This is a genomic window from Streptomyces sp. NPDC015661 (assembly GCF_043077765.1).
Lineage (GTDB): Bacteria > Actinomycetota > Actinomycetes > Streptomycetales > Streptomycetaceae > Streptomyces.
The window spans coordinates 232,504-289,931 of the sequence record NZ_JBIBST010000008.1; the positions used below are offsets into that span (position 1 = coordinate 232,504).

Consider the following 57,428-nt stretch of genomic DNA (forward strand, 5'->3'; position numbering starts at 1 on the left):
CGAGGGCAAGATCGCCGCCGACGGTGCCAGCTGGTCGCCGACCGCGCACCTGGCGGCGGCCACCCAGTACAAGGTCCACGCGATCGCGAAGGACGCCGACGGCCGTGAGTCGGCGAAGGACACCACCTTCACCACCCTGGTCCCGAAGAACACCTTCATCGGCCACTACACGCCGGAGGACGGTTCGACCGTCGGCGTCGGCATGCCGGTGTCCATCAACTTCACCCGGGGCATCACCAACCCCGAGGCCGTCGAGAAGGCCATCAAGGTGACGGCCGTGCCGGCCGTCGAGATCGAGGGCCACTGGTTCGGCAACGACCGGCTCGACTTCCGTCCCAAGGACTACTGGGCCGCCGGCACCAAGGTGACGGTCGCGCTGAACCTGGACGGCGTCGAGGGCCGCCCGGGCGTCTACGGCAAGCAGAAGAAGTCGATCTCCTTCACCATCGGCCGCCGTCAGGTCTCCACCGTCGACGCGAGCGCCAAGACGATGAAGGTCGAGCGGGACGGCAAGATCATCAAGACGCTGCCGATCACCGCGGGCGCGCCGTCCACGACCACCTACAACGGTGAGATGGTCATCAGCGAGAAGTTCAAGGTGACCCGCATGAACGGGGCCACGGTCGGCTTCGGCGGCGAGTACGACATCAAGGACGTGCCGCACGCGATGCGTCTGTCCAACTCGGGCACCTTCGTCCACGGCAACTACTGGGCCCCCGCCTCCACCTTCGGCTCGTCGAACGTCAGCCACGGCTGCGTCGGTCTGCGGGACGCGCGGGGCGCGGGCGACAGCTCGATGCCGGCGGCCTGGTTCTACGACAGCTCGATCATCGGTGACGTCGTGATCGTGAAGAACTCCAAGGACAAGCAGATCACCCCGGAGAACGGCCTCAACGGCTGGAACATGGACTGGGCGGACTGGATCGCCTAGTCGTACGCGAGCGAGTGCGGGCCCGGTGCTGTGAGCAACAGCACCGGGCCCCTTCGCGTTAACGGACACTAACCTTTCCCCATGACTGTGAACCTCGAAGTCGCCGAAGGCGTCGGCACGATCCGCCTCGACCGCCCCCCGATGAACGCCCTGGACATCGCCACCCAGGACCGTCTGCGCGAGCTGGCCCAGGAGGCGACCGACCGCGACGACGTGCGGGCCGTGGTCCTCTACGGCGGCGAGAAGGTGTTCGCGGCCGGCGCGGACATCAAGGAGATGCAGGTCATGGACCACGTGGCCATGGTCAAGCGGTCGCGCGCCCTCCAGGACTCCTTCACCGCCATCGCCCGCATCCCGAAGCCGGTCGTCGCCGCGATCACCGGTTACGCCCTGGGCGGCGGCTGCGAGCTCGCGCTCTGCGCCGACTACCGGATCGCCGCCGACAACGCGAAGCTGGGCCAGCCGGAGATCCTGCTCGGCCTGATCCCCGGCGCGGGCGGGACGCAGCGCCTGTCGCGGCTCGTCGGCCCCTCCAAGGCCAAGGACCTCATCTTCACCGGCCGGATGGTGAAGGCCGACGAGGCCCTGACGCTCGGTCTGGTCGACCGGGTCGTCCCGGCCGCCGAGGTGTACGAGCAGGCGCACGCCTGGGCCGCGAAGCTGGCGCAGGGCCCGGCCGTCGCCCTGCGGGCGGCGAAGGAGGCGATCGACCAGGGCCTGGAGGCCGACATCGACACCGGTCTCGCCATCGAGCGGACCTGGTTCGCGGGCCTGTTCGCCACCGAGGACCGGGAGCGCGGGATGCGCTCCTTCGTCGAGGAGGGCCCCGGGAAGGCGAAGTTCGCCTGACGATCCTTCACGGGTGGGGGCCGATTCCGTCGGAACGGCCCCCGCGGAGTGCTCCGTGCGGCCATGATGGGGGGCATGGCGGGCCTGGAGGGTAGGGAACAACCGTGGCAGCGCGCGAGCGCCGCCACGCCGCGGTGGTCACCGGCCGCGGACGACGAACAGGCCGCCGACGCAGTGGAGTTGTACGGCAATCCGGCCGAGGAGGATGTCCGGCTGCCGTCCCGCCCCGAGTCCGCGTGGGTGGCCCGCAGGCTCACCCAGCACGTCGTGCTGCGCCAGTGGGCGCTCGGTCCGACGATCGCCGAGCACGCGGTGCTGCTCGTCTCGGAGCTCGTCGGGAACGCCGTCCGGCACACCGGGGCCAGGGTCTTCGCGCTGCGGTTACAGCGCCGCCGCGGCTGGATCCGGATCGAGGTGCGTGATCCCTCGCGCGGACTGCCGTGTCTGATGCCGGTGCACGAGCTCGACATCAGCGGCCGCGGCCTGTTCCTCGTCGACAAGCTCGCCGACCGCTGGGGCGTGGACCTGGCGCCGCGCGGCAAGACGACCTGGTTCGAGATGCGGGTCGCGGACCGGCCCTGAGGGTCCGAGCGCACGAAGCCCGGACGCACGGAAGCCCCCGTGCGCCGTGGTGGGGTGCGTGGGGGCTTCCGTGGGGTGCGCCGTGGACGGGGGGGTGTATCCACGGCGCCGCTATGTCGACCTGGCCCGGGTCAATGGGGGTCGTGTCTCCGACTATGGCAGACGGGGGGCCTTGCCGCCAAAAGTCCCTAGTGGGGCAAGGTCGGGCAAAACCGGACAGTTCGATAGTGAATCGTTGGTGACATGCGGCACTCACCTTGTAAACAGTGAATGGCTATGCGGTTCATTGATTGTTTCCCGGGGTCGTCCGCATGGTGGACGCCCGGCGTGGCTCCGCAAACGTCCTGAATTGGCCTAATCGTGACCAATCGGGCGACATCCCTCTTGAATGGTCGCGTGAAGCCGACCGACCGCCGAGGAGCCCTCCGGACGGGCGCGGCCGCCGCCCTCGCGGGAGCCCTCGCCACCGCCTGCGGCACGGAACCCCGCCCCGCCCCCACCGCCGCGCGTCGCCCCGCCCCCGCGCCCGTCGCCGCCCCGGCCCCCCGCAGCTTCCCCGGACAGCCGGACGAGATCACCCACGGCCCCCGCGACCGGCCCCGGGTCGCCCTCACCTTCCACGGCCAGGGCGACCCCGCCCTCGCCCGGCGGCTCCTCACCGAGGCCGAGCGGGCCGGCGCCCGCGTCACCGTCCTCGCCGTCGGCAGCTGGCTCGACGAACACCCCGCCCTGGCCCGCCGCGTCCTCGACGGCGGCCACGACCTCGGCAACCACACCCAGCGCCACATCGACATCAACGCCATGACCGAGGCCCAGGCCCTCGCCGAGATCGAGGCCTGCGCCGGACGGCTGCGCCGGCTCACCGGCTCCGTCGGCACCTGGTTCCGCCCCTCCCGCGCCAGGAACGCCGCCCCCGCCGTCCTGCGCGCCGCCCGGCGCGCCGGATACCCGCACGTCCTCTCGTACGAGGTCGACTCCCTCGACTTCACCTCGCCCGGCGCCGCGGCCGTCGTCCGCAACGTCACCGGGGCCGTCCGCGCCGGATCCGTCGTCAGCCTGCACTTCGGCTACCCGGACACCGCCGCCGCGCTGCCCGTCCTCCTCGCCGACCTCGACCGCCGCGGCCTGAGCGCGGTCACCACCACGGAGCTGCTGAGCTGATGGCACACCCCACGAAGAGACCCCTCTCGACTCGGACCCGGGTCCTCCTCGCCGCCGCCCTCCTCGCCGGCCTCGCCGGCTGCGGCAGCGCGAACCACCCCGAGGGCGCCGCCCCCGTGAAGAAGGCCGCCGCCCCCGCCGTACCCAAGCCGGCCGCCGCACCCAGCGGACTCCCCGGCATGCCGCCCCCGCTCGACGCGCACGACGTCTACGCCGCCGACCGGCCGAACCGGCTCTCCCCGGTGGTACGGAACTTCCCCTCCCGGGTCTACGTCCCCAACACCAACTCCAATACGGTCTCCGTCATCGACCCCACCACCTACCAGGTCGTCGAGACCATCCCGGTCGGCATCCAGCCCCAGCACGTCGTCCCCTCCTGGGACCTGAAGACCCTCTGGGTCAACAACAACCGGGGCCACACCCTCACCCCCATCGACCCCGCCACCGGCGTCGCCGGCAAGCCCGTCGAGGTCCACGACCCGTACAACCTCTACTTCACGCCCAACGGCAAGTACGCCATCGTGATGGCCTCCCTCGACCGCGAACTCGTCTTCCGCGACCCGCACACCATGGAGCGGAAGAAGTCCGTCCCGGTCAGCTGCTACGGCGTCAACCACGCCGACTTCTCCGCCGACGGGCGCTACTTCGTCGTCTCCTGCGAGTTCTCCGGCGAACTCCTCAAGGTCGACACCGAGAAGATGGAGGTGATCGGCCAGCAGAAACTGCCCTTCGACGGCGCCATGCCGCAGGACGTGAAGATCTCGCCCGACGGCAAGACCTTCTACATCGCCGACATGATGGCCCACGGCATGTGGGTCCTGGACGGCGAGAAGTTCACCACCCCCACCCTGCTCCCCACCGGCAAGGGCTGCCACGGCCTCTACATCAGCCGGGACTCGCGCGAGATGTACGTCTCCAACCGCGGCGAGGGCTCCGTCTCCGTCTTCGACTTCGAGCAGAACAAGCTCACCAAGAAGTGGAAGCTCCCCGACGGCGGCTCGCCCGACATGGGCGGCGTCTCCGCCGACGGCAAGGTCCTGTGGCTCTCCGGACGCTACGACTCCGAGGTGTACGCGCTCGACACCACCACCGGCAAGCAGCTCGCCCGCATCCCCGTCGGCAGCGGCCCGCACGGACTCGCGGTCTACCCGCAGCCGGGCCGCTACTCCCTCGGCCACACCGGGATCTTCCGGTAGCGGCTCAGCCGGCGATCAGGAGCGCCTCCGAGGCCACCGGGCGGTAGCCCGCCGCCTGGAAGACACGGACGCTGCGGGCGTTGCCCGGAGACTGCTGGGCCCACACCACCTCGCCCGGGGTGAGGTGGCGGGCCGCCGTCGCCAGGGCCCGTCCCAGGCCCCGGTGGCGCACCTCCTCGTCCACCTCTATCGCCGCCTCCCAGCGGCCCGCCACGCCCCGGCCCAGGACCAGGACGCCGCCGTCGGCCGCCCACACCCGGACGTCGTCGCGGAACTTCAGCGCCCGCGCCACCCGGGGGTGCGTCGGGTCGTCGATCTCGCGGAGCTCCAGGGGCGGCGGGCCCGGCAGCGCGTCGGCCACCGTGAGCAGGTCGATCGTGTTCATGTGGCGGCCGGTGCGGGCCATCAGCGCGAGCAGGAAGGCCGGGTTCATGCTCGCCGCGAGCGGGTCGCTCGCCGTGGCCGCCAGCTCGGCCCGTACCCAGTCCGGGTCGGCGTCCGTGAAGACCACCGAGTGCGCCGTGAAGGCCAGCACCCCCGCGTCCCGGACGCCGGGCTGCGGCACCACCGTCGTCCTGCCGTCCGGGGGCGGGAAATCCCCGTGCGCCGCCGCTGCCAGGATGCGTGCCACCTCGTCGCTCATGCCCCCATCATCCGGCAGGGAACGGCCAGCTAATCTGGCCCCCGTCAGACAAGCACCAAGAAGGGGCGGACGCAGTGGCCGACATCGACGAGGCACGCAGGGCATTCAACAGCTTCGACACCGACGGGGACGGTTTCATCACCGCCACGGAGTACAAGAGCCTCATGGCGAAGCACGGCGACTTCCACGTCACCGAGACGGTCGCGGCCGTGCTCATCAAGCAGCGCGACGACAACGGCGACGGTGTGCTGTCCTGGGACGAGTTCTGGGCGCACTACAACAAGGGCTGAGCCGGCCCCCGAGGCGAGGCCTCATCCGCCGGGCCCCGGTGGGCGCAGCAACCCCGCGTTGCCGCCCGCACGGGGCCCGGTGCTGTTTCCGCCGGCCCCCGGCGCCGCCGGAGCCGCCCGGGCCGGTCCCTGACGCGAACGGCCGGCCCCGGGGATCCCGGGACCGGCCGTTCGCGTGAGTGGACGGTTCAGCACTCGATGATGTTCACCGCGAGACCGCCGCGCGCGGTCTCCTTGTACTTGACGCTCATGTCGGCGCCCGTCTCCTTCATGGTCTTGATGACCTTGTCGAGGGAGACCAGGTGGCTGCCGTCGCCGCGCATCGACATCTTCGCCGCCGTGACGGCCTTGACCGCCGCCATGCCGTTCCGCTCGATGCACGGGATCTGCACCAGACCGCCGACCGGGTCGCAGGTCAGGCCCAGGTTGTGCTCCATGCCGATCTCGGCCGCGTTCTCCACCTGCTCGGGGGAGCCGCCGAGGACCTCGGCCAGCGCGCCGGCCGCCATCGAGCAGGCCGAGCCGACCTCGCCCTGGCAGCCGACCTCGGCGCCGGAGATCGAGGCGTTCTCCTTGAAGAGCATGCCGACCGCGCCGGCCGCCAGCATGAAGCGGACGATGCCGTCGTCGTCGGCGCCCGGGACGAAGTTCATGTAGTAGTGCAGGACCGCGGGGATGATGCCGGCCGCGCCGTTCGTCGGGGCGGTGACCACGCGGCCGCCCGCCGCGTTCTCCTCGTTCACGGCCATCGCGTAGAGGGTGATCCACTCCATGGCGTGCGCGGCCGGGTCGCCCTCGGAGCGCAGCTTGCGGGCCGAGGTCGCGGCGCGGCGGCGGACCTTCAGGCCGCCGGGCAGGATGCCCTCGCGGGACATGCCGCGCGAGACGCAGGCCTGCATGACCCGCCAGATCTCCAGGAGACCCGTGCGGATCTCCTCCTCGGTGCGCCAGGCCTTCTCGTTCTCCAGCATCAGGGAGGAGATCGAGAGGCCGGTCTCCTTGGTGAGGCGGAGCAGCTCGTCGCCGGTGCGGAAGGGGTACTTCAGGACGGTGTCGTCCGGGATGATCGGGTTCTCGCCGGCGACCGCGTCCTCGTCGACGACGAAGCCGCCGCCGACGGAGTAGTACGTCTTCTCCAGGACGAGCCCGCCCTCGGCGTCGTACGCGAAGACCGTCATGCCGTTGGCGTGGTACGGGAGGGCCTTGCGCCGGTGCAGGATCAGGTCGGCGTCGAAGTCGAAGGGGATCTCGTGCGCGCCGAGCAGGTTGATCTTCCCGCTCGCCTTGATCCGCTCGAACTCGTCGTCGGCGGTCTCCACGTTCACCGTGCGCGGCGAGTTGCCCTCCAGGCCGAGGAGTACGGCCTTCGGGGTGCCGTGGCCGTGGCCGGTGGCGCCGAGCGAGCCGTACAGCTCGGCCCGTATCGCCGCCGTGTGGGCGAGCAGGCCCTCGTTCTTCAGGCGACGGGCGAACATCCGGGCAGCCCTCATGGGGCCCACCGTGTGGGAGCTCGACGGACCGATGCCGATCGAGAACAGGTCGAAGACCGAGATGGCCACGGGGAGGACTCCTTGTGGGGGCTAGACGCCGTTGTCTGCCGGGGTGGAGCAGAAAAGCGCGAAGAAGGGCTGAGCAGGGCTGAGCAAGGGCAGGGGCACCGCGCTCACTGTCCAGTGTGCGCGGTGCCCCGGAGATTCCGTACGAACAAAAGGGTACGAAATTACTTCAGGCCGGGGTACAGCGGGTGCTTGTCGGCGAGCGCCGTCACCCGGGCCTTGAGGGCTGCGGCCTTGTCGGCGTCGAAGCCCGGCTTCAGGGTCTCCGCGATGACGTCGGCGACCTCGGCGAAGTCCTCGGCCTGGAAGCCGCGGGTCGCGAGGGCCGGCGTGCCGATGCGCAGACCGGAGGTGACCATCGGCGGTCGCGGGTCGTTCGGAACGGCGTTCCGGTTGACCGTGATGCCGACCTCGTGGAGACGGTCCTCGGCCTGCTGGCCGTCGAGCTCGGAGTTGCGCAGGTCCACCAGGACCAGGTGCACGTCCGTGCCGCCGGACAGGACGGAGACACCGTGGGCGGTGACGTCGTCCTGGACCAGGCGCTCGGCCAGCGCGCGGGCGCCGTCCAGGGTGCGCTGCTGGCGCTCCTTGAACTCCTCCGAGGCCGCGACCTTGAAGGAGACGGCCTTGGCCGCGATCACGTGCTCCAGCGGGCCGCCCTGGAAACCGGGGAAGACCGAGGAGTTCAGCTTCTTCGCGAACTCCTTCTTCGCCAGGATGATGCCGCCGCGCGGGCCGCCGAGCGTCTTGTGCGTGGTGGAGGTCACCACGTCCGCGTACTCGACCGGGTTCGGGTGCAGACCGGCGGCGACGAGACCCGCGAAGTGGGCCATGTCGACCCACAGGTAGGCCTCGACCTCGTCGGCGATCCGGCGGAACTCGGCGAAGTCCAGCTGGCGCGGGTAGGCGGACCAGCCCGCGATGATCACCTTCGGGCGGTGCTCCTTGGCGAGGCGCTCGACCTCGGCCATGTCGACCAGACCGGCCTCGTCCACGTGGTACGCGACCACGTTGAACTGCTTGCCGGAGAAGTTCAGGCGCATGCCGTGGGTGAGGTGGCCGCCGTGGGCCAGGTCCAGACCCAGGATCGTGTCGCCGGGCTGGGCGATCGCGAAGAGGGCGGCCTGGTTCGCGGAGGCGCCGGAGTGCGGCTGGACGTTGGCGTACTCGGCGCCGAACAGGTCCTTGATCCGGTCGATGGCGATCTGCTCGGCCACGTCGACGTGCTCGCAGCCGCCGTAGTAGCGGCGGCCCGGGTAGCCCTCGGCGTACTTGTTGGTGAGGACGGAGCCCTGGGCCTCCATGACCGCGACCGGAGCGAAGTTCTCCGAGGCGATCATCTCGAGGGTGGACTGCTGACGGCGGAGCTCGGCGTCGACGGCGGCGGCGACGTCGGGGTCCAGCTCGTGGAGGGGAGTGTTCAGAAGCGACATGAATCGATCCCTAGGGGGTCTCGGGCCCGGTCTCAGTTCCCGGCGGAGAACTTCGTGTACTCGTCGGCGGAGAGCAGGTTCTGCGGCTCGTCCGTGACGCGCACCTTGAACAGCCAGCCACCCTCGAACGGAGCCGTGTTCACCAGGGACGGGTCGTCCACCACGTCCTGGTTGGCCTCGACGACCTCGCCCGTGACGGGGGAGTAGAGGTCGCTGACGGACTTCGTCGACTCCAGCTCGCCACAGGTCTCGCCCGCGGTGACGGTGTCGCCGACGGCGGGGAGCTGGGCGTAGACGACGTCACCGAGCGCGTTGGCCGCGAACTCCGTGATGCCGACCGTCGCGACGCCGTCCTCGGCGGCCGACAGCCACTCGTGCTCCTCGGTGTAGCGCAGCTCGTTGGGGTTGCTCATGACCTGATTCTCCTGGATCGGGGGAGTACTGATGAACGTGGGTCTTACGGGGTGAGACGCGGAGTGAGACGAGTTCGTCACTTCTGGCGCTTGTAGAAGGGCAGCGCCACGACCTCGTAGGGCTCGTGGGTGCCGCGGATGTCCACGCCCACACCCGGGGTGCCGGGCGTGGCGTGCGCCGCGTCCACGTAGGCCATCGCGATCGGCTTTCCGAGGGTCGGGGACGGGGCACCGGAGGTGACCTCGCCGATGACCTCGCCGTCCTTGACGACCTGGAAGCCGGCGCGCGGGACCCGGCGGCCCTCGGCGACCAGGCCGACGAGCTTGCGCGGCGGGGCGGACTCGGCGCGCTCGGCGGCCTTCTCCAGGGCCTCGCGGCCGACGAAGCGGCCCTCGTTGGTCGTCTTCTCGAACTTCACGACCCGGCCGAGGCCGGCGTCGAAGGGGGTGAGGGCGGTCGTCAGCTCGTGGCCGTACAGCGGCATGCCCGCCTCCAGGCGGAGCGTGTCGCGGCAGGACAGGCCGCAGGGGATGAGGCCGACCGGGGCACCGGCCTCGGTCAGGGCCTTCCAGACGCCCTCGGCGTGCTCGGGCTTCAGGAACAGCTCGAAGCCGTCCTCGCCGGTGTAGCCGGTGCGGGCGATCAGCGCGGGGACGCCGGCGACCGTGCCGGGCAGGCCGGCGTAGTACTTGAGGCCGTCCAGGTCGGCGTCGGTGAGCGACTTCAGGATGCCGGGGGACTCCGGGCCCTGGACCGCGATCAGGGCGTACGCGTCGCGGTCGTCGCGGACCTCGGCGTCGAAGCCGTCGGCGCGGGCCACCAGGGCGTCCAGGACGATCTGGGCGTTGGAGGCGTTGGCGACGACCATGTACTCCGTCTCGCCGAGGCGGTAGACGATCAGGTCGTCGAGGATGCCGCCGTCCTCCTGGCAGATCATCGTGTAGCGGGCGCGGCCGTTGCCCACGGTCGAGATGTTGCCGACGAGGGCGTGGTCGAGGAGCTCCACGGCCTGCGGGCCCGTGACGGTGATCTCGCCCATGTGGGAGAGGTCGAAGAGGCCGGCCTTGGTGCGGACGGCGTTGTGCTCGTCGCGCTCGCTGCCGTACCGCAGCGGCATGTCCCAGCCGGCGAAGTCGGTCATGGTCGCGCCCAGCGAACGATGCAGGGCATCGAGGGCGGTCAGGCGGGGGGCAGTGCTCATGGGGTGGCTCCCGGGTCCCAAGGGCGTGATCGGTGACGAAAACACATGACGGGCGAGGACGTCCTCCCCATCTGTCATGGAACCTGAGAGGTTCACCGAGAGCATCTCGTCACCGAGGGATCGGCGCCGGGATATCGGCTTGCACCTTGGGTGGGGACACGACAGGTGTCCCGCTTTTCAGATCTGCCTCATCCACGCGGTACGGGGCCTGAGAGATTCAAGGGAGGGTCTTGCTCCTTCGGCGCCCGGACGCGCTCGGCGGTCCGGAACTCTCCCGCGCGGATTCGAGCGGCCGGTATGCGATTGTGCGGCGACTGTGCGCGCCTGGCGCGGACATCATTGCATGCGGTGTCGGCGGGGCAAATCGCTTGTGTCGCATTACCGATTCTTTACACTTCGTGGGCAAGGGTCTCCTCAGGTCTCCTGAGACCCGACAGGGGGAGAGCGATGAGGATCCAGCACACCGGCGCATACGCCACGAGTACCGGCATACCGTCCCAGCGGGCCCGCGCCCGGAGCCGCCGCCGCGGCCGCCTGCTGCGGGACCTGCGCGAGCGCGGCGGCCGAGGCCCCCGCGCCCTCACCTACGCCGCCGGCGACCTCGTCGTCGTCTCCGGACTGCCCGGCAGCGGCAAGTCCACCCTGATGAAGCGCGCCGCCGAGGGCAGCGGCATCGACTCCCAGGACGCCCGCGAGCGCTGGGAGGCCCGCATGCCCCGCCTCCTCCCGTACGCCGTCTACCGCCCCCTGGTCCGGATCGCGCACTACGCCGGACTGCGCCGCGCCCTGCGCTCCGGCGCGAGCCTGATCGTCCACGACTGCGGCACCCAGTCCTGGGTGCGCGGCTGGCTCGCCCGCGAGGCGAGACGGCGCGGCCGCGCCCTGCACCTGGTCCTCCTCGACGTCACCCCGGACACCGCGCGGGCCGGCCAGGAGGCCCGGGGCCGGGGCGTCTCCACGTACGCCTTCGCGCGGCACCGGCGGGCCGTCGGCCGGCTCCTCCGGGCCGCCGAGTCCGGCAGCCTCCCGCACGGCTGCGCCTCGGCGACCCTCCTCGACCGGGACGCCGCCGACCTCCTCCGCAGGATCGGCTTCCGGGAGGCCGCCTGAAGCGGGTCCGTGCACGGGGGAGGCGTCCCGCCCCGTCCCGGGACGGGGCGGGACGCCCGTACCCTTCCCTTTTGGCCACGGCGGTGCCGGGGCGGCGTTAGGGTGCTGCCGGGCGGCCGGTGCGGCAGGCCGTGCGAGAAGGGGAAACGCGACCGTGGACGTGACGTGGCCGGGCAACGAGCTCGAAGAGGTCCTTGCCGCCTCACTCGGCAACCCCGAGGCGGGAGCCCGACTGGTCGAGGTGCTGGGCCGCAGCCCGGTCTGGGTGCCCCTGCCCAACGGCGGCGGCCCCGAGAGCCAGAACCTCGACCTCGCCACCATGGAGATCGAGGGCGCGGCCTTCGTCCCGGTCTTCAGCTCCGAGCAGCAGCTCCTCGCCTGTGTCGGCGACCACATGTCCTTCACCGTCGCCCCCGCCCGTGACTTCGCCCGCGGACTGCCCCCGCAGCTCGGCATCGCCGTGAACCCGGGCGGCACCGTCGGCGTGCCGCTGCCCCCGCCCGCCGTCGCCGAGCTCTGCCGCGCCGGCCGCACCCCGCTCGACGGCCCCGCCGCCGGCGGCCGCGTCCGCCTCTTCGAGCCCGACTGGCAGGACGACCCGGTCGACTTCCTCGCCGCCGCCTCCGCCGAGTTCGAGGCCACCGGAGTCGTCGTCACCGCCCGCCGCGCCCTCGCCAGCGTCGAGGGCACCGAACCGGCCCTCTTCATCGGCGTCGAGCTGGGCGGCTGGGACGGCGTCGACCGCAACGCCCCCCTGGACGCCCTCGGCCGCGCCCTCGGCCGGGTCGAGGTCGCCTGGCCGGTCAACCTCATCCTGCTCGACATGGCGCAGGACCCGGTCGGCGACTGGATGCTGGAGCGGGTTCGCCCCTTCTACCAGCGCGCCGCCGTGTGAGCGGCCCCCTGTTTAAGCTGAACTGACTCGATCGCTGGACAGACGTACGTGGTGGACGGAAGAGGGGCGGGACCCAGGGTGAGCGCGTCAGGCACCGCTTCGGCCGGGACGGTCGAGCACATGCTGCGCCAGGTGGCACCCGGACGCTACGACGCGTACGAGCAGTTGCTGCACGCCCTCGCCGACGGCGAGCTCTGGATGCTGCTCTGGCAGGGCGCGCCCGGCTCGCCCGACGCCCAGTACGGGAACATGGAGGTCGACGGCTTCGGCTACGCGCCCTGCGTCACCTCCCCCCAGGAGCTCGCCGCCTCCGGCTGGAACCGCGCCCACGAGCTCGTCACCGGCCGCGAGATCGCCCGCGCCCTCTACCCCGACCGCTGGGGTGTCTGGCTCAATCCGCACGCCCCCGGCGGCGGCGTCGGCATCCCCTGGGCCGACCTGCGCCGGATCGCCACCGGTCTCGACCGGATGCCCGCCGGGCCGCTGCGCGTCACCGAGCCCGCCCTGGAGATCCCGCAGTTCTACGCCCTGCTCACGCAGAACGCGCACCGCACCCCGGCCGTCCGGTCGCTGCGCCGCGGCTGGGTGCAGCCGGCGCTCGGCTCCCCGTACCTCGCCATCGGTCTCGACCTGTACGACACGTCCCCGGCGACCGTGGACACGGTCCGCTCGATGATGCGCCAGTCGATCGGCTCCGTCCCCGACGGGCTGCCCGTCTCCACGGTCGCCCTCTCCGACGCGTACGACCCGGTGGCCCTCTGGCTGCGGGCGAACGCCCGCCCCTTCTACGACCGCGAGGCCCACGCCGGACGCGGCTCCGCCGCCGTACCGGGGTACGGATACCCGCCACCGGCGCCGTCCGGATACTGAGACGTCCCTCGTGTCCCACTTGTCGGCAAAGGCCTCCGGAGTCCGCTCCGGAGGCCTTCGTTCACCCCAATTCGACAGCTCGCGACACCAGTTGAGCGACATGTCCGATTGAGGGCGAGAGGGACCCGGTTGGTCCGCTCAGGTGATCACGACGTCCGGATAACGGAAGTCGCAGCACCGCATCACGTTTGAGCAAACATTCACCTTCAGGTCTGGCGGGTGATCGCGAGCGCATTGAAGACTCCCCGGAACACAGGACGTTCGGCTCCTTTCGAGCCGGTGTCCAGCAGGTTGTTCCACCGAGCCGCTACCCGCGGCGGGCAAGGGCCGGCTACCGGCGGCCGAGAGGGGTCCTCACCACGATGACGGCACCACTGCACGAGACGAGTGCGGGCGAGGCGACCGCCACCGTCGACGGCGCGCCCGACGCTCCCGGCACTCCGGACAACTCCGGCACACCCGGCAAGGCGATCGAGGGGCGCTCGCCCTGGAAGATCGCCTGGACCCGCCTCAAGCGCGACAAGCTGGCCCTCGCGGGCGCCTTCGTCGTCGTCTTCCTGATCCTCGTCGCGATCTTCGCGCCGGTCATCGTGGGCCTCCTGGGCCACCCGCCGGACGAGTTCCACGAGGACCAGATCGACCCGCTGTTCGGCACGCCGATCGGGTCCTGGGGCGGCGTGAGCAAGGACTTCCTGTTCGGCGTCGAGCCCGTCAACGGCCGCGACGTCTTCAGCCGGATCGTCTACGGCGCCCGGATCTCGCTGCTCGTCGCCTTCCTGGCGGCGGTCTTCGCGGTCTTCCTCGGCACCGTGCTCGGCATCATCGCGGGCTACTTCGGCGGCTGGATCGACGCGGCCCTCAGCCGGGTCATGGACGTCATGCTCGCCTTCCCGCAGCTGCTCTTCACGATCGCCCTGGTCTCGGTGCTGCCCAACCAGTTCCTCGGCCTGGACGGATCCGGCGTGCGCATCGCCGCGCTCGTCCTGGTGATCGGCTTCTTCGGCTGGCCGTACGTCGGCCGCATCGTCCGCGGCCAGACCCTCTCACTGCGCAACCGCGAGTACGTCGAGGCCGCCCAGAGCCTGGGCGCCGGCCGGCTCTACATCCTGCGGCGCGAGCTGCTGCCCAACCTGATCGCCCCGATCATGGTCTACGCGACCCTGATGATCCCCACCAACATCCTCACCGAAGCGGCGCTCAGCTTCCTCGGCGCGGGTGTGAAGCCTCCCACCGCTTCCTGGGGCCAGATGCTGTCGACGGCGATCACCACCTACGAGTCGGACCCCCTGTTCATGGTGATCCCCGGCCTCGCGATCTTCATCACCGTCCTGGCGTTCAACCTCTTCGGCGACGGCGTGCGTGACGCGCTCGACCCGAAGGGCTCCCGCTGACCGTTCGCCGACGACACGCAAGACCCGCCCCTGCCGCTGGCGACAGGAGGCCCACCCCAATCGGCGGACCGCCGTAACGGCCGCCACTATCCCGGAGGTTGCTGGACCCATGCTGAAGAGCTCTCAGCGCAGAATCGCCGCGGGCGCGCTGCTTGCCGCGGCCACGATGGTCGTCACGACCGCCTGTGGCGGCGGCAGCGGCGACAACGGTGGCGGCAAGGGCGGCAAGGCCGGCGCCGCCGGCTTCAACGCCGCCGTGAACAAGGTCGCCAACGCCTCCGACAAGAAGGGCGGCGAGCTGAAGTTCATCGGCTCGCAGGAGGCGGACTCGTGGGACCCGCAGCGCGGTTACTACGGCTTCGTGTGGGACTTCCAGCGCTACTACACGCGTCAGCTCGTCTCCTTCAAGTCCGAGCCGGGCGCCGCCTCCACCGAGCTGGTCCCGGACCTCGCCACCGACTCCGGCAAGGTCTCGGCCGACGGCCTCACCTACACGTTCACGCTGAAGGACGGCGTGAAGTGGGAGGACGGCAAGCCGATCACCTCCAAGGACATCAAGTACGGCATCGAGCGCATCTGGGCCCAGGACGTCATCTCCGGCGGCCCGATCTACCTCCAGCAGGTCCTCGACCCCAAGGGCGCGTACAAGGGCCCGTACAAGGACACGACCGCGGACAAGCTCGGCCTGAGCGCGATCGAGACCCCGGACGACAAGACCATCATCTTCAAGCTGCCGGTCGCCAACGGTGACTTCCTGCAGATGCTGGCCATGCCCGCCGCCTCCCCGGTCCGCCAGGACAAGGACACCAAGGCCAAGTACGGCCTGAACGTCTTCTCCTCCGGCCCGTACAAGTGGCAGTCGTACACGCCGAACAAGTCCATGAAGCTGGTGCGCAACACCAACTGGGACGCCAAGACGGACACCATCCGCAAGGCGCTCCCGGACACCATCAGCGTCACGTTCACCACGAACGCCGACGACATGGACAACCGTCTCATCGAGGGCGAGTACGACCTCGACATCAACGCGACGGGCATCGGTGCCGCCGCCCGCCAGAAGGCGCTCCAGCAGCACAAGGAGAACGTCGACAACCCGCAGACGGGCTTCATCCGCTACGCGGTCTTCCCGCAGACGGTCATCGACAACGTCGAGTGCCGCAAGGCGATCATCTACGCGGCCGACTCCAAGTCCCTCCAGACCGCCCGTGGTGGCCCGCAGGCCGGTGGCGACATCGCCTCCAACATGCTGCCGCCGGCGATCAAGGGTGCCGACCCGAAGGCCGACCCGTACGGCAAGCTCGGTGGCACCCCGGACCTGGCCAAGGCCAAGGAGGCGCTGAAGAAGTGCGGTAAGCCGAACGGCTTCAAGACCACGATCGCGGTCCGCAACAACAAGAAGATCGAGATCGCGACCGCCGAGTCCCTCCAGCAGTCGCTGAAGGCCGTCGGCATCGACGCCCAGATCGACCAGTTCGACGGCGCCCAGACCTCCGGCATCATCGGTTCGCCGAAGGTGGTCAAGGAGAAGGGCTACGGCATCATCATCATGGGCTGGGGCGCCGACTTCCCGACCGGTCAGGGCTTCCTCCAGCCGCTGGTCGACGGCCGCTTCATCCTGCAGAGCGGTAACAACAACTTCTCCGAGCTGAACGACAAGGCCATCAACGGCCTGTTCGACCAGGCGCTGAAGGAGACCGACCCGGCCAAGGCCGGCGAGCTCTACAAGCAGATCAACACGAAGGTGTCGGAGGCCGCGGTCTACCTGCCCTTCACCCACGAGAAGAACATCATCTGGCGCAGCTCCCGGCTGACCAACGTCTACACGGCGGACGCCTACAACGGCCGCTACGACTACGCGTCGCTCGGCGTCGTCAAGTAATCCGACCCGCTTCACCGGCGCACCACCCGCCGCCAGGTCCGAAGGGCAGGTGATGGCCGTGGGCGGCGGCCGGGGAACCCGATCGGGTTCCCCGGCCGCCGACCGGCCGACCGCATGCTTGCATACATAATCCGACGGCTCTTCGCAGTCGTCGTGATGCTGCTCGTCGTCACGCTCGTGACGCTCAGCATCTTCTTCCTCATCCCCAAGATGACCGGCAGCGATCCTGCCGCGATGTTCGTCGGCAAGCAGGCGGATCCGGCTTCCATCGAGGCCATCCGGCAGAAGCTGGGCCTGGACGAGCCGATCCTGGTGCAGTTCTGGCACTTCGTCTCCGGCATCTTCGTCGGCCGGGACTACACCGGCGGCGGCGACACCATCCACTGCGCCGCGCCCTGCTTCGGCTACTCGTTCCGTACCGAGCAGGACGTGTCGACGATGCTGGTCGACGCCTTCCCCATCACCCTGTCGATGGTCCTCGGCGCCGCCGTGCTGTGGCTGATCCTGGGCGTCTCGACCGGTGTCATCTCCGCGCTCAAGCGGGGCACGATCGTCGACCGCACCGCGATGATCACCGCGCTCGCCGGTGTCTCGCTCCCCATCTTCTTCACGGGCATGCTGTCGCTGCTCGTCTTCCGCACGCAGCTGCACTGGCTCAACGCCTCGTACACGCCGATCACCGACTCCTTCGGCGGCTGGTTCGGCGGTCTCCTGCTTCCCTGGGTGACGCTCGCCTTCCTGTACGCGGCGATGTACGCGCGGCTCACCCGCGCCACCATGCTGGAGGTCCTGGGCGAGGACTACATCCGTACCGCCCGGGCCAAGGGCCTGCCCGAGCCGGTCGTGCTCGGCAAGCACGCCATGCGCTCCACCATGACCCCCATCCTGACCATCTTCGGCATGGACCTCGGCGCCCTCGTCGGCGGCGCGATCCTGACCGAGACCACGTTCAACCTGCAGGGCCTCGGCTGGATGGCCATCAAGGGAGTCAGCGAGCGCGACCTGCCGCTGATCCTGGCCGTCACGCTCATCACGGCGACCTGCGTGGTCATCGCCAACCTCGTGGTGGACCTTCTGTACGCGGTGATCGACCCCCGAGTGAGGCTCGCATGACGGACAAGCTGACGAAGACGGGCGCGGCGGTCGGAGAGCCCGTCGACACCGGGAAGTCCGCCCCCTCCGACGCCTTCCTCGACGTACGCGACCTGAAGATCCACTTCCCGACCGACGACGGTCTGGTCAAGTCGGTCGACGGTCTCAGCTTCCAGCTGGAGAAGGGCAAGACCCTCGGCATCGTGGGTGAGTCCGGCTCCGGCAAGTCGGTCACCTCGCTCGGCATCATGGGCCTGCACACCGTCGGCCAGTACGGCCGGCAGAAGGCCCGCATCTCCGGCGAGATCTGGCTGAACGGGCGCGAGCTGCTCTCCGCGGACCCCGAAGAGGTCCGCAAGATGCGCGGCCGCGAGATGGCGATGATCTTCCAGGACCCGCTGTCCGCGATGCACCCGTACTACTCCGTCGGCAACCAGATCGTGGAGGCGTACCGCATCCACAACGACGTCGACAAGAAGACGGCGAAGAAGCGGGCCGTCGAACTCCTCGACCGGGTCGGCATCCCCGAGCCCGCCAAGCGGTTCGACAACTACCCGCACGAGTTCTCCGGCGGTATGCGCCAGCGCGCGATGATCGCCATGGCGCTCGTCAACAACCCCGAGCTCCTCATCGCCGACGAGCCGACGACGGCGCTCGACGTCACGGTCCAGGCCCAGATCCTCGACCTGATGCGGGACCTCCAGAAGGAGTTCGGCTCCGCGGTCGTCATCATCACGCACGACCTCGGCGTCGTCGCCGAGCTCGCCGACGACATCCTCGTGATGTACGGCGGCCGGTGCGTCGAGCGCGGCCCCGCCGAGTCCGTCTTCTACGAGCCGCAGCACCCCTACACCTGGGGCCTGCTCGGCTCGATGCCGCGGATCGACCGCGAGCAGACCGAGCGGCTCATCCCGGTCAAGGGCAACCCGCCCAGCCTCATCAACGTGCCCAGCGGCTGTGCCTTCAACCCCCGCTGCCCGTACGCGGACGTCCCCAAGGGCGGCATCACGCGCACCCAGCGCCCCGAGCTGGCCCTGGCCGGCGAGCGCCACTACTCGGCCTGCCACATGCCGCAGGAGGAGCGCACCCGCATCTGGACCGAAGAGATTGCGCCGAAGCTGTGAGCGACAACAAGAGCACCGAGCCCCTGCTCAAGGTCACCGGCCTGCAGAAGCACTTCCCCATCCGGAAGGGCCTGCTCCAGCGCCAGACCGGCGCGGTCAAGGCGGTCGACGGACTCGACTTCGAGGTCTACCCCGGTGAGACCCTCGGCGTCGTCGGCGAGTCCGGCTGCGGCAAGTCCACGATGGGCCGGCTCATCACCCGGCTCCTCGAACCGACCGGCGGCACCGTCGAGTTCCAGGGCACGGACATCTCCCACCTCGGCGTGGCGAAGATGCGTCCGCTGCGCCGGGACGTCCAGATGATCTTCCAGGACCCGTACGGCTCGCTGAACCCGCGCCACACGGTCGGCTCGATCGTCTCGGCCCCCTTCCGGCTCCAGGGCGTCGAGCCCGAGGGCGGCGTGAAGAAGGAGGTCCAGCGCCTGCTGGGCCTGGTCGGCCTCAACCCGGAGCACTACAACCGCTACCCGCACGAGTTCTCCGGCGGTCAGCGCCAGCGCATCGGCATCGCCCGCGCCCTGGCCCTGAAGCCGAAGCTGGTCGTCGCGGACGAGCCGGTCTCGGCCCTGGACGTCTCCATCCAGGCGCAGGTGGTGAACCTCCTGGACGACCTCCAGGACGAGCTGGGCCTCACCTACGTGTTCATCGCGCACGACCTCTCGGTCGTCCGGCACGTCTCGGACCGCATCGCGGTGATGTACCTGGGCAAGATCGTGGAGCTCGCGGACCGCAAGTCCCTCTACGAAGCCCCGATGCACCCGTACACCCGGGCCCTGATGTCCGCGGTCCCGATCCCGGACCCGCGCCGCCGGGGCGTGAAGAGCGAGCGCATCCTGCTGAAGGGTGACGTCCCGTCGCCGATCGCCCCGCCGGCGGGCTGCCGCTTCCACACCCGCTGCTGGAAGGCCACGGACCTGTGCAAGACCCAGGAGCCCCCGCTCCTGGAGCTGCGCCCGGGCCAGCGGGTGGCCTGCCACCACCCGGAGAACGCGGAGGGAATGACGATCCCGGCGGCCCGCGAGTCGGTGGAGGTCACGATCACGAAGAAGCCGGAGCCGGCGCCGGAGCCGGCGGAGCCGGCCGAGGAGAAGGCCCCGACGGAGCCGACGGAGCCGACGGAGGACGCCAGCTCCGAGGAGTGACCCCCGTTGTGGTCATGCGTTCCGCAAGGGGCGATGGGGGTCCCCCCTGCTCGAGCGAAGCCGAGAGCTTGGGGGAGGGTGGGCACAACGGACGGCGCCCCTGCCGGCGCCAGAGGCTTCCGAGCCTGAACCCGCACCCCGTGCACAGCGCACCGGTGGTGCGGGTTCAGGCACATGAGGCGCAGCCGCCCGCATGGGCACACGGGCGCGGGGCGCGGCCCCCACGGGCGCGGGCGCAGGTCTCGTCGGAACAACCGGGACAATGGGCCCGTGCTCCACGAATTGTTCACCCCCTCCGTTCAACATGCCCTCGACCTCGTCGGCATCTTCGTCTTCGCCATCTCCGGCGCCCTCCTCGCCGTCCGCAAGAACTTCGACGTCTTCGGCATCGCCGTCCTCGCCGAGGTCACGGCCCTCGGCGGCGGTCTCTTCCGCGACCTGATCATCGGCGCCGTGCCCCCCGCCGCCTTCACCGATCTCGGCTACTTCCTGATGCCGCTGATCGCGACGGCCTTCGTCTTCTTCCTCCACCCGGAGGTCGAGCGCACCCAGACCGCGGTGAACGTCTTCGACGCGGCCGGTCTGGGCCTGTTCTGCGTGACCGGTACGACCAAGGCGTACGACTACGGGCTCGGCCTCACCTCCTCCGCCGCGCTCGGCCTCGCCACGGCCGTGGGCGGCGGTGTGCTGCGCGACGTCCTGGCCAACGAGGTGCCGTCGCTGCTGCGCTGGGACCGGGACCTGTACGCCGTCCCGGCGATCGTCGGCGCGACGATGGTCGTGCTCTGCATCCGGTTCGACGCGCTCAACGCGTTCACGAGCGGCGCCGCCGTCCTCACCGCCTTCGCGCTCCGGCTGCTGGCCATGCGCTACCACTGGCGCGCGCCCCGCGCCTGGAACCGCCGCTCGTCCGCGACCGAGGAGCCCGAAAAAGCTACCGCTCAGTAGCTACCCTGCGGTACGGTCGAAACCATGAGCACGAGCACCGAGACGGCCACCGCGGCGTACGAGTTCGACCGCGACACCGCCGTCACCCTCCGGGAACCCGGCGTCTACGACGCCGACCTCTCCGCCGGCTGGACGATCATCGCCGCGGTCAACGGCGGCTACCTCCTCGCGCTGCTCGGCCGCGCCCTCGGCGACCACCTTCCGCACCCGGACCCGTTCACGATCTCGGCGCACTACCTCACGCCGTCCGTGCCGGGCCCCGCGGTGATCCGGACGGAGACCGTCCGCACCGGCCGGACCCTCTCCACCGGTCAGGCCTCGCTCTTCCAGTACGCGGAGGACGGCACCGAGGTCGAGCGCATCCGGGTCCTCGCCTCGTACGGAGACCTCGACGCCCTCCCGGACGACGTCCGCACCGCGGCGACGCCCCCGGCGATGGCGGCGATCGAGAACTGCTTCAGCGCGGCCGACAACCCGGCCCCGAGGATCCCCGGCTCCTCCGCGATCGCGGACCGCCTCGACCTCCGCCTCGACCCGGCCTGCGTGGGCTGGGCGGTCGGCGCGCCCTCCGGCAAGGGCGAGATGCGCGCGTGGTTCGGCCTGGCCGACGGCCGCGAGCCCGACCCGCTGTCCCTCCTGCTCGCGGTCGACGCCCTGCCGCCGACCTCCTTCGAGCTGGGCCTGAAGGGCTGGACCCCGACCGTGGAGCTCACCACGCACGTCCGCTGCCGCCCGGCGCCCGGCCCGCTGCGGGTCTCGATCACCACACGGAACCTGGCCGGCGGCTTCCTTGAGGAGGACGCCGAGGTCTGGGACAGCGCGAACCGCCTGGTGGCCCAGTCCCGCCAACTGGCCCGCGCGCCGCGCGACTGAACCTCCCGCGGCCGAGAACAGCCGTCGGCGCCCGGCCGGAACAGGCCGGGCGCCGAGCGCGCGTACCCGGGCTCGTAGAATCGACCCACCATGGCTTACCTCGACCACGCCGCGACCACGCCGATGCTCCCCGAGGCGATCGAGGCGATGACCGCCCAGCTCGCCGTCACGGGCAACGCCTCCTCCCTGCACGCCGCCGGACGGCGCGCCCGGCGGACCGTCGAGGAGGGACGCGAGACGCTCGCCGCCGCGCTCGGCGCGCGGCCGAGCGAGGTCGTCTTCACCTCCGGCGGCACGGAGGCCGACAATCTCGCCGTGAAGGGCCTGTACTGGGCCCGCCGCGACGCCGACCCCCGCCGCACCCGCGTCCTGGCCAGCCCGGTCGAGCACCACGCCGTCCTCGACGCCGTCGACTGGCTCGCCACGCACGAGGGCGCCACGGTCGAGTACCTCCCCGTCGACGCCCAGGGCCGCGTCCACCCCGACGCCCTGCGCGAGGCGATCGCCCGTGACCCCGACTCCGTCGCCCTGGCCACCGTCATGTGGGCGAACAACGAGATCGGCACCATCATGCCGGTCCGTGAACTCGCCTACGTCGCGGCCGAGTTCGGCGTCCCGCTGCACGCCGACGCCGTCCAGGCCGTGGGTCAGGTCCCGGTCGACTTCGCCGCCTCCGGCCTCGCCGCGATGACCGTCTCCGGCCACAAGATCGGCGGCCCCTACGGCATCGGCGCCCTCCTCCTGGGCCGCGAGCACACCCCCGTACCCGTCCTGCACGGCGGCGGCCAGGAGCGGCACGTCCGCTCCGGCACCCTCGACGTGCCGGCCGTCGCCGCCTTCGCCGTCGCCGCCCGGCTCGCCGCAGAGCGGCAGGAGGAGTTCGCCCGCGAGGTAGGCGCCCTGCGCGACGACCTCGTCACCGCCGTCCGGACGCTCGTGCCCGACGCGATCCTCGGCGGGGACCCCGTCGACCGGCTCCCCGCCAACGCGCACTTCACCTTCCCCGGCTGCGAGGGCGACTCCCTGCTCCTGCTGCTCGACGCGGCCGGCATCGCCTGCTCCACCGGCTCCGCCTGCACGGCCGGCATCGCCCAGCCCAGCCACGTCCTGCTCGCCACCGGCACCGACCCGGACCTGGCCCGCGGCACCCTGCGCTTCTCGCTCGGCCACACCTCCACCAAGGAGGACGTGGCGGCGGTCGCCGGGGCGATCGGCCCGGCCGTCGAGCGGGCCAGGACCGCCGGCCTCAGCTGATCCTCGCGCGCGCCTTCCGCACCAGCGCCATGTACCGGTCCCAGTCCCAGTGCGGACCGGGATCGGTGTGGTCGGTGCCCTCGACCTCGACGTGCCCGATGATGTGCTCCCGGTCCACGGGTATCCCGTACCGGGCGCATATGTCGGCCGTGAGCCGCGCCGAACCCTCGTACATCGCCGTCGTGAAGTCCTGCGGCCGGTCGACGAAGCCCTCGTGCTCGATGCCGATGCTCCGCTCGTTCATGTCGCGGTTCCCGGCGTGGAAGGCCACGTCGAGCTCCCGGATCATCTGCGCCACATGGCCGTCCTTGCGGACCACGTAGTGCGCGGCGGCCCCGTGCGCCGGGTCCTTGAAGACCTTCAGGGCGGAGGCGTAGCTGCCCTGGACGACATGGATCACGACCCGGTCGATCGTGTAGTCGTCCGGCCGGTCGGCCCGCCGCCAGTTCGCCCGCGCCGCCGAGGTCCACTCGGCGCCCTTGTGGTCCAGCTCCCCCTCGACCCGCTTCTTCTCCATTCCCGGCAGCCGCCACCACAGGCGCCCCAGCTCGTCCCTGGCCAGCGCGACCGTGCCCACCGCGGCGGCCGCGCCGCCGATCAGCACGGCCCGCCGCCCCACGCGCCGGTCCGCCCCGCTCCCCGTGCCCTTCGACTTGCTCCCCATGCCGGGGAGAACGCTCACCACCGCGACCGCGGTTCCCGGAGCCCCGTACCCTGGTAGCGCTATGACCAATACTCTCCGCGTCCTCGCCGCCATGTCGGGCGGAGTGGACTCCGCCGTCGCCGCCGCCCGCGCCGCCGAAGCCGGCCACGACGTCACCGGCGTGCACCTGGCCCTCTCCGCGAACCCGCAGTCCTTCCGTACCGGAGCGCGCGGCTGCTGCACGATCGAGGACTCGCGCGACGCACGCCGGGCGGCCGACGTCATCGGCATCCCCTTCTACGTGTGGGACCTGGCCGAACGCTTCCGCGAGGACGTCGTCGACGACTTCGTCGCGGAGTACGAGGCGGGCCGCACCCCCAACCCCTGCCTGCGCTGCAACGAGAAGATCAAGTTCGCGGCACTCCTCGACAAGGCGCTCGCCCTCGGCTTCGACGCGGTCTGCACCGGCCACTACGCCACCGTCGTCCTGACCGAGGACGGCAGCCGCGAGCTGCACCGGGCCTCCGACATGGCCAAGGACCAGTCGTACGTGCTCGGCGTGCTCGACGAGAAGCAGCTCGCGCACGCGATGTTCCCGCTCGGCGACACCCTCACGACCAAGGACGAGATCCGGGCGGAGGCCGAGCGGCGCGGGCTCGCGGTCGCGAAGAAGCCCGACAGCCACGACATCTGCTTCATCGCCGACGGCGACACCCAGGGCTTCCTCGCCGCCCGCCTGGGCAAGGCGGAGGGCGACATCGTCGACGAGGCCGGTACGAAGATCGGCAGCCACGAGGGCGCGTACGGCTTCACGATCGGCCAGCGCAAGGGCCTGCGCATCGGCCACCCGGCAGCGGACGGCAAGCCCCGCTACGTCCTCGACATCTCGCCCGTGAACAACACCGTCACCGTCGGCCCCGCCGAGGCCCTCGACGTCACCGCCCTCACCGCGATCAAGCCCCGCTGGTGCGGCACCGCCCCCGAAGGGCCCGGCCGCTACACCGCCCAGCTCCGCGCCCACGGCGGCGAGACACCGGTGAGCGCGGCGATGGAGGACGGCGAGCTGAAGGTCACCTTCGACGAGCCCGTCCGCGGCGTGGCCCCCGGCCAGGCGATCGTCCTCTACGACGGCACGCGCGTGGTGGGCTCGGCGACGATCGCCTCGACGACCCGCCGCACGGCCGAAACGGCCACCGCCTAGACCGGCTCGTCCAGGAACTCCTCCAGGACCGGGGCCAGGACGTGCGGGGCCACCTCGTGCGTCTGGCCCGTGAGGGTGCGGTGCCGGGCCCGGGGGAGGGCCGCCGTCAGGGCACGGGCCGCGTGCCGGGTCGCCGCCGGGCTCGCGCCCCCGTCGACCACCAGCACGCGCGCGTGGACCTCCGCCACGAGCCCGTCCGCGAGCGGCTCCGGCTCGTACACCGACAGGGCGCCCACCGGGAGCCCGGCCGCCGCCCCCGCGAGCGCCAGGACACCGCCCGTCTCCGTGCCGTGCACGGCCGCCCCCGGCCCCGCCTCCTCCAGGACGGCCGCCAGGTCCTCGATCTCCCGCTCCACCGGGGCGGGCCCCCGCCGCTCGTACATTACGACGGAGAAGCGCCGGGCGAGCAGCCCGACGAGCGCCCGCCGGCCCCCGTCCGCGCCCGGTGCCCCGCCCACCACCACGACGGGGCGCCCGTCGCCGTACCGCTCGTACGCGATCTCCGTACCGTCCCGCGACACGACCCGGCCCCTGCTCATCTCGTCCATGGCAGGGCAGACCGGGGCCGCCGCCGGAACTCATCGCCGCCCGCCGGACTTTCCCCGCCGCCCGCCGGACTCTCTCCGCGACCCCCTACCGTGGGGCCATGAACATCTGCGTCTTCCTCTCCGCCGCCGACCTCGACGAGCGCTACACGGCCGCCGCACGCGACTTCGCCACCCGTCTCGGCAAGGCCGGCCACACCCTCGTCTGGGGCGGCTCCGACACCGGCCTCATGAAGGTCGTCGCGGACGGGGTCCAGGACGCGGGCGGCCGGCTCGTCGGCGTCTCCGTCGACTTCCTCGCCCACAAGGCCCGCCCGAACGCCGACGAGATGGTCGTCGCCGGCGACCTGGCCGAGCGCAAGGCGCTGCTCCTCGCCAAGTCCGACGCGATCGTGGTCATGGTCGGCGGCACGGGCACCCTCGACGAGGCCACCGAGATCCTGGAGCTGAAGAAGCACGGCAAGCACTCCAAGCCGGTCGTCCTCCTCAACACCGCCGGCTTCTACGACGGCCTCAAGGCCCAGTTCCGCCGCATGGAGGACGAGGGCTTCCTCCCGCTCCCGCTCACCGACCTCGTCTTCTTCGCGGACGACGGTCCGTCCGCCCTCGCCCACCTGGAGGCGGAGATCGGCTCCCGCTGATGCGAGCATGGTGACCATGGCTACTCATGTGATCACCGGAGCCGGTTCCGGCATCGGCGCGGCCGTCGCGCGCCGCCTCCACGCGCGCGGGGACGAGCTCGTCCTCCACGCGCGCGACGCGGGGCGCGCCAAGGAGCTCGCCGCGCAGTTCCCCGGCGCGCGGACCCTCGTCGGGGACCTCGCCGACCCGGACCGGCTGTCCTGGGCCTTCTCGCACCAGAGCCTCCCGGACCGGGTGGACAGCCTGCTGCACATCGCGGGCGTCGTCGACCTCGGCCCGATCGGGGAGCTCACCCCGAAGACCTGGCACCACCAGCTGAACGTCAACCTGGTCGCCCCGGCCGAGCTGACCCGCCACTTCCTGCCCCAGCTGCGGGTCTCCCAGGGCCACGTGGTCTTCGTGAACTCGGGCGCCGGGCTCAACGCGCACGCCGAGTGGGGTGCGTACGCCGCCTCCAAGCACGGCCTCAAGGCCCTCGCGGACTCCCTGCGCCACGAGGAGCACGCCAACGGGGTGCGGGTGACCTCGGTCTACCCGGGCCGCACCGCCAGCCCCATGCAGGCGAAGGTCCACCAGCAGGAGGGCAAGGAGTACGACCCGTCGAAGTGGATCGACCCCGAGTCCGTCGCGACGGCGATCCTCACCGCGATCGACCTGCCGCGCGACGCGGAGATCAACGACCTCACCGTGCGCCCGGGGCGATAGGGCATGGACGAGATCAAGCTCTGGGGCCCCGCCACCGGCGTCGGCTCCCTGCCCGGCGGCGACGCGCGCGAGGCGGCGAAGGCGGCCACCGGGTCCTTCGAGGACTTCCCGTTCCTCGCCGAGCTGCCCGCGCGCGGCCCCGGCGCCGACATGATCGGCCGGACGATCGGGATGCTCGTCGACCTGTACGCGCACGTGGAGCCGAGCGGCTGGCGGATCAGCGACCGGCCGGGCCGCGACACCAGGCGGGCCCGCTCCTGGCTCGGCGAGGACCTCGACGCCCTGGAGGAGTTCACCCAGGGGTACGAGGGCCCGCTCAAGGTCCAGGCCGTCGGCCCGTGGACGCTCGCCGCGGCCCTGGAGCTGCGCGGCGGCGAGGCCGCCCTCGGGGACGCCGGCGCCTGCCGCGACCTGGCCGGCTCGCTCGCCGAGGGCCTCCACACGCACCTCGCAGAGCTGAAGAAGCGCGTCCCGGGGGCCCGGCTGGTCCTCCAGCTCGACGAGCCCTCACTCATCGCCGTACTGCGCGGGCAGATCCGTACCGCCAGCGGTTACCGCACCCACCGGGCCGTCGACCGGCAGGTCGTGGAGAGCGCCCTGCGGGACGTCATGGCCGTCCACGACGGGCCCGTGATCGTCCATTCCTGCGCGCCCGACGTGCCGTTCGCGCTGCTGCGCCGGGCCGGGGCGGCGGGCATCTCGTTCGATTTCTCGCTCCTCACCGAACGTGACGAGGAGCCGATCGGCGAGGCCGTGGAGGCCGGGACGAAGCTCTTCGCCGGTGTGGTGCCGTCCACCGACACGGCATTGTCCGACCCGGGCGGTAGCGTCATGGGTGTCAGGACGCTGTGGCGCAGGCTGGGGCTGAATCCGGGGACTCTCGCCGAGTCCGTCGTGGTCACGCCCTCGTGCGGACTCGCGGGTGCTTCGCCCGCCTATGCCCGGGCGGCGCTCGCCCACTGCGTCAGAGCGGCACGGTCGCTCGCGGACAACCCTGAGTAACGGGAGGACGAAACGGTGGCAGTCGAACAGGGGGCCCTGCCCGCCGAGGCACGGGAGAAGCACGCCGAGCTGGCCGAGCAGGTCGAGGAGCACCGCTTCCGGTACTACGTGAAGGACCAGCCGGTCATCAGCGACGGCGAGTTCGACAAGCTCCTGCGCGCCCTTGAGGCGCTGGAGGAGGAGTACCCGGAGCTGCGGACGCCGGACTCGCCGACCCAGAAGGTCGCCGGGCAGTACGAGACCGAGTTCACCTCCGTCGAGCACCGGGAGCGGATGCTCTCCCTGGACAACGCCTTCGACGAGGAGGAGCTGGCCACCTGGGCCGAGCGCGTCGCGCGGGACGTCGGCACCCCCGACTACCACTATCTGTGCGAGCTCAAGGTCGACGGCCTCGCGGTCAACCTCACGTACGAGCACGGCCGGCTGACCCGTGCCGCCACCCGCGGCGACGGCCGCACCGGCGAGGACATCACGCCCAACGTCCGGACGATCGCCGACATCCCGGACCGGCTGCGCGGCGAGCGCATCCCGGAGCTCGTGGAGATCCGCGGCGAGGTCTACTTCCCGATGGAGGGCTTCGAGGCGCTCAACGCCCGCCTGGTGGAGGCCGGCGACAAGCCCTTCGCCAACCCGCGCAACGCCGCCGCCGGTTCGCTGCGGCAGAAGGACCCGAAGGTCACCGCCTCACGCCCGCTGCACATGGTGGTGCACGGCATCGGCGCCCGCGAGGGTTTCGAGATCTCGCGGCTCTCGGAGACGTACGCGCTGCTGCACGAGTGGGGCCTGCCCACCGCCCGGCACAACAAGGTGGTGGACTCGCTCGCCGGTGTACGGGAGTTCATCGCGTACTTCGGGGAGAACCGTCACTCCGTGGAGCACGAGATCGACGGCGTCGTCGTCAAGCTCGACGAGATCCCGCTCCAGGGCCGGCTCGGCTCCACCGCGCGCGCCCCGCGCTGGGCGATCGCCTGGAAGTACGCGCCGGAGGAGGTCAACACCAAGCTGGTCGACATCAAGGTCGGCGTCGGCCGCACCGGGCGCGTCACGCCGTACGCCCAGGTCGAGCCGGTGACCGTGGCCGGCTCCGAGGTCGAGTTCGCGACCCTCCACAACCAGGAGGTCGTGAAGGCCAAGGGCGTGCTGATCGGCGACACCGTCGTGCTGCGCAAGGCGGGAGACGTGATCCCGGAGATCCTCGGGCCCGTCGCCGACCTGCGGGACGGCACCGAGCGGGAGTTCGTGATGCCGGCGACCTGCCCGGAGTGCGACACGCCGCTGAAGCCGATGAAGGAAGGGGACATCGACCTCCGCTGCCCCAACGCCCGGACGTGCCCGGCGCAGCTGCGCGAGCGGCTCTTCTTCCTCGCCGGGCGCCAGTGCCTGGACATCGAGAACTTCGGCGCGGTGGCGGCGGCGGCGCTGACCCGCCCCCTGGAGCCGGCCGAGCCGCCGCTCGCCGACGAGGGCGACCTCTTCGACCTCACCATCGAGCAGCTCCTCCCGATCAAGGCGTACGTCCTCGACTCGGACAGCGGGCTGCCCAAGCGGGACCCGAAGACCGGCGAGGAGAAGATCGTCACGGTCTTCGCCAACCAGAAGGGCGAGCCGAAGAAGAACGCGCTCGCCATGCTGGAGAACATCGCGGCGGCCAAGACCCGCCCGCTCGCCCGCTTCATCAACGGGCTCTCCATCCGGCACGTGGGGCCGGTCGCGGCCGAGGCGCTGGCCCGTGAGTTCCGCTCCCTGGAGCGGATCGAGCAGGCGAGCGAGGAGGAGCTCGCGGCCGTCGACGGCGTCGGCGGGATCATCGCGGCCGCCGTGAAGCAGTGGTTCTCCGAGGAATGGCACCGCGAGATCGTGCGCAAGTGGCGCGCCGCCGGGGTCTCCCTGGAGGACGAGGGCGCCGGAGAGGACGAGGGACCGCGTCCGCTGGAAGGTCTGACGGTGGTGGTGACCGGCACCCTGGAGAAGTTCACCAGGGATGGCGCAAAAGAGTCGCTCCAGACGCTCGGAGCGAAGGTGACCGGTTCCGTTTCGAAGAAGACCAGCTTTGTGGTGGTCGGTGAAAACCCTGGTTCGAAGTACGACAAGGCGATGCAGCTGAAGGTTCCGGTTCTGGACGAGGAAGGCTTCTCCGTCCTGCTCGAACAGGGGCCCGACGCAGCTCGGGAGGCCGCGGTGCCCGTCGCCGAATAGCCTCCCGACACCCCCCGAAGGCTCACCCGTTCGGCGCATATCAGATCGTTACGGGTGGCCGGGTCGCATTCGGGCAAGAGAGGGAGAGCGCTGCCCGTCGGAGCCCTCGGCGGCCTAGTGTGGTGACCGTGCGTCCAGTCCTGCACGCCCGCGCGAGGGCTCTGCCGGTCATGGCGTCAGGACAACGGCACCGTGACACCGGGACGGCCGCCCGACAGCGGCCGCACGCCGGACGACGGACGGGGCCGGAGGACGTACGGCCGCGGCCACCGCGGCCCATCGCACACCGACGGCACCGCCGCCTGTGAGAGGGACGGGAATGGAACCGACCGAGAGCGCCGCCCCGGTCCCACGGCCGCACGGCCGTGTGGTCCCCCTGGGCTTCCCCTCCCGGCTGCCCGCAGCCGTGGTGGGCATCGCCGCCGTCGTGCTCGCCGCCGGGCTCCAGCGAGCCCTCAGCGGCGGCCACGGACTCCTCCCCGGCGGTGTCGCCGGCTGGGCCCTCGCCGTCCTCACCGGCCTCATCGTCGGCCACCTGGTCGCCCTCGGCCGGGACCGCTGGTGGGGCGGCACCGGCTCCGGCGCCGCCCTCACCCTCGCCGTTCTCCTGCTGTACGGCTGGGTGCCCGCCGGACTCGTCTCGCTGACCGTCGTCGCCCTCGTCGGCGCCGCCCGACGGCACCGCTGGCGCCAGAGCCTGCTGCACGGCGCCGCCGACATCCTCGGAGTCGGCGTCGCCGCGCTCCTCCTCGCGCTCTTCGGCGACGTACCGACCGTCGACCAGCCCTGGCAGCCCCTCGACTGGACGATCGGGGACCTCCCGGAAATCGTCCTCGCCGCCGCCGGCTACCTCGTGGTCACCCGCCTCCTCCTGTGGTACACGCTCGCCCCCCAGGGCCGCGGACTGCCCACCATCGCCCGCACCGCCCTCCTGAGGCAGGGCCTCGTCGCCGTCGCCCTGCTCGGCATCGCCCCGCTCATCTGCGTCGTCGCCACCACCCGGCCGGTCCTCCTGCCGCTCTTCGCCGTCCCCCTCATCGCCCTCGACTCCACCCTCTGGATCGCCCGAGCCCGCGCCGAGGAACAGCTCCGCGACCCGCTCACCGGGCTCCCCAACCGCCAGTGGCTCCTGGAGCGGGCCTGGACCGCCCTGGAGGAGGCCGAGGGCGAAGGAGCCCGCGCCGCCCTCGTCCTGATCGACCTCGACCGCTTCCGCTCGGTCAACGACACCCTCGGGCACCTCGCCGGCGACCGGCTGCTCCTCCAGATCGCCGAACGGCTCCGCCTCGCCCTGCCCCGCGGCGCCGAGGCCGCCCGGCTCGGCGGCGACGAGTTCGCCGTCCTGCTGCCCACCGCCGACTCCACCACCAGCGCCCAGCGCGTCGCCCGCCACCTCGTCGCCGAGCTCTCCTCCCCGCTCGACCTCGACGGGCTCACCCTCGTCCTGGAGGCCAGCGCCGGCGTCGCCGTCTTCCCCGACCACGCCCTCGACGCCGAGGGCCTGCTGCGCCGCGCCGACGTCGCCATGTACCAGGCCAAGCGCGACCGCACCGGCGTCGAGGTCTACGAGTCCAAGCGCGACTCCAACACCCCCGACCGGCTCGGCCTCCTCGGCGACCTCCGCCGCGCCCTCGACGCCGGCGAGGTCGAACTCCACTACCAGCCCAAGGTCCGCTTCGACGGCCAGGTCGCCGGCCTGGAGGCGCTCGTCCGCTGGGTCCACCCCGAGCGCGGCAAGGTCCCGCCGGACGAGTTCATCGCGATAGCCGAGTCCTCCGGCCTGATGCCCCACCTCACCGAGTACGTCCTGGAGACCGCCCTCGCCCAGGTCGCCCGCTGGCGCGCCCAGGGCCTCAACGTCCCGGTCGCCGTGAACGTCTCGCCGCGCGACGTCCACACCCCCGGCTTCGCCGGCGCCGTCGCCGCCCGGCTCGCCCGGCACGGCGTCCCGGCCGGCGCCCTCCAGCTGGAGATAACCGAGCACGTGCTCCTGGAGGACCCCCAGCGGGCCGCCGACACGCTGAACGGCCTCACCGGCCACGGCGTCAAGATGTCCCTCGACGACTTCGGCACCGGCTACTCCTCCCTGGTCCATCTGCGCCGGCTGCCCGTCAGCGAACTGAAGATCGACCGCTCGTTCGTGGCCCGGCTCGCCGTCGACACCGAGGACGCCGAGATCGTGCGCTGCACCGTCGACCTCGCCCACTCGCTCGGCCTCCTCGTCGTCGCCGAGGGCGTCGAGGACGACGAGACCTGGGAACGCCTGCGTGACCTGGGCTGTGACGCCGTCCAGGGCTGGCTGGTCGCCGCCGCGATGCCGCCCGGCGAGGCCACCGCCTGGCTCCTGGCCCGCGGCGAGCACGGCTGGCGCCGCCCCGCCGACATCGCCGCCCAGGTCGACCTGGACCACCCTTCGGGCCAGGTCGTACAGTGACGTTCCTCCCCTTGTCAGGGGATGTCCCGGGCGAGGAACTCGACCAGTTCGCCGGGCAACTCTGCTCCCCGCTCCGGCGGGGATGAATGGGCGTGTTCGTGGCGGTGGCCCGCGCCCCATAGGATTGCGGTACATCCCACAAGACTCACCCCTGAGGATCGCTGCATGCCTGGCATCACGCGCGAGGAGGTCGCCCACCTCGCCCGGCTGACGCGTCTGGAGCTGTCCGGTGAAGAGCAAGACCACTTCGCCGAACAGCTCGACGTGATCATCGGCGCGGTCGCCCGCGTCTCCGAGGTCGCCGACCAAGACGTTCCGCCGACCTCCCACCCGCTGCCGCTGACCAATGTCATGCGCGCGGACGAGGTCCGTCCGTCGCTCACCCCCGAGCAGGCGCTCTCCGGCGCCCCGGCCCAGGAGCAGCAGCGTTTCAAGGTGCCGCAGATCCTGGGGGAGGACTAAGAAGTCATGACGGACAACACCATCATCAAGCTCACCGCGGCCGAGATCGCCGGGAAGATCGCCGCCGGCGAGCTGACCGCCGTCGAGGTCACCGAGGCCCACCTCGCCCGCATCGAGGCCGTCGACGAGAAGGTCCACGCCTTCCTGCACGTCGACCGCGAGGGCGCCCTCGCCCAGGCCCGTGCCGTCGACGAGAAGCGCGCCCGGGGCGAGAAGCTGGGCCCGCTCGCCGGTGTGCCGCTCGCGCTCAAGGACATCTTCACCACCGTCGGCATGCCGACCACCGTGGGCTCGAAGATCCTCGAGGGCTGGATCCCGCCGTACGACGCGACCCTGGTCAAGAACCTGAAGGCCGCCGACGTCGTCATCCTCGGCAAGACCAACATGGACGAGTTCGCGATGGGCTCCTCCACGGAGAACAGCGCCTACGGCCCGACCGGCAATCCCTGGGACCTGACCCGGATCCCCGGCGGCTCCGGCGGCGGCTCCTCGGCCGCGCTCGCCGCGTACGAGGCCCCGCTCGCCATCGGCACGGACACCGGCGGCTCCATCCGCCAGCCCGCGGCCGTCACCGGCACCGTCGGCGTCAAGCCGACCTACGGCGGCGTCTCCCGCTTCGGCATGGTGGCCTTCTCCTCCTCCCTCGACCAGGGCGGCCCCTGCGCCCGTACGGTCCTGGACGCGGCCCTCCTCCACGAGGCGATCGCCGGGCACGACCCGCTCGACTCGACCTCCATCGACGCCCCGGTCCCGCCGGTCGTCGAGGCCGCCCGCAACGGCTCGGTCGACGGCATGCGGATCGGTGTCGTCAAGCAGTTCCGCGGCGAGGGCTACCAGGCCGGCGTCGTGCAGCGCTTCGACGAGTCCGTCGAGCTGCTGAAGTCGCTGGGCGCCGAGATCGTCGAGCTGGACTGCCCGACCTTCGACCTCGCGCTCTCCGCGTACTACCTGATCGCGCCGTCGGAGTGCTCCTCCAACCTGGCCCGCTTCGACGCCATGCGCTACGGCCTGCGGGTCGGCGACGACGGCACCCGCTCGGCCGAGGACGTCACCGCCCTCACCCGTGAGGCCGGCTTCGGCGACGAGGTCAAGCGCCGCATCATCCTCGGTACGTACGCGCTCAGCTCCGGCTACTACGACGCGTACTACGGCTCGGCCCAGAAGGTCCGCACCCTCATCACCCGCGAGTTCGAGAAGGCCTTCGAGGAGGTGGACGTCATCGTCTCCCCGACGACCCCCACCACCGCCTTCCCGATCGGCGAGCGCGCCGACGACCCGATGGCGATGTACCTCGCGGACCTGTGCACCATCCCGACCAACCTGGCCGGCAACGCCGCCATGTCGCTGCCCTGCGGCCTGGCGCCGGAGGACGGTCTCCCGGTCGGTCTGCAGATCATCGCCCCCGCCATGAAGGACGACCGGCTGTACAAGGTCGGCGCCGCCGTCGAGGCCGCCTTCGTGGAAAAGTGGGGTCACCCGCTGCTTGAGGAGGCTCCGTCGCTTTGAGTACCAGTGCACTGCAGAAGGCCAAGGGCTTCAAGAAGTCGAAGACCGGCACGTACCTGTCCATGGGTACCACCGCCTTCGGCGCCATCGCTGTGACGAAGCAGATCAAGAAGGCCCGCGCCGAGCACGACACGCTCAAGCTCGTCGACGCGGTCGTGTCCGCCGCCGCCATCGTCACCGGCCTCGCCATCCTGTACCGCGAGCTGAAGCGGCTCGGCGACGACGACGTCCTGCTGGGCTGAGAGGGAAGTTCCACCGTGACTGTCACTGAACTGCTGTCGTACGAAGCGGCGCTCGCCGAGTACGACCCCGTCATGGGCCTCGAGGTCCATGTCGAGCTCGGCACGAAGACGAAGATGTTCTGCGGCTGCTCGACCGAGCTGGGCGCGGAGCCCAACTCGCAGACCTGCCCGACCTGCCTCGGCCTGCCCGGCTCCCTGCCGGTGGTCAACGCGATCGGCGTCGAGTCCGCGATCAAGATCGGTCTCGCGCTGAACTGCGAGATCGCCGAGTGGTGCCGCTTCGCCCGGAAGAACTACTTCTATCCGGACATGCCGAAGAACTTCCAGACCTCCCAGTACGACGAGCCGATCGCCTTCAACGGCTACCTGGACGTCCAGCTGGAGGACGGCGAGGTCTTCCGCGTGGAGATCGAGCGCGCCCACATGGAGGAGGACACCGGCAAGTCCACCCACATCGGTGGCGCGACCGGCCGCATCCACGGCGCCTCGCACTCGCTGCTCGACTACAACCGGGCCGGCATCCCGCTCATCGAGATCGTCACCAAGCCGATCGAGGGCGCGGGCGAGCGGGCCCCCGAGGTCGCCAAGGCGTACGTCGCCGAGCTGCGCGAGCTGATCCGAGCCCTGGGCGTCTCCGAGGCGCGCATGGACAAGGGCCAGATGCGCTGCGACGTGAACCTGTCGCTGCGTCCGAACGGCACCAAGACCTTCGGCACCCGCTCGGAGACGAAGAACGTCAACTCGCTCCGTTCGGTGGAGCGGGCGGCGCGCTTCGAGATCCAGCGGCACGCGGCCGTCCTCGCCTCCGGCGGGACGATCGTGCAGGAGACCCGTCACTTCCACGAGGACGACGGCTCCACCACCTCCGGCCGCATCAAGGACAACGCCGAGGACTACCGGTACTTCCCGGAGCCCGACCTCGTCCCCGTCGCCCCGGCCCGCGAGTGGGTCGAGGAGCTGCGTGCCGGCCTGCCCGAGCTGCCGCGCGTGCGCCGCAACCGGCTCCGTGAGGAGTGGGGCGTCTCCGAGCACGAGATGCAGTCCATCCTCAACGCCGGCGCGGTCGACGCGATCGTCGCCACCACCGAGGCGGGCGCCGACGCGGCGTCGGCCCGCAAGTGGTGGATGGGCGAGCTGGCCCGCAACGCCAACGAGAAGGGCGTCTCCCTGGAGGAGCTGCCCATCACGCCGGCGGACGTGGCCCGGGTCTCGGCCCTGGTCGCCGGCGGCGACCTCAACGACAAGCTGGCCCGTCAGGTCATCGAGGGCGTCCTCGCCGGCGAGGGCACCCCGGACGACGTCGTCGAGAAGCGCGGTCTGAAGGTCGTCTCCGACGACAGCGCGCTCGGCGCGGCGGTCGACGAGGCCATCGCGGGCAACGCGGCCATCGCCGACAAGATCCGCGGCGGCAAGGTCGCGGCGGTCGGCGCCCTGGTCGGCGCGGTCATGAAGGCCACCCGTGGCCAGGCGGACGCGGCGAAGGTCAAGGACCTGATCCTGGAGAAGCTGGGCGTCACCGAGGGCTGATCCCCTCCGGGGCACCTCGTACGAGGGGCGGCCCGGCTGTCATGACGACAGCCGGACCGCCCCTCGCGCATGAGCGGCCCCGGGCGAGCACCTCACCAGTGCAACCCGGCGCAGTATCGGCGCGTTTTCCGCGCATTGATGCGCCCCCGGGTTACCGAATTGCCGGTGCGCAAAACTGGAATGCTTGTGCGGGGAAACCCTGTGGTGTGGCGTCCTGCTGCCTGCCCTAGCCGGCGAGCAGGGCGAGCACCCGGCGGACCGCCTCCGCCACCGGGACGCCGACCTCACCGACGAGCGCGGCGACTCCGGAGACGGTGCCGAGGGCACGGCGGAAGGCGCCGGGCGGCGCGTCGTCGCCCTGGCGGATGGTCTCCAGGGACGCGTCGAGGACCTCGCGGTCCTCGGCGGACACCTGGGTGCGGAGGGTCTCGATCGCACGGATCACGGCCTCGTACACGGCCTGAGGGTCCTGTGCGCCCTGCTGGTTGTTCTCGATCCGGCCGACGGCCCCTTCGCCCGAGGCGTTGTAGAAGTCGCGCATGTTGCTGATGTGGAATTCACCGTTACCGGTCACTGCCCATCCTCCCCACGCTGCCCGGACCGGACGCGTTGTAGAAGTCCCGCATGCTGCCGATGTTGTAGGTGACCATCTGCTTGGTGAAGCCGGTGAAGGCCGGGTCCTCGATGGCTCGCATGATCTCGCGCACGAGCTGGTGCACCTCTTCGCGGTCCACGCTGCTCAGCAGCGTGAGCGGGTTTCCGGAGGTCTCGATGACCAGCGCGTAGTACGTCTTGGCGACCAGGGCGAGGATCAGCCGGACGAGGAACGCCGCCACGAGGACGGTCGCGGTGACGGTCACCCCCTGTGTGATCAGCTCCTGGTCGCTGCCGGACACCTCGCCGGACTGGGCGACGGCGAGTGCGGCGACCGCCAACAGGCCCGTGACCAGAAGGGACTTCAGGAACCGCCCCACGGCCCGGGCCCGCTGGGGCTTGAACTTCATCGTCGTCGCACGGGCGATGTTCTGCAGGGGGTACGCCTCGGCCCCGATCCAGAGCACCCGCTTGCTGACCTCGACCCTGATGACCTTGCGTCTGGCCATACGACTTCCCCTCATGCCGCGCCGTGGCCGTGCGTCGCGATCAGGATGCTCGCGTACGGCACCGGTCAGCAAGGGGAATCCACGAGGAGGTGCCGCGGCGCGACCGGACGCCACGGCGCCGCGCGATCCCGCCGCCCGCCGGGGCACCCGCACCTGACCCACCGTCGTGCGAGGGGGGTGGGTCTTCGTGGCCGGAAACCGCTTGGATTTCTGTCGAGTTCTGTTGGACGTTCACCACCGCGCCCCCATCGGGTCTTCTCGCCGTCACCCCCTCTCACTACCGTCCCCGGAGTACCACCCAATGGCTCGAAGGCGAACCATTGGCCGTCGACTGGAGGTCGGTCTTGTCATCCGAGAAGTCCCCCGAGCTGTCCCGCAGAAGGCTCCTCGCGCTGGGCGGAGGCGCGCTCGGCGTCGCCGCGGCAGGCTCGCTGCTGCCGCCGTCGTTGCAGGCGGCGATGGCCGCGGAGCCCCCGGCCGGGGGGATGGCGGCGATCCGGCACGTGGTGATCCTGATGCAGGAGAACCGATCCTTCGACCACTACTTCGGCACCCTCCGCGGCGTCCGCGGATTCGGCGACCGCAATGCCATTGAACTGCCCTCGGGCAAGCCGGTGTTCGAGCAGCCGGCCGCCCTCGGCCGGACCGTGCTGCCCTTCCCGATCCGCGGCGCCGCCGAGACCCAGCAGAAGGACCTCCAGTACATCGGCGCCCTCGACCACTCCTGGAGCGGCGGCGCCAAGGCCTGGCACAGCGGCTGGATGGACGGCTGGGTCTCGGCCAAGACCGCCGCCACCATGGCGTACTACGACCGGCAGGACATCCCGCTCCACTACGAGCTCGCCGACACCTTCACCATCTGCGACGCGTACCACTCGTCCATCCACACCTCGACGAGCCCCAACCGGAACCACCTCTGGTCCGGCTGGACGGGCTTCGAGGCCGACGGCAGCCGCGCCGTCACCAACGCCGCCTACGCCGAGGACACCCACCCCGGCTACGGCTGGCCCACCTACGCCGAGCGGCTCGAAGCCGCCGGGCGGAGCTGGAAGACGTACACCGAGTGGGAGAACTTCACCGACAACAACATCGAGTTCTTCACCTCCTTCAAGAAGATCGCCCGCAAGGCCCTCGCCCCCACCGGCGGACACACCTTCATGGAGTCCTTCTACGCCGCCGTCCGCGACACCGAGGACCTCGCCGAGCGGGCCAGGCTGCTCGGGCTCCTGGAGGAGGGCGTTGCCACGCTCACCACCGCCGAGCGCTCCCTCTTCGAGCGCGGGCTCCGCCGCGTCGAGAGCGGCACCCTCGCCGACGCCTTCCGCGCGGACGTCGCCGCCGGCACCCTCCCCGAGGTCTCCTACCTCGTGCCCTCCGCGATCGACTCCGAGCACCCCGGCTCCTCCTCGCCGGTCGCCTCCGCGACCCTCGTCTACAAGGTCCTCGACGCCCTCGGCGCGCACCCGGACGTCTGGCGCCACACCGTCGTGCTGATCAACTACGACGAGAACGACGGCTTCTTCGACCACGTCCCGCCGCCCGTTCCGCCCGCCGACAACACGGACGAGCGGTGGAAGGGCCTGCCCACCGGCCTCGGCGTCCGCGTCCCGCTGCTCGTCGTCTCCCCCTGGTCGGTCGGCGGCTACGTCTGCTCCGAGACCTTCGACCACACCTCCGTGATCCGCTTCCTGGAGCAGCTCACCGGGATCGAGGAACCCAACATCACGCCGTGGCGGCGGGCCGTCACCGGCGACCTGACCTCCGCCTTCGACTTCCATCGGACCCGGCGGCAGCCGCCCGTCGAGCAGCCCGGACCGATCCCGCCCTTCACCGGCCGCTGGCGGCCCCAGCCCCCGGCCGTGCAGCAGATGCCCGTCCAGGAGCCGGGCGTCCGGCCCGCGCGCCCGCTGCCGTACCAGCCGGACGCCTCCGCGACGACCGGTGCCGGTGCCGTCACGGTCGCGCTGAGCAACCGGGGCAGGGCGAGCACGCACTTCGCGCTCTACCCGTACGCCGGCGAGTTCGCCGTCCCGCAGCACCAGGACGTCAGGGGAGAGGGGGAGTGGACCGTCCCCGTTCCGGGTGATCATTACCGCTTCACGATCACCGGCCCCAACGGCTTCCGGCGCGAGTTCGAGGGCCCCGCCGCCGGCGGCGCCGAGCTCGCCACCCGGGTCGACCACCACGACCGTGACGTGCACCTCACCGTCCGCAACACCGGCTCAGCCCCGCTCGCCTTCACCGTCCGCCCGCTCGGGTACGTGGACGAGCACGACCTCGCCGACTGGACCCGCACCGTCACCGTGAAGCCCGGGAAGACCCGTGCCGTCGTCCACTCCGCCGCCGACGCGCACGGCTGGTACGACATCGAGGTGACCGCACCCGACGGCTTCCGCCGCCGGCTCATGGGCCACATCGAGAACGGCCGCCCGAGCGTCTCCGGCTGAGGTCCCCGGGGCCGGGGACCTCGGGGCCCGTTCGACGGGTCCTTGGTCCCCGGCTTACGCCGCATCCTGTGAGGATCGCCACGAAACGGGCAAACGATCACGTTTGGCTGTAACAGTGGGGCGCGAGTACAGATCCAGTCAGGAGCTCGTCCTTTGGCCGCAATCGCACGGTGGTGCATCCGGAACCGACTCGTCGTGGTTCTCCTCTGGCTCCTCGCCCTCGGCGGGACCGCCGCCGGCGCGACCCTCGCCGGCAGCGCGTACTCCAACGACTACGAGGTCCCCGGCACCGAGTCCGGCCGGGCCACCGCCCTCCTCGACCGGGGCTTCAACGGCCTCGGCGGCGACCGCGACACCATCGTCTGGCACAGCGACCGGGGCAGCGTCCACGCCGACGCCGTCGAGGACCGCATGACGGCGATGCTCGACGAGGTCGCCGACCTCCCCGGCATCGCGGCCGTCACCTCCCCGTACGGCGACACCCGGGGTCAGATCAGCGAGGACGGGCACACCGCCTACGCCACCGTCACCTTCGACGCGCAGGCCGACGACATCCCCGAAGCCCAGGCCAAGGCCCTCGTCGACACCGCCCGGGCCGCCGCCACCGACGACGTCCAGGTCGAGCTCGGCGGCAGCGCCGTCGCCCTCACCGAGGCCCCCGGCGGGCACATCGCCGAGATCGTCGGCGTCGCCGTGGCGGCCGTCGTCCTCTTCCTCGCCTTCGGCTCGCTCGCCGCCTCCGTGCTCCCCATAGCGACGGCGCTCGTCAGCGTCGGCATCGCGTACTCCGGGATCGTGCTCCTCGGCCATCTGATGACCGTCGCCGACTTCGCCCCCATGCTGGGCATGCTCGTCGGCCTCGGCGTCGGCATCGACTACGCGCTCTTCATCGTCACCCGGCACCGCAGAGGCCTCAAACGCGGGCTCTCCGTCGCCGAGGCCGCCGAGACCGCCGTCGCCACCACCGGCCGCGCCGTCGTCTTCGCCGGCGCCACCGTCTGCATCGCGCTCCTCGGCATGCTGATCCTGCAGCTCAGCTTCCTCAACGGCGTCGCCATCGCCGCCTCGCTCACCGTGCTCCTCACGGTCGGCGCCTCCGTCACCCTGCTGCCCGCGCTCCTCTCCTTCATCGGCATGCGGGCGCTGTCCCGGCGCGAACGCCGGACACTCGCCGAGCGCGGGCCGCAGCCCGAGCTGCCCACCGGCTTCGCCGCCCGCTGGTCCGCCTTCGTCGAACGGCACCCCAAGATCCTCGGCGGGATCGCCGTCCTCGTCATGGGCGTCCTGGCGCTGCCGACCCTCTCGCTCCACCTCGGCACCTCCGACCAGGGCAACGGGCCGGCCGCCGCGACCACGCGCAAGGCCTACGACCTGCTCGCCGACGGCTTCGGGCCGGGCGTCAACGGGCCCCTCACCCTCGTCGCCGGCCTCGACGGCGCCGACGACCGCGTCGCCCTCGACCAGCTGCCGGCCGCGCTCACCGCCACCAAGGGCGTCGCGTCCGTCTCCCCGGTCACGTACAACAGCTCGGGCGACACCGCCCTCCTCACCGTCGTCCCCGACTCCTCGCCGCAGTCCAAGGCGACCAGCGAGCTCGTCGACCGGCTCCGCCAGGACGTCCTGCCGAAGGCCGAGGCCGGCACCTCCCTCGACGTGCACGTGGGCGGCGTCACCGCCTCGTACGACGACTTCGCCGAGATCATCGTCGGCAAGCTGCCGCTCTTCGTCGGTGTCGTCATCGCGCTCGGCTGTCTGCTGCTCCTGCTCGCCTTCCGCTCCCTCGGCATCCCGCTCAAGGCCGCCGTCATGAACGTCGCCGCCGTCGCCGGCGCCTTCGGCATCGTCGTCGCGATCTTCCAGTGGGGCTGGGGGAGCGAGCTCCTCGGCCTCGGCAGCGCCGGACCGATCGAACCCTTCCTCCCCGTGATCATGGTCTCGGTCCTCTTCGGGCTCTCCATGGACTACCAGGTCTTCCTGGTCAGCCGGATGTACGAGGAGTGGCTGGAGACCGGCGACAACCGGCGGGCGGTCCGGGTCGGCCTCGCCGAGACCAGCCGCGTGATCAACTCCGCGGCGGTCATCATGATCTCCGTCTTCCTGGCCTTCGTCCTCAGCGGGGACCGGGTCATCGCGATGTTCGGCATCGCTCTGGCCGCCGCCGTCGCCCTCGACGCCTTCGTCCTGCGCACCCTCCTCGTCCCCGCGCTCATGCACCTGCTCGGCGGCGCGAACTGGTGGCTGCCGAAGTGGCTCGACCGGCTCCTGCCCCGCATCAGCATCGAACCCCCCGAGTGCCGCGAGGCCGCGGACGCCCGTGCGAAGATCCCCGTACAGCGTGTGACGGTTCCGACTGCGGAGGAGAACGACGATGTTCGCGATATCGCTGGGTGACGACGGCGCCGAGCTCAGGCCCCTGGAGCCCTGGCAGGCCGGGGAATTCCTCACCCACATGGACCGGGGCCGGGAGTTCGTCGGGCAGCACATCGGCCTCCCCGACGTCGTCGCGGACCTCGACTCCGCCCGCGCCTACCTCACCTCGTACGCCGAGAAGGCCGCGAGCGACACCGGCCGCATCTACGGCATCTGGACCGACGGCACCCTCGTCGGCGGCGTCCTCTTCCGGACCTTCGACGCCGCGAACGGGACCGCCGAGGCGGGCTGCTGGCTGGAGCCCTCCGCCGCCGGGAAGGGCCTGATCACCCGGGCCTGCCGGGTCATCATCGACTGGGCGATCGAGCAGCGCGGCATCCACCGCGTCGAGTGGTACGTCTCCACGAAGAACGAGCCGAGCATCGCCGTCGCCCGCCGCCTCGGCATGACGAAGGAGGGCGTCGTGCGCGAGAACTACCTGTACCGCGGCAACCGCTCCGACACCGAGATCTGGTCCGTCCTGGCCCCGGAATGGCGCGCGGCGAAGGCGTCTTAAGCCCCCTCTCATGTGGGCGCCCTAGCGTGCGCCGCATGGACACCAAGACGACCGAGAAGACCGGGCCCGACACCGCGGCCGGGACCGAGAAGGACGACGCGGAGGAGACCGCGACGGCCGCCGACGACTCCGCGAACGACTCCGCGAACGACTCCGCGAAGAACTCCGCGGGCGCCGCCGACCTGCTCGACGGGACCGACGACGAGCAGGACGAGGACGCGCACGAGGACGCGCACGAGGACGCGCACGAGGACGAGCTCGACGACGAGGTGGCCGCCTCCTCGGAGGCCACCGGCATCGGCGCCGGCGCCGCGGCCGTCGTCTCCGCCGCCCTCTCCGCCGTCGCCCTCACCGGCACCTGGACCGGCAAGGTCGTCGCCGAGCGCGAGACGCTCATCGGGCAGATCAAGACCTCCGGGAGCGGCACCCCGGCCCAGCAGATCAGCGAGATCTACGGCGACGCCTGGCACAGCACCGCCCTGGTGAACGGCGTCTTCGCCCTCCTCGCCCTGATCGTCGCCGTCCTCGTGCTCACCCTGCCCCGGCGCCCCGGATGGGTCCGCGCGGTCGCCCTCGCCGGCGCCGTCCTGGGCGGCCTCGGACTGCTCCTGTCGGTCGGTACCTACTTCGATCTGTTCCTGAGCCTCCCGACCGCCGGCTCCTGAGCCCCCCGGGGGCCTCACCTAAGGCCCCCCTAGGACCCTCCTAAGGACCCCCGCCCCGCCAACATGCGGCACTCGCCCGATGTGACGGCACCCCCTCGGAAACGAAAGTAGAGGCATCGCAGAGAGCGATACCGAAACCGGGAAACCAGGGGAGCACACGATGTTCGAGTACGAACTCCACACCATGCACCACGCCGAGCTCATCGCCGAGGCCGCCGCCCACCGCCTCGCCCAGGAGGCCGCGGTGACCCGCAAGGGTCTGCACCTCTTCGGCCGCCGCCACGCGGGCCAGGACACGGAGGGGCAGGTGACAGACGGCGGTCGCGGCCGCTTCGTCCGGGCCGCGTGACCCCCTTATGAGCGACGGCAAGGAAGTCTGTGCGATGCTCGGCGCCGTGGAGACCAGGTCAGTCAGCCCCGTCTTCGTCGGCCGCGCCGGCGAACTCACCGCCCTCACCGAGGCGCTCTCCCGCGCGACCGCGGGAGAGCCCCAGGCCCTGCTCATCGGCGGTGAGGCCGGAGTCGGCAAGACCCGGCTCATCGAGGAGTTCCTCGACACGGCCTGCGACCACGGCGCCGTCGTGGCGCTCGGCGGCTGCGTCGAACTCGGCGCCGACGGCCTGCCCTTCGCACCCTTCGCCGCCGCTCTGCGCGCACTCCGCCGCCGCCTCCCCGACGAACTCACCGCCGCCGCCGACGGCCACGAGGGCGAACTCGCCCGCCTGCTGCCCGAACTGGGCGACCCCGGCAGCCACGAGCCCTCCGACGAGGACTCCACCGCCCGCCTCTTCGAACTGACCGTACGGCTCCTGGAACGGCTCGCCGCCGACCGTACGATCGTGCTCGTCCTGGAAGACCTGCACTGGGCCGACGCCTCCACCCGGCACCTCCTCACCTACCTCCTGCGCACCCTGCGCCGCGGCAGGATCGTGGTCGTCGCCAGCTACCGCGCCGACGACATCCACCGCCGCCACCCGCTGCGCCCCCTCCTCGCCGAACTCGACCGGCTCCGCACCATCCGCCGCATCGAACTCGCCCGCTTCACCCGCGCCGAGGTGCACCGCCAGCTCACCGGCATCCTCGCCGCCGAACCCGACCCGGCTCTCGTCGAAGAGGTCTTCGAACGCTCCGACGGCAACGCCTTCTTCGTCGAGGAGCTCGTCGTCTCCCACGAGTCCGGCTGCGCCGCCGGCCAGCTCAGCGACTCCCTGCGCGACCTCCTGCTGGTCCGGGTAGAGACGCTCCCCGAGGGCGCCCAGCGCGTCGCCAGGATCGTCGCCGAAGGCGGCTCCACCGTCGAGTACGGGCTCCTCGCCGCCGTCGCCCGGCTCTCCGAGGACGAACTCATCGAGGCACTGCGGGCCGCCGTCGGCGCCAACATCCTGCTCGCCGTCCCCGACGGCGACGGCTACCGCTTCCGCCACTCCCTCGTCCGCGAGGCCGTCAGCGACGACCTGCTGCCCGGCGAACGCTCCCGCCTCAACCGCCGCTACGCCGAGGCCCTGGAGGCCGACCCCGGACTCGTCCGCCCCCACGAGCGGACCACCCGGCTCGCCACGTACTGGTACCACGCGCACGACCCCGAGAAGGCCCTCCCCACCGTCCTCCGGGCCTCCGTCGAGACCCGCAAGCGCCACGCCTACGCCGAGCAGCTCAGCCTCCTCGAACGGGCCATGGAACTCTGGGACAAGGTGCCCGCCGAGACACGCGGCTCCCTGCGGCCCATCGACTACGCCGACGCCTACCCCGCCTGCGGCTGCGACCCCGAGACCACCTCCCTGCGCTATCTGGACCTGCTCGCCGAGGCCGCCGTCGCCGCCCGGCTGAGCGGCGAGCGGGAACGCGCCGCGAAGATCTGCCGGATGGCCATCCGGCTCCTCGACAGCGACGAGAACGACCCGCTGCGCGCCGCCTGGTTCTGGACCGAGATGGCCCGCCTCCAGTCCAACCTCGGCAAGGGCGACGGCTGGCCGGAGATCGCCCGAGCCCAGGAACTCGTCAAGGGCCTCCCGCCGTCCGCCGTCCACGCCACCGTCCTCGTCGGCGCGGCCGGCTGGGGCATGCTCCGCAACCCCGGCCCCGAGGCACTCGCCGCCGCCGAACGCGCCGTCGAGTACGCCCGGTTCGTCAAGGCCGAGCCGATCGAACTGAACGCCCGCATCACCCTCGGCACCATCATGGTGTCCGCCGGTGACACCGAGGGCGGGCTCGCCGCGATGCACGAGGCACGCGAACGGACCATCGCCCTCGGTCAGTTCCACGAGGCCGCCCGCGCCCATGTGAACATCTCCTCCGCCATGGAGTCGCTCGGCCGCTCCCGCGAGGCCGTCCAGACCGCCACCACCGGCATCGAACTGGCCCGCTCCCGCGGCCTCGTCGACAGCGCCGGCTGGATCCGCGCCAACCTCGCCGAATCGCTCCTCTCGCTCGGCGAATGGGACCGGAGCAAGGAGGAGGCCGAGCGGCTGCTCCGTTCCGGTGCGAGCAGCACCAAGCCGGGCGGCACCGCCCTGCTGCAGCTCGCCCACCTCGCCACCTTCCGCGGCGAACCGGCCAGGGCCGCCGAGCACCTCGCCGAGGCCCGCACGCGCTACGGCACCCGCGACCCGATCCCGCAGTACACCCTGCCCACGGCCCAGGTCGAGATCGCCATCGCCGCCGCCGAGGGACGCCTCGCGGACGTACGCGAGCAGCTCGCCGCCATCGCGGAGACCGGCTTCCCGCCCGGCACCCACCGCTACGGCTGGCCGCTCGTCCTCACCGCCGTCACCGCCGAGGCGGACAGCCGGGGGCTGCCCGCCGCCGACGAAGGCCGCGCCGAGGCGCTCGCCCTCGTCCGCCGCTGCGTCCGTGGCCTCGCCATCCCGGCCCCGGTCTGGGAGGCCCACTCCCGCCAGGTGTCCGAGGAGCTCGCGCGTGCCGAGGGCCGTGAGACCGCCGCCCGCTGGACCGAGGTCGTCGCCGCCTACGAGCCGCTCGAACGCCCCCACCAGCTGGCCCGCGCCCGTCACCGCCTCGCCGACGCCCTGCTCGTCGAGGGAGGCCGCCGCGAGGAGGCCGCGGCCCTGCTCCGCGAGGCCCACGCCACCGCCGTCGCCCTCGGCGCCCGCCCGCTCCGCGAGGACGTGGAACTCCTCGCCGCCCGCGCCCGCCTCTCCCTCACCCCCGAGAAGCAGGCTCCGGCACCGGCCGAGCCCGGAGAGGACGGCTTCGGCCTGACGCCCCGCGAGCAGGACGTGCTGCGCCTGGTCGCGGCCGGTCGCACCAACCGTCAGATCGCCGAGGAGCTGTTCATCTCACCGAAGACGGCCAGCGTCCACGTCTCCAACATCCTCGCCAAGCTCGGCGTCGCCGGCCGGGGCGAGGCCGCGGCCCTGGCTCACCGCCTGCACCTCCTCGACACGCCCCTCTGACCCCGACGACCCCTCTTCTCACCCCACCTCATCTCACCTCCAGCCGGAGGATCCGGTCGTCGCCGGGCCCGGGCGTCCCCCGGGTGTCGGTCTCGCTGGTCACCAGCCAGAGACGGCCGTCGCCCGCGGCGAGTACCGTGCGCAGGCGTCCGTACTCACCGGTCAGGAACGCCTCGGGCTCTCCGGATCTCCTCGCCCCGGAGAGCGGCACGCGCCAGAGCCGCTCGCCTCTGAGCCCGGCCATCCAGATCGCTCCGCGCGCGTACGCGATCCCGCTCGGGGAGGCCTCCGAGGGCGGCCACTGGGCCACCGGGTCCGTGAACCCGGCCCGCCCGGCCCGTCCCTCGACCTCCGGCCAGCCGTAGTTCCGCCCGGGCTCCACCAGGTTCAGCTCGTCCCAGGTGTTCTGCCCGAACTCGGCCGCCCACAGCCGTTCCGCCGGGTCCCAGGCGAGCCCCTGCACATTGCGGTGACCGTACGAATAGACCACCGAGCCGGCGAAGGGGTTCCCGGGTGCCGGTCTGCCCTCCGGCGTCATCCGCAGGATCTTCCCGCCCAGCGACGCCCGGTCCTGGGCGAGACCGGTCCGGCCGGTCTCGCCCGTCCCCGCGTACAGCATCCCGTCCGGCCCGAAGGCGATCCGTCCGCCGTTGTGGATGATCCCCTTCGGGATGCCGGTGAGCACCGGTTCCGGCGGGCCGAGCCGGTCGCCCTCCCCGCCGCCGTACCGCATGCGCACGATGCGGTTGTCCGAGGCCGCCGTCAGATACGCGTACACCCAGCCGTCCCGGACCGCGAGCCCGAGCAGTCCGCCCTCGCCGCCCGGCACCACCCCCGGCACCTCGCCGAGCGGGGTCTTCGCGCCGGTCCGCCCGTCGATCCGGGTGATCGTCCGCTCGTCCCGCGAGGAGACCAACAGATCCCCGCCGGGCAGCTCCGCGAGCCCCCAGGGCGACTTCAGCCCCTCGGTGAGCGTGCCCACCACCGACACCCGGCCCGCGGTGGGCTGAGACGGGGAGGGGGAGGGGGAGGGGGACACGGAGAGGGTCGTCGGTGGAGCCGTACCCGGCTGTTCCCCGGTACTCCCCGAGGAACAACCGGCCATCAGCACCAGCACGGCGGCGCCCCACAGGGCCCTCACAACAGCAGGACGGCTCATGGTCCGGTCCCCTTCGACGAGTCGAGCGGCATCCCTTCACCCTTGATACACCGCTCGACGCGATCAGGTTCCCGGCCGCCGGGCCCACCTTCTCCGCGCGGCGCTCAGTCCCAGGACCCGCGCGGCGCTCAGTCCCAGGACCCGCGCGGCGCTCAGTCCCAGGACCCGCGCGGCGCCGGAAGTCCCGCGATCTCCGTCAGGTCCTCCGCCGTGAGCCGCAGCGCGGCCGCCCCGGCGTTCTCCCTCACCCAGCGCTCCCGCTTCGCCCCCGGCACCGGCACCACGTGCCGCCCGAGGCCGAGCACCCACGCGAGCGCCACCTGCGCCGGGGTGACGTCCTCCCCGTGCCGCGCCGCCACCCGGCGCAGCCCCGCGACGATCGGCTGGTTGGCCGCCATCATCTCGGCCGTGAACCGGGGGTGCCGGGCCCGCGGGTCGTCCGGCTCGAAACCGCCGCCCGGGGTCAGCGTCCCGGTGAGGAAGCCGTTCCCCAGCGGCATCGCCGCCAGGAAGCCGACGCCCCGCGCCGCGCACCAGGGCAGCAGCCGTGCCAGTGCCTCCCGCGACCACACCGACAGCTCCGCCTCGACGGCCGCGACCGGGAAGACCTGCTGGATCCGCTCCAGTTGGCGGATCGTTCCCTCGTGCAGGTCGCCCCCGCGCCGGACCGCCCGCGCGCCCACGGCACACAGGCCGAGCGCCCGCACCTTGCCCGCCGAGACCAGCTCCGCCATGGCGCCCCAGGTCTCCTCGACCGGCACCTCGGGGTCCGCGCGGTGCAGCTGGTAGAGGTCGATGACGTCGGTCTGGAGCCTTCGCAGCGAGGCGTCGCAGGCCCGTCGCACGTACCCCGGCCTGCCGTTGGCGACGACGTGCTGGTCGCCGACGAGCAGTCCGCACTTCGTCGAGATGAAGGCCTCGGACCGCCGCTCCTTCAACACCCGCCCCACCAACAGCTCGTTGGTGAACGGTCCGTACATGTCGGCGGTGTCGAGCAGGCTCACCCCGGCGTCGAGCGCCGCGTGCACGGTCCGCAGCGAGCGGTCCCCCCGCTGTTCCGAACGGCTGTACGCCCAGCTCATCGGCATGCACCCCAGGCCGATCGCACCCACGTCGAGCGCCGTCGCCCCGATAGTCCTGCGCTCCACCTGCCGGTACCCCTCCCTGTGCCGTCCCCCAAAGTAACCAATGGAGTGCGGGATTCTTCGCATAGCCTCCCGGTCATGAGATTCGAAGACACGACCGCTGACGTGTGGCTTCCGATTCCGGCGGACGAGATCGAGGGACTTCCCGCGCCGGGCGAGTCGGGCCTGAACTACCGCCTGTGGGACGGCGGTCCCGAGTTCCCCGCCGATCCGGCGCGCTGCGCGTTCTACGTCGTCCCGTACATGAAGGGCTCGGAGATCGCCGTACGGCCGCTGGCCGGGATGACCTCCCTCCGCGTCGTGCAGACCCTCTCCGCCGGCATCGACCACGTCACGCCGGGCATCGGCTCGTTGCGGCCCGGGGTCTCCCTCTGCAACGCGAAGGGCGTCCACGAGGCCAGCACCGCCGAGCTCACGCTCGCCCTGATCCTGGCCTCGCTGCGCGGCATCCCCGGGTTCGTGCGCGGCCAGGACGCCGAGGAGTGGCGGGCCGGCTTCTACCCGGCCCTCGCCGACAAGTCCGTCCTGATCGTCGGGTACGGATCGATCGGCTCCGCCATCGAGGACCGGCTCGCGCCCTTCGAGTGCGCGCGGGTGGCGCGCGTCGCACGCTCCGCGCGCACCACAGAGCGCGGCCCGGTGCACGCCCTGACGGACCTGCCGGCGCTGCTGCCGGAGGCCGACGTGGTCGTGCTCTCCACTCCGCTCACGCCCGCGACCACGCATCTCGCCGACGCCGGCTTCCTGGGGCGGATGAAGGACGGGGCGCTCCTCGTGAACGTCGCCCGGGGGCCGGTCGTCGACACGACCGCGCTGCTCAAGGAGGTCGAGAGCGGTCGGATCACCGCGGCGCTCGACGTCACCGACCCCGAACCGCTGCCGGCCGGGCACCCTTTGTGGCACGCTCCCGGTGTCCTGATCAGCCCCCATGTGGGAGGTTCCACTTCGGCCTTCATGCCGAGGGCGAAGCGGCTGATCGCGGGACAGCTGCGGCGGTTCGCGGCGGGCGAGGAACTGGCCAACGTCCTCCTCACCACCGGCTGACCGGAGGCCCGGTTCGGCCGGTCGGGTGATGCGCGCCCCCGACACGCGCCGTGCACAAGCCCCCCGGCCGTCACGGAGAGTACTGCGACCCTGTCCCTGAGTGACGGTCCTGGTGTATCGTCCGGTGGCGGGGGACTGCGTCGAGAACGGGCTGACGCTGGGGAGCGAAGTGACGGGACATCAGATTCCGAGGGGGGCGACGGGTGAAGCACGGCCGGAGGACCGACGATCCGACGCGGCGACACCGCCGCCGACGAGCCTTCCACGCCTCACCGCCGGCCTCGCGCACTCGGTGCCGGACCAGGCGGCGCCGCACCGGGCGCCCCGCGCCGCCGCAGCGTCGGACGCCGGCGGCAGCCACGACCGTGACGCCCACGACCGTGACGGGCACGCCCGTGACGGGCACGCCCGTGACGGGCACGCCCCCGGGTGCGCCGACGAGCCGACGGCGCGGCCGCACGACGCGGCCGGGTGCGGCGGCCCGGCACCGGAGGGTCCGGTGAGCGCGCCCGGGGCGGTCATCACCCGCCGCAACCTCGGCAGCGGCGGCCCCGGCCACCCGGACCCCGGCCGCCCGCGCCTCGGCGGGGCCGCCGCCCAGATCGCGCTCGGCCTCGTCTGCGCGGGCTACACCACCGGTGCGTCCCTCGGCTGGGGCTCCCCCCGACTGGCGCTCTTCATGGGCGACTTCGGGCTCAGCGCCGCCGCGCTCACCGCCGCGGTCTCCTGCTTCCTCTACGGCCGCGGCCACCGCGGCAGCGCCCGCCCGGCCTGGCTGCTCTTCGCCTTCTCCTCCTTCATGGCGGCCGCGGGGAACGCCGTGTGGGGCTGGTACGAGGTCGTGCTCCGCACCGACGTGCCCGACTCCTCCGTCGCCGACCTCTGCTTCCTACTCTTCGCGCCGCCCGCCATCGTGGGCCTCCTCGTCCTCGCCAAGAAGCCCGTGACCCGGGCCGGCTGGGTGTGCCTGGGACTCGACGCCTGGCTCATCGGGGGCTCCCTGCTCACGCTCTCCTGGAGCCTCGCCCTCGCCCGCACCGCGCACTTCGAGGGCGAGTCCGTCGCCCAGGCCGCGCTGTCACTCGCGTACCCGCTGCTCGACATCGTGCTCGTCAGCATGGTCCTCGTCCTGCACTTCCGGCGCTCTCAGGCGAACCGCTCGGCGACGAACACCGCGATCGCCGCGCTCGCCCTCACCGTGCTGTGCGACGCCCTGTTCACCTCGCCGCTGCTCCGCGAGAACTACGCCTCCGGCCAGCTGCTCGACGCCGGCTGGTTCGCCGGCTCGCTGCTGCTGGCCTACGCGCCCTGGGGCGTGCGCCGGCCGCCGGACAGCGCGGCCACCGCGCGCGGCCCATGGCTCCACAGCCGCCCCGTCGCCGGCTCGCTCGCCGCCCTCACCCCGTACCTGGCCGCGGCGGTCTGCACCCTCGGCATTCTGTACAACGTCGTCGAGGGGCGCCGGGTCGACCGCGTCGTCGTCCTCACCGGCTGCACGGTGGTGCTCGCCCTCGTCGTGCGCCAGGGCATCATGCTCCTCGACAACATCGCCCTCACCCACGAACTGGCCCAGAAGGAGAACCACTTCAGGTCGCTCGTGCAGGGCTCCAGCGACGTCATCATGATCGCCGCGCCCACCGGGATACTCCGCTACGTCAGCCCGGCCGCCACCGGTGTGTACGGACGGGAGGCCGAGGACCTCGTCGGCTCCGAGCTCGCCTCCCTCATCCACCCCGAGGACCTCGGCGCCGTCGTCCACGAGGTGCGGCGCTTCCTGGCCGTCTCGCCCGCCGAGGAGCCCACCACCCGGATCGAATGCCGCTTCCGCTCGGGCCGCGGCGACTGGCTCAACGTCGAGTCGACCGTCAACCGGCACCAGGGCGGCCTGATCTTCAACAGCCGCGACGTCACCGAACGCGTCCGGCTCCAGGCCCAGTTGCAGCACAACGCCGAGCACGACCCGCTCACCGACCTGCCCAACCGGGCCCTCTTCACCCGGCGGGTCCGGCAGGCGCTCAGCGGCCGCCGCTCCTCCGACCCCGGCACCGCCGTGCTCTTCATCGACCTCGACGGCTTCAAGGGGGTCAACGACCGGCTCGGCCACCAGGCGGGGGACGACCTCCTCGTCCAGGCCGCCCGCCGCCTCCACGACTCCGTGCGGGCCGGGGACACCGCCGCCCGGCTCGGCGGCGACGAGTTCGCCGCCCTCATCCTCGGCGACGGCGGCCGCGACCGCACCGCTCGCCGCAACCAGGTCCAGGAGATCGCCGACCGGCTCCGGCTCACCCTCTCCCAGCCCTACCGCGTGGACGGCGGCAACGAGGTCCGGGTCGCCGCCTCCATCGGCGTCGCCTTCGCCGAACCAGGCATCGAGGCCGGCGACCTGCTGCGCAACGCCGACCTGGCCATGTACCGGGCCAAGGCCGCGGGCAAGGACCGCGTCGAGCTCTACGCCCCGCAGATGCAGGCCGAGGTCGTGCGCCGCACCGAGCTGGCGGCCCGGCTGCGCACCGCCCTCCACGACGGCGAGTTCGCCCTGCTCCACCAGCCGGTCGTCGACCTCGCCACCGGCCGCATCTCCGCCGTCAGCGCCCAGGCGCGCTGGCGCTCAAGCCAGGGCATCCTCTTCACCCCGGCCGAGTACCTCCGGGTCACCGACGACGGTGAGCGCACCGCCGAGCTCGGCCGCTGGCTCCTCGAGGAAGCCGTGGAGCAGGCCGCCGAGCGGGCGGGAATCGGCCACCGTACGCCCGTGTCCATCCGGCTCTCCGCCCGGCGCCTCCTCGACCGCTCGCTGCCGCTCGGCTCCGTCGAATCACTGCTCACCCGGCACGGGCTGCCGTCCGGCTCGCTGATCGTCGAGCTCGCCGACAGCGACCCCCGGACCTCCCTCGACGAGCTGGAACAGCGCCTGGTCACCCTGCGCCGCCTCGGGGTGCGGATCGCCCTCGACGGGTTCGGCAGCGGACACGTGGCGATCAACGCCCTGCGGAGGCTCCCCGTCGACATACTGAAACTGGACCGGGGACTCGTCGAGGGCGTGGTCGAGTCGGCCCGGCTCCGCAAGATCACCCGCGGGGTGCTGCGCATCGCCGGTGAGCTCGGCATGCAGACCGTCGCCGAGGGAGTCGACGTTCCGGAGCAGGTCGTCGCCCTGCGCGCGATGGGTTGCAGCCACGCCCAGGGCATGGCCTTCTCGGGCCCGCTCGACGAGTACCGCCTGCGCAGGGCCCTGGTGCGGGACGAGTACCCGCTGCCCGGAGCGGTGCCCGTGCGTGTCGGAAACCGTCCCCCGATCCGCTCAAATACTGAGACGCCTGTCCCACCCACTTGACAGTGGTGAGGGCGGAGAGGGAGGGTCAGTGCCATGCGCACCCGAATTCTCGTACTTGGAAAGCGCGTCGGCTGAAGCAGGGCCCCTGAGGCCCGCTGAGAACGCACCCGACGCGCTCCCCTCGCTTGCCTCACGGCACGAGGGGTTTTTTGTTGCACTGGCTCACCCCAAAAGCGTCCCAAACCCTCGCAAGAACCCTCTGCCTCGAGAAGAGAAGCTGATGACCGAGCAGGCCACCGGGCACCATCCGCAGCCGCGGCCCCGTAACGGCGCGCAGCCCGCCGCCACCGTCGAGCACGTCACGGGTGCGCAGTCCCTCATCCGTTCTCTCGAGGAAGTGGGCGCCGACACCGTCTTCGGCATCCCCGGCGGCGCGATCCTCCCCGCCTACGACCCGATGATGGACTCGCAGCGGGTGCGTCACATCCTCGTCCGGCACGAGCAGGGCGCGGGCCACGCCGCCACCGGTTACGCCCAGGCCACCGGCAAGGTCGGCGTCTGCATGGCGACCTCGGGTCCCGGCGCGACCAACCTGGTCACCCCGATCGCCGACGCCCACATGGACTCGGTCCCGCTCGTCGCGATCACCGGCCAGGTCGCCTCGAAGGCGATCGGCACGGACGCCTTCCAGGAGGCGGACATCTGCGGCATCACGATGCCGATCACCAAGCACAACTTCCTCGTCACCAAGGCCGAGGACATCCCGCGGACGATCGCCGAGGCCTTCCACATCGCCTCCACGGGCCGCCCGGGCCCGGTCCTGGTCGACATCGCCAAGGACGCCCTGCAGGCGAAGACCACCTTCAGCTGGCCGCCGCAGACCGACCTGCCCGGCTACCGCCCGGTGACCAAGCCGCACGCCAAGCAGATCCGCGAGGCCGCCAAGCTGATCAGCGCCGCCAAGCGGCCCGTCCTGTACGTCGGCGGCGGCGTCATCAAGGCCGGCGCCACCGCCGAGCTGAAGATCCTCGCCGAGCTGACCGGCGCCCCGGTCACCACCACCCTGATGGCGCTGGGCGCGTTCCCGGACAGCCACCCGCTGCACGTCGGCATGCCCGGCATGCACGGCGCGGTCACCGCCGTCACCGCGCTGCAGAAGGCCGACCTGATCGTCGCCCTGGGCGCCCGCTTCGACGACCGCGTCACCGGCAAGCTCGACAGCTTCGCCCCGTACGCCAAGATCGTCCACGCGGACATCGACCCCGCCGAGATCGGCAAGAACCGCGCCGCGGACGTCCCGATCGTCGGTGACGCCCGCGAGGTCATCGCCGACCTGGTCCAGGCCGTCCAGGCCGAGCACAGCGAGGGCAACAAGGGCGACTACAGCGCCTGGTGGAGCGACCTGAGCCGCTGGCGCGAGACCTACCCGCTCGGCTACGACCTGCCGGAGGACGGCAGCCTCTCGCCGCAGCAGGTCATCCAGCGCGTCGGCCAGCTCGCCCCCGAGGGCACGATCTTCGCCGCGGGCGTCGGCCAGCACCAGATGTGGGCCGCCCACTTCATCGACTACGAGCAGCCGGCCACCTGGCTGAACTCCGGCGGCGCCGGGACGATGGGTTACGCGGTCCCCGCCGCGATGGGCGCCAAGGCCGGCATGCCGGACCGCACCGTCTGGGCGATCGACGGCGACGGCTGCTTCCAGATGACCAACCAGGAGCTCACCACCTGCGCCCTGAACAACATCCCGATCAAGGTCGCCATCATCAACAACGGCGCCCTGGGCATGGTCCGTCAGTGGCAGACGCTCTTCTACAACCAGCGCTACTCGAACACCGTCCTGCACTCCGGCCCGGACGACATCCAGGCGAACAAGGGCACCCGCGTCCCCGACTTCGTCAAGCTCTCCGAGGCCATGGGCTGTGTCGCCCTGCGCTGTGAGGACCCGGCCGACCTGGACAAGGTCATCGCCGAGGCCAACGCCATCAACGACCGCCCGGTCGTGATCGACTTCATCGTCCACGAGGACGCCCAGGTCTGGCCGATGGTCGCCGCCGGCACCTCGAACGACGAGGTCATGGCCGCGCGGGGCGTCCGCCCCGACTTCGGCGACGGCGAAGACGACTGAGCGCGCAGAGCGAAAAGGAAGAGACCCAGACATGTCCACCAAGCACACGCTCTCCGTTCTCGTCGAGAACACGCCCGGCATCCTCGCCCGGATCGCCGCGCTGTTCTCCCGCCGCGGCTTCAACATCGACTCGCTCGCCGTGGGCGTCACCGAGCACCCCGACATCTCCCGCATCACCATCGTGGTCAATGTCGAGGACCTGCCCCTGGAGCAGGTGACCAAGCAGCTCAACAAGCTGGTCAACGTCCTGAAGATCGTCGAACTCGAGCCCAGCGCTGCGATCCAGCGCGAGCTCGTCCTGGTGAAGGTCCGCGCCGACAACGAGACCCGCTCCCAGATCGTCGAGATCGTGCAGCTGTTCCGCGCCAAGACCGTGGACGTCTCGCCCGAGGCGGTCACCATCGAGGCCACCGGTTCGAGTGACAAGCTCGACGCCATGCTCAAGATGCTGGAGCAGTTCGGCGTCAAGGAGCTCGTGCAGTCCGGCACGATCGCCATAGGGCGTGGCGCCCGGTCCATCACGGACCGGTCCCTGCGGGCCCTCGACCGCAGCGCCTGAGAGTCGTCGACGGTCAACCGCCGGTCCGTCCGGCGGTCCGACTGACGAGACCCGAAAACTTTCCTCCCGCTCCCCGCCGTACGGTGGGACGCAACACCAGCACCTCAAGGAGAATCCCAGTGGCCGAGCTGTTCTACGACGACGACGCCGACCTGTCCATCATCCAGGGCCGCAAGGTCGCGGTGATCGGTTACGGCAGCCAGGGCCACGCCCACGCGCTGTCGCTCCGTGACTCCGGTGTCGACGTCCGCGTCGGTCTGCAGGAGGGCTCGAAGTCCAAGGCCAAGGCCGAGGAGCAGGGCCTGCGGGTCGTCTCCGTCGCCCAGGCGGCGGAAGAGGCCGACCTCATCATGATCCTCACCCCGGACCCGATCCAGGCCCAGGTCTACGAGGAGTCCATCAAGGACCACCTGAAGGAGGGCGACGCGCTCTTCTTCGGCCACGGTCTGAACGTCCGCTACGGCTTCATCAAGGTGCCCGAGGGCATCGACGTCGCCCTGGTCGCCCCGAAGGGCCCGGGCCACCTGGTCCGCCGTCAGTACGAGGAGGGCCGCGGCGTTCCGTGCATCGCGGCCGTCGAGCAGGACGCGACGGGCAACGCCTTCGCGCTGGCGCTCTCGTACGCCAAGGGCATCGGCGGCACCCGCGCCGGCGTCATCAAGACGACCTTCACCGAGGAGACCGAGACCGACCTGTTCGGTGAGCAGGCCGTCCTCTGCGGTGGCACCGCGGCTCTGGTCAAGGCGGGCTTCGAGACCCTGACCGAGGCCGGCTACCAGCCGGAGATCGCGTACTTCGAGTGCCTCCACGAGCTGAAGCTCATCGTCGACCTCATGTACGAGGGCGGCCTGGAGAAGATGCGCTGGTCGGTCTCCGAGACCGCCGAGTGGGGCGACTACGTCACCGGCCCGCGGATCATCACCGACGCCACCAAGGCCGAGATGAAGAAGGTCCTCGCGGAGATCCAGGACGGCACCTTCGCCAAGGAGTGGATGGCCGAGTACCACGGCGGCCTGAAGAAGTACAACGAGTACAAGACCCAGGACGCCAACCACCTCCTGGAGACCACCGGCAAGGAGCTGCGCAAGCTCATGAGCTGGGTGAACGACGAGGAGGCGTAAGCCTTCGGGGTGGGGGCCGGACACACTGTCCGGCCCCTTCCCGCATCGTTGGACACCCCGTCCAACCACGGACGGGTGATCCTTCCAACGAGGCGCATGAAGTGCGCCGGTGCACCACTACACTTCTCAACAACATACGCGTCAGGCCCACAGCGTCGTGCGCTTTCACGCGGCAAGCCCCCTCCACCGCCTGCGGCCGTCGGGACGGCCGTCCGCACTGGACCTGTGAGGACTCACGTGAGCTCGAAACCTGTCGTACTCATCGCTGAAGAGCTGTCGCCCGCCACCGTCGACGCGCTGGGCCCGGACTTCGAGATCCGGCACTGCAACGGCGCCGACCGCGCCGAGCTGATCCCCGCCATCGCCGATGTGGACGCGATCCTGGTCCGCTCCGCGACCAAGGTCGACGCCGAGGCCATCGCCGCCGCCGGGAAGCTGCGGGTCGTCGCCCGCGCCGGTGTCGGCCTGGACAACGTCGACGTCTCCGCCGCCACCAAGGCCGGCGTGA

Annotated in this window: 50 protein-coding genes and 1 riboswitch (2 of these 51 only partly in view); of the genes, 39 read left to right on the forward strand and 11 right to left on the reverse strand. The window is 71.5% G+C overall.

Features of this window, described 5'->3' with window-relative positions; genetic code table 11:
- The 5 genes from ACF07V_RS23015 to ACF07V_RS23035 all read left to right on the forward strand — a co-directional run.
- Positions 1–931, forward strand: partial view of an Ig-like domain-containing protein gene (locus ACF07V_RS23015; RefSeq protein WP_392156722.1) — the 3' portion only. The gene continues 329 nt to the left of window position 1, outside the view; only the last 931 of its 1,260 coding nucleotides appear in the window; the start codon falls outside the window, past its left edge; it ends in the stop codon at positions 929–931.
- Between the two features lie 81 nt (positions 932–1,012).
- Complete coding sequence (locus ACF07V_RS23020) at positions 1,013–1,780, forward strand: enoyl-CoA hydratase/isomerase family protein (protein ID WP_392156724.1); 768 nt, start codon at positions 1,013–1,015, stop codon at positions 1,778–1,780.
- Positions 1,781–1,855: 75 nt separating this feature from the next.
- Positions 1,856–2,362 carry an ATP-binding protein gene (locus ACF07V_RS23025; protein WP_392156725.1) on the forward strand — a complete coding sequence of 169 codons (507 nt, stop codon included), beginning with the start codon at positions 1,856–1,858 and terminating at the stop codon, positions 2,360–2,362.
- A 396-nt stretch (positions 2,363–2,758) separates the two neighbouring features.
- Positions 2,759–3,523 carry a polysaccharide deacetylase family protein gene (locus ACF07V_RS23030; RefSeq protein ID WP_392156727.1) on the forward strand — a complete coding sequence of 255 codons (765 nt, stop codon included), beginning with the start codon at positions 2,759–2,761 and terminating at the stop codon, positions 3,521–3,523.
- Positions 3,523–4,719, forward strand: a complete 1,197-nt coding sequence (locus tag ACF07V_RS23035) for a YncE family protein (RefSeq protein WP_392156729.1) — start codon at positions 3,523–3,525, stop codon at positions 4,717–4,719. Before ACF07V_RS23030 ends, ACF07V_RS23035 begins: the two co-directional genes overlap by 1 nt.
- Positions 4,720–4,723: 4 nt before the next feature.
- Here ACF07V_RS23035 and ACF07V_RS23040 read toward each other — a convergent pair whose 3' ends face one another.
- A complete protein-coding gene (locus ACF07V_RS23040) occupies positions 4,724–5,362 on the reverse strand; it encodes a GNAT family N-acetyltransferase (RefSeq protein ID WP_392156731.1) in 639 nt (212 codons plus the stop codon).
- A 74-nt stretch (positions 5,363–5,436) separates the two neighbouring features.
- Between ACF07V_RS23040 and ACF07V_RS23045 the strand changes: the two genes are divergently transcribed.
- On the forward strand, positions 5,437–5,652 hold the full coding sequence (locus ACF07V_RS23045) for an EF-hand domain-containing protein (RefSeq protein ID WP_392156733.1): 216 nt from the start codon (positions 5,437–5,439) through the stop codon (positions 5,650–5,652).
- Positions 5,653–5,840: 188 nt separating this feature from the next.
- Here ACF07V_RS23045 and ACF07V_RS23050 read toward each other — a convergent pair whose 3' ends face one another.
- The 4 genes from ACF07V_RS23050 to gcvT form a co-directional block, all read right to left on the reverse strand.
- Complete coding sequence (locus ACF07V_RS23050) at positions 5,841–7,211, reverse strand: L-serine ammonia-lyase (RefSeq protein ID WP_392156735.1); 1,371 nt, start codon at positions 7,209–7,211, stop codon at positions 5,841–5,843.
- Between the two features lie 161 nt (positions 7,212–7,372).
- Positions 7,373–8,641: a serine hydroxymethyltransferase gene (glyA, locus tag ACF07V_RS23055; RefSeq protein ID WP_351193820.1), complete on the reverse strand. Its 1,269-nt coding sequence runs from the start codon at positions 8,639–8,641 to the stop codon at positions 7,373–7,375.
- Between the two features lie 32 nt (positions 8,642–8,673).
- Positions 8,674–9,054 carry a glycine cleavage system protein GcvH gene (gene gcvH / locus ACF07V_RS23060; RefSeq protein WP_392156736.1) on the reverse strand — a complete coding sequence of 127 codons (381 nt, stop codon included), beginning with the start codon at positions 9,052–9,054 and terminating at the stop codon, positions 8,674–8,676.
- A 77-nt stretch (positions 9,055–9,131) separates the two neighbouring features.
- Positions 9,132–10,256: a glycine cleavage system aminomethyltransferase GcvT gene (gcvT, locus tag ACF07V_RS23065; RefSeq protein ID WP_392156738.1), complete on the reverse strand. Its 1,125-nt coding sequence runs from the start codon at positions 10,254–10,256 to the stop codon at positions 9,132–9,134.
- Between the two features lie 187 nt (positions 10,257–10,443).
- Positions 10,444–10,543: riboswitch (glycine riboswitch) on the reverse strand.
- Positions 10,544–10,703: 160 nt separating this feature from the next.
- On the opposite strand from gcvT, the gene ACF07V_RS23070 reads away from it, so the two are divergent.
- From ACF07V_RS23070 to ACF07V_RS23120, 11 genes are all read left to right on the forward strand, one after another.
- Positions 10,704–11,366 carry an AAA family ATPase gene (locus ACF07V_RS23070; protein ID WP_392156740.1) on the forward strand — a complete coding sequence of 221 codons (663 nt, stop codon included), beginning with the start codon at positions 10,704–10,706 and terminating at the stop codon, positions 11,364–11,366.
- A gap of 154 nt (positions 11,367–11,520) precedes the next feature.
- Positions 11,521–12,261, forward strand: coding sequence for an enhanced serine sensitivity protein SseB (locus ACF07V_RS23075; RefSeq protein ID WP_392156741.1), 741 nt, complete (start codon positions 11,521–11,523; stop codon positions 12,259–12,261).
- A 78-nt stretch (positions 12,262–12,339) separates the two neighbouring features.
- Positions 12,340–13,131 carry an enhanced serine sensitivity protein SseB C-terminal domain-containing protein gene (locus tag ACF07V_RS23080; protein ID WP_392156743.1) on the forward strand — a complete coding sequence of 264 codons (792 nt, stop codon included), beginning with the start codon at positions 12,340–12,342 and terminating at the stop codon, positions 13,129–13,131.
- Between the two features lie 362 nt (positions 13,132–13,493).
- Positions 13,494–14,522 (forward strand): ABC transporter permease, encoded by a 1,029-nt coding sequence (locus ACF07V_RS23085; RefSeq protein ID WP_392156745.1) that lies wholly within the window; start codon positions 13,494–13,496, stop codon positions 14,520–14,522.
- Between the two features lie 109 nt (positions 14,523–14,631).
- A complete protein-coding gene (locus ACF07V_RS23090) occupies positions 14,632–16,401 on the forward strand; it encodes an ABC transporter substrate-binding protein (protein WP_392156747.1) in 1,770 nt (589 codons plus the stop codon).
- A 114-nt stretch (positions 16,402–16,515) separates the two neighbouring features.
- On the forward strand, positions 16,516–17,514 hold the full coding sequence (locus ACF07V_RS23095) for an ABC transporter permease (RefSeq protein ID WP_392156749.1): 999 nt from the start codon (positions 16,516–16,518) through the stop codon (positions 17,512–17,514).
- The gene (locus tag ACF07V_RS23100) at positions 17,511–18,617 is read left to right on the forward strand and encodes an ABC transporter ATP-binding protein (protein WP_369146651.1); all 1,107 of its coding nucleotides are present in this window, start codon (positions 17,511–17,513) and stop codon (positions 18,615–18,617) included. The genes ACF07V_RS23095 and ACF07V_RS23100 overlap by 4 nt, the downstream gene beginning before the upstream one ends.
- A complete protein-coding gene (locus ACF07V_RS23105) occupies positions 18,614–19,759 on the forward strand; it encodes an ABC transporter ATP-binding protein (protein ID WP_392156751.1) in 1,146 nt (381 codons plus the stop codon). Before ACF07V_RS23100 ends, ACF07V_RS23105 begins: the two co-directional genes overlap by 4 nt.
- Positions 19,760–20,029: 270 nt before the next feature.
- Complete coding sequence (locus ACF07V_RS23110; RefSeq protein ID WP_392156752.1) at positions 20,030–20,707, forward strand: trimeric intracellular cation channel family protein; 678 nt, start codon at positions 20,030–20,032, stop codon at positions 20,705–20,707.
- Positions 20,708–20,731: 24 nt separating this feature from the next.
- Positions 20,732–21,580, forward strand: coding sequence for a thioesterase family protein (locus ACF07V_RS23115; protein WP_392156754.1), 849 nt, complete (start codon positions 20,732–20,734; stop codon positions 21,578–21,580).
- 90 nt (positions 21,581–21,670) lie between these two features.
- On the forward strand, positions 21,671–22,834 hold the full coding sequence (locus tag ACF07V_RS23120; RefSeq protein WP_392156755.1) for a cysteine desulfurase family protein: 1,164 nt from the start codon (positions 21,671–21,673) through the stop codon (positions 22,832–22,834).
- Here ACF07V_RS23120 and ACF07V_RS23125 read toward each other — a convergent pair.
- Positions 22,827–23,498: an N-acetylmuramoyl-L-alanine amidase gene (locus ACF07V_RS23125; RefSeq protein WP_392156757.1), complete on the reverse strand. Its 672-nt coding sequence runs from the start codon at positions 23,496–23,498 to the stop codon at positions 22,827–22,829. The two genes, ACF07V_RS23120 and ACF07V_RS23125, sit on opposite strands and share 8 nt — an antisense overlap.
- 61 nt (positions 23,499–23,559) lie before the next feature.
- On the opposite strand from ACF07V_RS23125, the gene mnmA reads away from it, so the two are divergent.
- Positions 23,560–24,678, forward strand: coding sequence for a tRNA 2-thiouridine(34) synthase MnmA (gene mnmA / locus ACF07V_RS23130; RefSeq protein WP_392156759.1), 1,119 nt, complete (start codon positions 23,560–23,562; stop codon positions 24,676–24,678).
- Here the strand turns inward: mnmA and ACF07V_RS23135 are convergent.
- Positions 24,675–25,226 carry an alpha/beta fold hydrolase gene (locus ACF07V_RS23135; RefSeq protein ID WP_392156760.1) on the reverse strand — a complete coding sequence of 184 codons (552 nt, stop codon included), beginning with the start codon at positions 25,224–25,226 and terminating at the stop codon, positions 24,675–24,677. The genes mnmA and ACF07V_RS23135 overlap by 4 nt on opposite strands.
- A 98-nt stretch (positions 25,227–25,324) precedes the next feature.
- On the opposite strand from ACF07V_RS23135, the gene ACF07V_RS23140 reads away from it, so the two are divergent.
- The 9 genes from ACF07V_RS23140 to gatB all read left to right on the forward strand — a co-directional run bounded on the left by ACF07V_RS23140 (position 25,325) and on the right by gatB (position 35,939).
- The gene (locus ACF07V_RS23140) at positions 25,325–25,864 is read left to right on the forward strand and encodes a TIGR00730 family Rossman fold protein (RefSeq protein WP_392156761.1); all 540 of its coding nucleotides are present in this window, start codon (positions 25,325–25,327) and stop codon (positions 25,862–25,864) included.
- Between the two features lie 7 nt (positions 25,865–25,871).
- Complete coding sequence (locus ACF07V_RS23145) at positions 25,872–26,570, forward strand: SDR family oxidoreductase (RefSeq protein ID WP_392156763.1); 699 nt, start codon at positions 25,872–25,874, stop codon at positions 26,568–26,570.
- A 3-nt stretch (positions 26,571–26,573) separates the two neighbouring features.
- On the forward strand, positions 26,574–27,572 hold the full coding sequence (locus ACF07V_RS23150) for a methionine synthase (protein WP_392156764.1): 999 nt from the start codon (positions 26,574–26,576) through the stop codon (positions 27,570–27,572).
- Positions 27,573–27,587: 15 nt separating this feature from the next.
- Entirely contained in the window at positions 27,588–29,768 is a 2,181-nt protein-coding gene (gene ligA / locus ACF07V_RS23155; RefSeq protein WP_392156767.1) for an NAD-dependent DNA ligase LigA, read from the forward strand.
- A gap of 319 nt (positions 29,769–30,087) precedes the next feature.
- Complete coding sequence (locus ACF07V_RS23160) at positions 30,088–32,202, forward strand: putative bifunctional diguanylate cyclase/phosphodiesterase (protein WP_392156768.1); 2,115 nt, start codon at positions 30,088–30,090, stop codon at positions 32,200–32,202.
- A 165-nt stretch (positions 32,203–32,367) separates the two neighbouring features.
- Positions 32,368–32,664 (forward strand): Asp-tRNA(Asn)/Glu-tRNA(Gln) amidotransferase subunit GatC, encoded by a 297-nt coding sequence (gene gatC, locus ACF07V_RS23165; protein WP_188269648.1) that lies wholly within the window; start codon positions 32,368–32,370, stop codon positions 32,662–32,664.
- A gap of 6 nt (positions 32,665–32,670) precedes the next feature.
- A complete protein-coding gene (gene gatA, locus ACF07V_RS23170; protein ID WP_392156769.1) occupies positions 32,671–34,170 on the forward strand; it encodes an Asp-tRNA(Asn)/Glu-tRNA(Gln) amidotransferase subunit GatA in 1,500 nt (499 codons plus the stop codon).
- 62 nt (positions 34,171–34,232) lie between these two features.
- The gene (locus ACF07V_RS23175; protein WP_352027755.1) at positions 34,233–34,412 is read left to right on the forward strand and encodes a hypothetical protein; all 180 of its coding nucleotides are present in this window, start codon (positions 34,233–34,235) and stop codon (positions 34,410–34,412) included.
- A gap of 15 nt (positions 34,413–34,427) precedes the next feature.
- Entirely contained in the window at positions 34,428–35,939 is a 1,512-nt protein-coding gene (gene gatB, locus ACF07V_RS23180) for an Asp-tRNA(Asn)/Glu-tRNA(Gln) amidotransferase subunit GatB (protein WP_392156771.1), read from the forward strand.
- A gap of 226 nt (positions 35,940–36,165) precedes the next feature.
- Here the strand turns inward: gatB and ACF07V_RS23185 are convergent, their stop codons facing one another.
- Together ACF07V_RS23185 and ACF07V_RS23190 are read right to left on the reverse strand one after the other, a co-directional pair.
- A complete protein-coding gene (locus tag ACF07V_RS23185) occupies positions 36,166–36,513 on the reverse strand; it encodes a hypothetical protein (protein WP_392156772.1) in 348 nt (115 codons plus the stop codon).
- The gene (locus ACF07V_RS23190) at positions 36,503–37,042 is read right to left on the reverse strand and encodes a DUF6232 family protein (protein WP_392156774.1); all 540 of its coding nucleotides are present in this window, start codon (positions 37,040–37,042) and stop codon (positions 36,503–36,505) included. Before ACF07V_RS23190 ends, ACF07V_RS23185 begins: the two co-directional genes overlap by 11 nt.
- A 344-nt stretch (positions 37,043–37,386) precedes the next feature.
- Between ACF07V_RS23190 and ACF07V_RS23195 the strand changes: the two genes are divergently transcribed.
- The 6 genes from ACF07V_RS23195 (at position 37,387) to ACF07V_RS23220 (ending at position 46,493) form a co-directional block, all read left to right on the forward strand.
- The gene (locus tag ACF07V_RS23195; protein WP_392156776.1) at positions 37,387–39,489 is read left to right on the forward strand and encodes a phosphocholine-specific phospholipase C; all 2,103 of its coding nucleotides are present in this window, start codon (positions 37,387–37,389) and stop codon (positions 39,487–39,489) included.
- A 153-nt stretch (positions 39,490–39,642) separates the two neighbouring features.
- Positions 39,643–41,880: an MMPL family transporter gene (locus ACF07V_RS23200; protein ID WP_392156778.1), complete on the forward strand. Its 2,238-nt coding sequence runs from the start codon at positions 39,643–39,645 to the stop codon at positions 41,878–41,880.
- Complete coding sequence (locus tag ACF07V_RS23205; RefSeq protein ID WP_392156780.1) at positions 41,858–42,415, forward strand: GNAT family N-acetyltransferase; 558 nt, start codon at positions 41,858–41,860, stop codon at positions 42,413–42,415. Before ACF07V_RS23200 ends, ACF07V_RS23205 begins: the two co-directional genes overlap by 23 nt.
- A 35-nt stretch (positions 42,416–42,450) precedes the next feature.
- Positions 42,451–43,080, forward strand: a complete 630-nt coding sequence (locus ACF07V_RS23210) for a hypothetical protein (protein WP_392156782.1) — start codon at positions 42,451–42,453, stop codon at positions 43,078–43,080.
- A 160-nt stretch (positions 43,081–43,240) separates the two neighbouring features.
- Positions 43,241–43,429 (forward strand): hypothetical protein, encoded by a 189-nt coding sequence (locus ACF07V_RS23215; protein ID WP_369146676.1) that lies wholly within the window; start codon positions 43,241–43,243, stop codon positions 43,427–43,429.
- 7 nt (positions 43,430–43,436) lie between these two features.
- On the forward strand, positions 43,437–46,493 hold the full coding sequence (locus ACF07V_RS23220) for an AAA family ATPase (protein ID WP_392156783.1): 3,057 nt from the start codon (positions 43,437–43,439) through the stop codon (positions 46,491–46,493).
- A gap of 28 nt (positions 46,494–46,521) precedes the next feature.
- Here the strand turns inward: ACF07V_RS23220 and ACF07V_RS23225 are convergent, their stop codons facing one another.
- Together ACF07V_RS23225 and ACF07V_RS23230 are read right to left on the reverse strand one after the other, a co-directional pair.
- Complete coding sequence (locus tag ACF07V_RS23225) at positions 46,522–47,652, reverse strand: PQQ-dependent sugar dehydrogenase (protein WP_392156785.1); 1,131 nt, start codon at positions 47,650–47,652, stop codon at positions 46,522–46,524.
- A 152-nt stretch (positions 47,653–47,804) separates the two neighbouring features.
- Entirely contained in the window at positions 47,805–48,800 is a 996-nt protein-coding gene (locus ACF07V_RS23230) for an aldo/keto reductase (protein WP_392156787.1), read from the reverse strand.
- Positions 48,801–48,875: 75 nt separating this feature from the next.
- Between ACF07V_RS23230 and ACF07V_RS23235 the strand changes: the two genes are divergently transcribed.
- The 6 genes from ACF07V_RS23235 to serA form a co-directional block, all read left to right on the forward strand.
- The gene (locus ACF07V_RS23235; protein ID WP_392156788.1) at positions 48,876–49,841 is read left to right on the forward strand and encodes a 2-hydroxyacid dehydrogenase; all 966 of its coding nucleotides are present in this window, start codon (positions 48,876–48,878) and stop codon (positions 49,839–49,841) included.
- 499 nt (positions 49,842–50,340) lie between these two features.
- A complete protein-coding gene (locus tag ACF07V_RS23240; RefSeq protein ID WP_392156790.1) occupies positions 50,341–53,175 on the forward strand; it encodes a putative bifunctional diguanylate cyclase/phosphodiesterase in 2,835 nt (944 codons plus the stop codon).
- Between the two features lie 220 nt (positions 53,176–53,395).
- Positions 53,396–55,240: an acetolactate synthase large subunit gene (locus ACF07V_RS23245; RefSeq protein ID WP_392156791.1), complete on the forward strand. Its 1,845-nt coding sequence runs from the start codon at positions 53,396–53,398 to the stop codon at positions 55,238–55,240.
- 31 nt (positions 55,241–55,271) lie between these two features.
- Positions 55,272–55,799, forward strand: coding sequence for an acetolactate synthase small subunit (gene ilvN / locus ACF07V_RS23250; RefSeq protein ID WP_030222540.1), 528 nt, complete (start codon positions 55,272–55,274; stop codon positions 55,797–55,799).
- A gap of 119 nt (positions 55,800–55,918) precedes the next feature.
- Positions 55,919–56,920 (forward strand): ketol-acid reductoisomerase, encoded by a 1,002-nt coding sequence (gene ilvC / locus ACF07V_RS23255; protein ID WP_123455533.1) that lies wholly within the window; start codon positions 55,919–55,921, stop codon positions 56,918–56,920.
- 237 nt (positions 56,921–57,157) lie between these two features.
- Positions 57,158–57,428, forward strand: partial view of a phosphoglycerate dehydrogenase gene (serA, locus tag ACF07V_RS23260; RefSeq protein ID WP_392156793.1) — the beginning only. Its footprint extends 1,319 nt past the window's final position; the window shows 271 of its 1,590 coding nt (coding positions 1–271); the start codon lies at positions 57,158–57,160; its stop codon lies off the right edge, out of view.

Bases quoted from the DNA above. Each gene is read 5' to 3' on its own strand.
- ACF07V_RS23020 (WP_392156724.1), top strand. From the start codon at position 1,013: ATGACTGTGAACCTCGAAGTCGCCGAAGGCGTCGGCACGATCCGCCTC.
- ACF07V_RS23025 (WP_392156725.1), top strand. From the start codon at position 1,856: ATGGCGGGCCTGGAGGGTAGGGAACAACCGTGGCAGCGCGCGAGCGCC.
- ACF07V_RS23035 (WP_392156729.1), top strand. From the start codon at position 3,523: ATGGCACACCCCACGAAGAGACCCCTCTCGACTCGGACCCGGGTCCTC.
- ACF07V_RS23040 (WP_392156731.1), bottom strand. From the start codon at position 5,362: ATGAGCGACGAGGTGGCACGCATCCTGGCAGCGGCGGCGCACGGGGAT.
- glyA (WP_351193820.1), bottom strand. From the start codon at position 8,641: ATGTCGCTTCTGAACACTCCCCTCCACGAGCTGGACCCCGACGTCGCC.
- gcvH (WP_392156736.1), bottom strand. From the start codon at position 9,054: ATGAGCAACCCCAACGAGCTGCGCTACACCGAGGAGCACGAGTGGCTG.
- gcvT (WP_392156738.1), bottom strand. From the start codon at position 10,256: ATGAGCACTGCCCCCCGCCTGACCGCCCTCGATGCCCTGCATCGTTCG.
- ACF07V_RS23070 (WP_392156740.1), top strand. From the start codon at position 10,704: ATGAGGATCCAGCACACCGGCGCATACGCCACGAGTACCGGCATACCG.
- ACF07V_RS23085 (WP_392156745.1), top strand. From the start codon at position 13,494: ATGACGGCACCACTGCACGAGACGAGTGCGGGCGAGGCGACCGCCACC.
- ACF07V_RS23090 (WP_392156747.1), top strand. From the start codon at position 14,632: ATGCTGAAGAGCTCTCAGCGCAGAATCGCCGCGGGCGCGCTGCTTGCC.
- ACF07V_RS23095 (WP_392156749.1), top strand. From the start codon at position 16,516: ATGCTTGCATACATAATCCGACGGCTCTTCGCAGTCGTCGTGATGCTG.
- ACF07V_RS23100 (WP_369146651.1), top strand. From the start codon at position 17,511: ATGACGGACAAGCTGACGAAGACGGGCGCGGCGGTCGGAGAGCCCGTC.
- ACF07V_RS23115 (WP_392156754.1), top strand. From the start codon at position 20,732: ATGAGCACGAGCACCGAGACGGCCACCGCGGCGTACGAGTTCGACCGC.
- ACF07V_RS23120 (WP_392156755.1), top strand. From the start codon at position 21,671: ATGGCTTACCTCGACCACGCCGCGACCACGCCGATGCTCCCCGAGGCG.
- ACF07V_RS23125 (WP_392156757.1), bottom strand. From the start codon at position 23,498: ATGGGGAGCAAGTCGAAGGGCACGGGGAGCGGGGCGGACCGGCGCGTG.
- mnmA (WP_392156759.1), top strand. From the start codon at position 23,560: ATGACCAATACTCTCCGCGTCCTCGCCGCCATGTCGGGCGGAGTGGAC.
- ACF07V_RS23135 (WP_392156760.1), bottom strand. From the start codon at position 25,226: ATGGACGAGATGAGCAGGGGCCGGGTCGTGTCGCGGGACGGTACGGAG.
- ACF07V_RS23140 (WP_392156761.1), top strand. From the start codon at position 25,325: ATGAACATCTGCGTCTTCCTCTCCGCCGCCGACCTCGACGAGCGCTAC.
- ACF07V_RS23145 (WP_392156763.1), top strand. From the start codon at position 25,872: ATGGTGACCATGGCTACTCATGTGATCACCGGAGCCGGTTCCGGCATC.
- ACF07V_RS23150 (WP_392156764.1), top strand. From the start codon at position 26,574: ATGGACGAGATCAAGCTCTGGGGCCCCGCCACCGGCGTCGGCTCCCTG.
- ACF07V_RS23160 (WP_392156768.1), top strand. From the start codon at position 30,088: ATGGAACCGACCGAGAGCGCCGCCCCGGTCCCACGGCCGCACGGCCGT.
- gatC (WP_188269648.1), top strand. From the start codon at position 32,368: ATGCCTGGCATCACGCGCGAGGAGGTCGCCCACCTCGCCCGGCTGACG.
- gatA (WP_392156769.1), top strand. From the start codon at position 32,671: ATGACGGACAACACCATCATCAAGCTCACCGCGGCCGAGATCGCCGGG.
- ACF07V_RS23175 (WP_352027755.1), top strand. From the start codon at position 34,233: ATGGGTACCACCGCCTTCGGCGCCATCGCTGTGACGAAGCAGATCAAG.
- ACF07V_RS23190 (WP_392156774.1), bottom strand. From the start codon at position 37,042: ATGGCCAGACGCAAGGTCATCAGGGTCGAGGTCAGCAAGCGGGTGCTC.
- ACF07V_RS23205 (WP_392156780.1), top strand. From the start codon at position 41,858: ATGTTCGCGATATCGCTGGGTGACGACGGCGCCGAGCTCAGGCCCCTG.
- ACF07V_RS23210 (WP_392156782.1), top strand. From the start codon at position 42,451: ATGGACACCAAGACGACCGAGAAGACCGGGCCCGACACCGCGGCCGGG.
- ACF07V_RS23215 (WP_369146676.1), top strand. From the start codon at position 43,241: ATGTTCGAGTACGAACTCCACACCATGCACCACGCCGAGCTCATCGCC.
- ACF07V_RS23220 (WP_392156783.1), top strand. From the start codon at position 43,437: ATGAGCGACGGCAAGGAAGTCTGTGCGATGCTCGGCGCCGTGGAGACC.
- ACF07V_RS23225 (WP_392156785.1), bottom strand. From the start codon at position 47,652: ATGAGCCGTCCTGCTGTTGTGAGGGCCCTGTGGGGCGCCGCCGTGCTG.
- ACF07V_RS23235 (WP_392156788.1), top strand. From the start codon at position 48,876: ATGAGATTCGAAGACACGACCGCTGACGTGTGGCTTCCGATTCCGGCG.
- ACF07V_RS23245 (WP_392156791.1), top strand. From the start codon at position 53,396: ATGACCGAGCAGGCCACCGGGCACCATCCGCAGCCGCGGCCCCGTAAC.
- ilvN (WP_030222540.1), top strand. From the start codon at position 55,272: ATGTCCACCAAGCACACGCTCTCCGTTCTCGTCGAGAACACGCCCGGC.